Here is a 57,671-nt window from a genome sequence, read left to right as displayed (position 1 = left end):
CCTGCATTACCCCACGGGCAGCCTCGGAGATAATCTGGTCCTTGGCAGAGGAAGCGAAGGTAAAAGATGTTCCCATTGAACCGCCGATGTTCGCCCCAACTTCCTTAAGCGCATTGATGTCCTCCGAACCAGGTATATACACACCCTCCTGCCCATCTGTGTCGTATGCCGAGAGTTTGACGGCTATGATATGTCCGTCCACCTCAATGCTTTTGACAAGCAGGTGCATACGGTTACCCTCAATCTTAGCAACGGCTATGAGTCGGCTCTGTCGTGGAATGTGCAACCCCTCTACCTTGGCACTTTCAAGCAGACGGAGCACAACATTGTCGCCCTCCTTGAGAACAGTAGTCCTGTCCACTACAACTTTCAGTGTATTGCGCATTGTAGGTACAGCCGTGCTTGTGAGCGAATGAAAACCCATATTACGAGCTTTCTTGCCGTATTCCTCCATAAAGTACACATCGCTCATAGGCTGATCAAGTGAAGATACTATCTGCCTACGCTCCGGCAGAACTTCCATTGCAGGCTTTTCATTCTGCATGATCTTGCCTTTAGCGGCTTCATAACCACCTTCTGCTCCTTCAGTCTTCTCCTTTCCAGCCGTCAGACCATTATTGAAGGTAGGTGGAGTTGATGCTTTAGGGAGATACTTTGCTGCCATCTGATAGCTCTTTTCCATCAAGGCAAGCTGTCGTTTCTCTTCATTATCCTCCCTGCTGTCTTTGGCAGAGAGTTCCTTTTTAAGGTTATCTATCTCCGAGCGCAAGGCTTCACTCTCCTGCTCGTGTGGGTCGGAAGCGTAAAAAGAGTTCAAGAGCCGATTGTTCTCCTCATAGCGATGCATGGAGCTTTCTATCTTTGCCGTAGAAGCAGCTGTCTCTGCACGCTGCTCCTCTGATGGAGCAGTGTTCTGTGCGAAATAGTCCGATAGTCTGCCCATCTCCTCGCGGGTCTGTTCTTCCTCGTGTGCCTTGTCGCCCAATTCGTAGGCTTTGAGCTTGTTTTCGGTGAGCTTTTCCGTCGTTGCCTGCGGGATGCTGTCATTGAGTCCCTGCTCCGCAGCGGTCTTATCCTTGCCCGAAGGTGCGAAGATAAACCACATCGAGAGGGCAAACAGCAGTCCCAGTCCTCCGAAGACTAAGGCTTTCTTCATTTGTTCTTTCTGTTTATTATCCATTTTCTTTGATTGTTTGATGATGTTGTAGGTAAAAATTACCGTGTAACTCTTGTAAAGTACTGTCCGTCTGTATCGGACTGTCCGTCAGCTTTCCCGTGGGGATGGGTAGTTTCTCCTCCTTTGGAGGAAGGAAAAACTGTGCTATCATCCAAAGCGAGCACAGCAGATAGATGAAGCTCAATCCATAGACGATTTCCTTTCTCTGCCTTATCGTGAGCCGTTCACACCGATGTCGAAGCCATAGGTGAAAGCGCAGATATTGACGTGAGAGTAAAAAGTTTCTTTTCCTTGCCATAGCCTTATCGTTTATAAGTCTGTATGTCCCTGTTCTCCTTAACGAGGAAGTTCTCCATTAGGAAACCTTGTGGGTTGTTATCAGAACGAACTGAGTTCTGCAGCGTGCAGGTCGTAATAAGACTGCGCTCTGTAACGTTACTCTGACGGACGATAAACTCCCGTGCATAGGTTGTTACCGCATAAGGGTAAGTATTAAAGTTACAGTGGATAGAGTCCACCTCTATGCGCTGATTGACATTACCCGATATGGCACGATTATAATAGCCCTTCTCTGCCAAGTCTTTGTAATAGTTGAAGGCCGACTTGTCACACAGCACAAAGGCACGTTCCATGTTCTTCTCAATAGCATCCTTGTCTGGTGCAATGGTGAAGAACAGCTCATGGAAACGACGCACATGTTCTCTTGCCTCTACGGGACGATTACGACTTGCATCCTGACTGAGGGCAAGCATGAGTGACTTACCCTGATCAAGCACATAGATTTTCTCCCTCTGCTCCTTTGCGAAGCTATATGAGGCATAGACGGCATAACCGCTTACCGCCACGCAGACGATGGCAAAGACAAAGGCATAGAGCCGTATCTGTTTGAACGAGCTCTCGATATTACCAAGTGATTTGAATTCCATTTTTTTCTTCTTTTTTTGATTGATTATTTTCCTTTGAGCAGTGCACCCTTGATACGTCCACCGACATTTCCCACAGCAGCACCTGCGCCAGCCATAGCAGCCTTGCCACCGGTATATGCGCCTTGCGCACCATGCTGTGCTGTCTGGTTGACATTACGACCGTATGAGCCGATACCGCCTCCAGCTTCGATAATCCAGCCTGCCACAGTAGGTACACAGAAGTAGCCTACAATACCGATGAGGAAGAAGACGATGTAGTACCACGTCCCCGAATCAGGCAGGTAGTTAGGGTCACTGAGCGCTTCAATATCCTTCTCTATCATCAACACTTGTATTTTTGTAAGCAGTGCCGTAAGAATAGAGCTGACAGGCAGCCACAGGTAGACAGAGATATAGCGTGAGAACCATGCCGTAAGTGAGCCTGCAAGACCGTCCCATACGGCAATGCCGAAGACTATCGGACCGAGAATGGCAAGAACGATGAGTATGAAGGTGCGTAGTGTGTCGATGATAAGTCCTGCAGCATGGAACAGAAGTTCTAAAAGGTCGTGTACCATCTTCATGATCCACTGCTTGGTCTGATAGGCAGCACGCTCGGCATACATACCTGCTATCGTCACGGCATCTTCAGGTCCGATGATGCCCATTTCCTCTATCTTCTCATCGAACTTCTCGTTGGAGACAAGGTAGGCTGTTTCAGGATTCCTAAGGTAGGCTTCCTCTTGCAACTTGTCCCGCTTGGCTGTAAGTTCTGCAAGATTCCCCTCCTGCTGATGTACCATCATCTCCGTTCCCTGCACTACGGGCGAGAGAACGGCATTCATCGTACCCAGTACAACTGTCGGGAAGAACATGATACAAAAGCCCAGCACGAAGGGGCGGAGAAGCGGAAAGACGTCTATCGCCTCGGCACGGGCAATGGAAGCCCATACCCGAAGGGCAATATAAAAGAGTGCACCCAATCCTGCAATGCCTTTGGCAATGCCCGTCATCTGGGCACAGAGCGGCATCATCTCGTCATAGGTTGAGCGTAGCAGCTCATGTAAACTGGCAAAATCCATAAGCAAAAGTGTTTTATGAAAGTTCTTTCAAGTTCTTTTTTGTCTGTGGATTTACCAATACCTGCTTGCCGTATTACCATAGAGCGCCTTAACAGAGGCAAGGTTGTTCTTCTCCCTTGCACGCACATAGCTTACGGAGATGTTTTTCCTTGTGTAGTATGACACGAGCGAGCGATTTTCCCTAAGCGTGGTATAAATACGGTCTATTGCCTGCATTCGCTCGTGGTCGTTCATCGAGAAGACGTTACTCTTGACGATGGACTTTAGTTCCTTGAGACTCTCACCACTCTGCTCCAAGAGCTTGGCATATCCCGAAGCCATCGCAGCAAGTTCTGAAGGACGGAAGTTCTTGTCCGAGAGCATCTTCTTATACGAGGTGACGTAAATCTCCGAGATATCGCCCACCATCAGGATGCACTCCTTGACCTTATAGGCATCACCAATCAAGTTGTTCACCTTCTTCAGGGCATCGTAATACTTCTTGGTGTCGTTGTAAAGCTTCTCCACCTCCTTGAACCCGTCAAGGGTATTCTTCACCGTCTTGGAGGCGGTGGCTATCTCCTTGACCGAATTGACGATGTTGCCGGCAAAATTGCCAGGGTCGGTTACTACCCACTGTGCGTGGGCTTTGGGAACAGAAAGGCTCAATCCTAAGAGAGCCATGAAAATGTACTTTTTCATTGTTACTATAGTTTTGATGGTTTGTACTTATTTCTTTTTATTGTTTCTTTTCTCTATGGCAAGCTGACGGATAGCCGTTTCAATATCACCACCAAGCTGTGCCGCCCTGTTCATCACCTCCACCTTCTCGGTTTCCTCCGTGGTGTAGGTGAGATATTCCTCCATGCTTACCTCCGTGGCATAGACGGCACTCTGCATACCGCCCAAGCCTATCCACACCTCCTTGTAGAGTCGATTTGGGTCGTTGTTCTGGTTGATGGAGAGTATCTGGCTCTTTTCCTTTTCAGACAAGCCGAGCATCGCCTGTATACCATCGAACTTGGTCATGTACTTGCGCTGGTCGAGCAGTATCTTGCAGTCAGAGTTATTGATGATACTTTCCTTGACAATGGGCGACTGGATGATATCGTCCACCTCCTGCGTTACGACAATGGCTTCCCCGAAATACTTTCTCACCGTCTTATAAAGATACTTGATGTAATCTGCCATGTTTGCCGAAGCAATCGCTTTCCACGCTTCCTCAATGAGTATCATCTTGCGGATACCCTTTAATCGGCGCATCTTGTTGATGAAGGCTTCCATGATGATAATCGTTACCACAGGGAAAAGGTCTTTGTTGTCCTTCACTTGGTCAATTTCAAAGACGATGAAGCGTTTACTTAGCAGGTCGATGTTCTTGTCCGAGTTCAAAAGGAAGTCGTAACGACCACCACGATAATATTGCTTGAGTGTCGTTAAGAGGTTGTTAATATTGAAGTCCGAGAGCGTTACCTTGATGTCTCGCTTTTCCATATCCTTTCGGTACACATCCCGCAGATACTCATAGAAGGTATTAAAACAGGGTGTAACGCTATGGTCTGCACATATCAACTCGATATAGGAGTTTACGGCAGAACCAAGTTCGCCTGCCTCGGTCTTTGTGATATGCTCATCTGCACTCTTCCAAAGTGTAAGCAGCAGCGTACAGATACTCTCCCTTTTCTCTACATCGAAGAAGTAATCATCCGTATAGAAAGGGTTGAAGGATATAGGACTTTCATTGGTATAGGTGAAATACACACCGTCCTCGCCCTTGGTCTTGCGGTGGATAAGTTCACACAAGCCTTGATATGAGTTACCCGTATCAACCAAGAGGACGTGCGCCCCCTGTTCGTAATACTGGCGTACCATGTGGTTGGTGAAGAAAGACTTGCCACTACCCGAAGGACCCAAGATAAACTTGTTACGGTTGGTGATGACTCCCTTTTTCATCGGTAAATCCGATATATCCAAGTGAACGGGCTTTCCTGAAAGGCGATCTGCCATCTTGATACCGAAGGGTGAGAGTGAATCCTTGTAGTTCGTCTCTGCTGTAAAGAAGCAGAGGGCTGGCTCGATGAAAGTATAGAATGACTCTTCCGCGGGAAAGTCTGCCGCATTGCCGGGAATACCTGCCCAGTAGAGCGTTGCCGCATCAATGGTGTTGTGGCGAGGGTGGCATTCCATAAGAGCAAGTGCAGAGCCCACGTCATTCTTGATCTGGCGAAGTTCTTCCTTATCGCTACTCCATGCCAGTACGTTAAAGTGGGCACGGATAGAGGTCAGTCCCTGTGAGTGAGCAATATTGAGATACTCCTGTATCCACTCCTCGTTGATTTGGTTGCTACGGCTGTAGCGTGCCAGCGAGTGCATGTTCCTTGCCTGCTTCTCAAAACGTTCCAAATTGGCATCGCTGTCCTCGATAAAGAGGTACTGGTTATAGATATGATTGCAGGGCAGCATCAAGCCCACGGGAGAGGCAAAGGAAAGACGACAGTCACTTCTGTCGGTGGATAGCCGTTCATATCGGCTGTCCGTGCTGACCGTTGTCGGCAGGTCATCCGTGTCGGAGAGTGTGTGTAGACAAAGCATATTGTCGCCCACACGCACAAGGTCTGCGCCCAGACGGATGTCCTCCAAAGACGCATGCCCTTCTTCAGATAAAGAGAAATACCTGTCGAGTAGTCCTCCTTTTTCATTTGTGCCAACCAACTCTTCTTCTGTCATGCGGACAATCCTTATTTGCTCGGTGTCGTTGATGATACGCTCGAACTGGTCTACTGCTTCCATGAACTTCATCACCTCATCCTTGTTGGTAATCTCTTTTGGAAGCAAATGTCCACGGCAGAGCGAGGAAAAGTTGCTCTGCTGTGCCATACGCTGCTTGTTGGTCTTGGTCAGGAAGAGATAGACTGAGTGGTGGAGATACGGACGTTCGTTGAAGTGCCTTTCGGAGGAGCGAGCAAGGAAACTCAGTCCGCCATCGGAGAGATTTCCTTGATAGTCCTCCTTGATAAACCAGTCCTGCTTGTGTACGATGCTGTAATTGGGTAGCACCTTGATTGCCTTATGCCAGGCAGAGTGCATTGCTTCGTATTCTGTAGAGGTGACGGTAAAGAGTTCGGGCAGTTCCACACGGAATGCAACTGTGATATCAGCGTCCTTGCTCACCATACAGCCCTGCTCTATGGAGAGCAGCGGGAACTTCGATTCCAAGGTTGTTATCTTGCTATTGTTTCTCATTTCTTCGCTTTCTTTGGTTGAAGGTTACGGATAAGGTGGCAGACCGTACGGCGGTTTACAAGGTAGCGCGGGTGCATACGCACTGCTCCCTTTTTCATCAGCCCATATTGCCCGTACTTTCTGTTCATGGTGAACGTTTGCCATACCACAAGGCTGGCACCCACTACACCTATGACAAGACAGGTAATTTGGCTGACTCCACAGAGATAGAGAATGACCACAAGAATAAAGACTGCCAGCAAGCCTCCTGCAAAGAGGAAGAGATACTGTGCCTTCAAGCCCTTGAACTCCACCGTCCGGCCTACACCCTTGTTGATTTCAAATGCTGCCATCGCCTTACAGGAAGAAACTTCTCAAGATAGTGGCAGCCACGATGAGAAAGATACACGCACCGAACCAAGAGGCTGCGGTCTTACTCGTATCGGGGTCACCACTTGAAAACTTGTTATACACTTTAATGCCTCCTATCAGACCTACTACGGCTCCGATAGCATAGATAAGCTTTGTGCCAGGATCAAAATAGCTTGTTACCATCTTTGTGGCTTCATTGATACCTGCCATACCGTTGCCCTGTGCGTATGCTCCTATGGCGGTAGCCGTCAGCAGGAGTAGCATTGTGATTTTCTTTTTGTTGTTCATTGTTCTTTTTATTTTAAGTTGTTAAATGAATTGTTTTCTTTTGGGTAGAGTTGGTAAGGGGTGGCTCGGTTTTATTGTATGACTGATATTGGTTGATTGTTTTACTTTTGAGCCACCCCTCGAACACTGTACAATATGAACAAAAACACTAAGTTTTACAAAAAGTATGAAAGTGGACGCTCGTCATCTTCCGATGTATCGCTATTGCTGCTCTCTACGTTTAAGTTCGTTTCAAAGTCAGAAGAAGAGTTTATATTATTTCCCTCTAATTCCGCTTCTTCCGCCTTGCGAATGGCAGCAAGGAGCTTTTGATGGCCTTTCTCCTGCTTGAGCGTTGCCTCTTTGATATAGTCCATGAGCTGTGTGCCCTGTATGCTTTGCAGAGTATCCAGCACTTCGGCTTCGTTTTCCTCATCAAGCGTGTCGTCATTTTTGTGCCAGCCGGTAATACGGACTACTTCCCGTGCAAGAATAGCGGACGGTGAAATTTCCGGCATCACTGCATCGGCGATTTGCAGTTCCTCACGGATGATAGTGTCTTCGTCAGATTCGTCCATTGTATAGTCAACCTGCATTTCATTGTCCTCTTCTGTACCTTCCGCTTCTTTTGTTTCTTCGGGTACAGGTGAGTTTTTCTCTGCAAAAGTATTAGGTTTTTCATCTGGATTTTCAGAGGAGGAAACAGCGGGAACTTTGGAGATAGAGTGGGAATGAAAAGGCTTGCTTCTACCCACCAAAACGTGACGTGCATTGTCAATCTGCTCTTGGGAAACGGATGTATTGAGACTTGTGCTGTGCCCGTTTCCTTTCTGCTTTGGTGTATTCTTCCCTGATTGGGCTGCCAAATCTTGAAATAACCTCCAAAAGTATGCGATGCCGAGAGCTATCCACGCTATACCTAGCAAAAGCAATACGCCTAACAATAAATTGATTATCATAAGTCTATGGTTTTATCGCGCCTGCGTTGTGAGGCGGTATGGTTCAACAAATCCTGATACGTTTTCAAATGATCGAGAAGGATATTCTCAATATACCCCGTGATGGAAGCCTCCGATCTGATGTCGTTCAGCACATCACGCAGTATCTGGAGTATCTCAGTATGGATACTGAAGCCCGACTTATTGCGCCCATTGCGGACACCCGTCAGAAATCGCTGTTCGTATTCAGGAAAGTCCATTGCTGGGGAAGAATCCTTCGTTCTGGTATTTCTCTTTCTTTTCGAGAGCTGCGCTGTTTTGGCATTGTTGCCATTAAACGAAGTTTCTTCCGGTATTTCCTCCTGTTCGTCAATTTTAGAAAGAGAGGCACTTACATCTTCTTCCACAGAGTCAGAATCATCATCCAAATCTATGGGGTCGTCAAAGTCTGGTGTGTTCTCCTCTGTGCGCTTCTTGACACCAATATCTGCCATCTCCTCCAATTTCGCTTGAAGCAGCTTTTCACGTTGCTCTTTCAGTGATTTCATACGCCGTTCTCAGTTTTCAGGTTGAGTTTCTCCATGACCTCCATTACCCACTCATCCACTCCAGTCTGAGGACGGAGAGCAGGTGCAGGGGGCAGGTAGGAGCAGCGGAATACACCTTTGACACCCCCTTGTGCTAATTCCCTGCTGAATCGGACGGAGTTGTAGATACGGGTATCGAAAATCGGCAGTCCCTGTTCCTCAGCATTCTGACTAAACAGGTCGATGACCATGGTACTGGCACTGCGGTTGATTTTGTTCCAAAGCAGGAAGAAGTCCTGAATGCGTGAGCCTTCAAACCCGACACCCAAGTCCCTGATTGTCTTGGCGTATGCAAAACTCGAAGCCAGCGACTGTGGGTCGGCTTCTATAGGTGAGATGATGTAGTCCATCGTAATGGACAAATCCATCATGGCACTGGTAAGGGCATGACCAGGAAAGTCAAAGATAATCAGTTGCGGCGCCGTCTTCATTTTACGAAAGTATTTCATGACATCGGAAACGGCTCTTTCTGGTTTGCTTCTGATGATATGATACGATTTCTTGCCGTAGCGCGACAGGCGTTCATGAAGTTCCTTGCCCAGTTCGGGTGAGGACTCGATGAGGTCTCTGTCGCGTTCGCGGAGTTTATAGAAAGATTCCTGCGTACCGTCGCAATCCACGACGGCAAGGGAGATGTTCTTCTCGTAATATAGTATGGAAGCCAGCACTTCGGCAAGGCTGCTTTTACCAACTCCGCCTTTCTGTGAGGCGAAGCCCAGATAGATGGGATTGTTTTTTTTCTTTTCCATATTCATAGTTGGTTGTTACTTATGTTATAAGTTGATTTATGTCTTGACTGACAAGTCATGTCATATTTGTTGTTGAAACCATATTTTTTACTCGACCTAAAAGTCTGGTTTTGACCCAGCTCAATTTTGACTCAGCTCAAAGACATAAAATCATCCGTCGTTCAAACCATTATTGATTGAATCTTTTTGAGATTGAAACCATCTTTTTTGACTCTTCACCCATACGGATTTTAAGCTGTCTTTCAACTGAATTTGCTTGCAAAATAACAAGGTTTTATCCTAAGTTTCAACTACCTGTGAAGTATAGGGAAATGCAAGGAAAAAGAGTGAATATCATTGATAATGAGATATTTGAAAATCCGCCGTAACTTTGCAGGCGAGAATAATATATGGAGGTAACGTCCCGAAGCAGACACCCCAAAAGGGTGGATACTTCAATCGTATCTACTCTTAATATTGGCAAGGTGTGTCTTTGTAACACAAACCGCCGTTTGTACCACAAAGGCCCTTGCCCCGAAGGGGAGATAAATTACTCCAAAGTCGTAATTAAAAAACAGAATGGACATGAATAAGGACACGGAATACGGTTCAGAACGAAAAACTGCAGAAAAGCCGCGTTGGGACAACTGGCATGTACGGTTGCCTAACCCGAAAGACCAGCAGCGAGCGATTGATTTGTTTCAGCGTTCAGGGGCGCAGACTAAGTCGGATTTCGTACGCGCTCGCATTCTTGGAGAGCATTTCAAGGTAATAACGGTGGATAAATCCGCTGTGGAATATTACCGAAAACTCTCCGAACTAACGGCACAAATCCATAAGATTGGCGTGCTGTATAACCAAACCGTGCGTGCCATCAACAGCTATCATAGCATAAAGACTGCACAGATTATGCTTGAGAAGTTGGAGAAATTGTCGGCTCAAATCATTGCCTTACAAGAGCAGGCTATCAATCTAACCATTGATTATAGAAAGAAGAAGTATTGAGAATTTAGTAAAAAAAATGATAGCAAAAATTTCAGCAACGGAGAACCTCGGAGGAGCACTCGGCTACAATTTCAAAAAGGTGGAAAAAGGAGAAGCAAGCATTCTCCTTGTCGCTGAATTGTATCAGAGCAAGGAAGGACGTTATACGATGGAGGACGTGCTTGCTGATATGGAGGCATTGATACCGAAGAACTGCCGTACCAAGAAAACGGTGTTCCACTGTTCGCTCAATCCGCACCCGGACGAGAAACTATCCGATGAGCAACTCACACAGATAGCCAAGGAGTATATGGAGGCACTCGGCTATGGTAACCAACCCTATATCGTCTTCAAGCACAACGACATCGCCCGTGAGCATATACACATTGTGTCGCTTCGGATAGATGGTGAAGGAAAGAAAATCAACGACAAGTTTGAAAAGCGAAGGAGCAAGCAGATTACTGATACCTTGGAAAGGAAATACGATCTTATCCCAAGTTCAAAGGTTGCTGACAAAGCGGTGGAAGAAACGCCCAAGATTGACATCACCAGAGGAAACATCAAGGAACAGGTGGCAAGTGCCCTCCGCATGGTACTGAAGCATTATCGCTTCTGTTCCTTGGGTGAATTGAATGCCATTCTTTCCGCTTACAATCTTGCAGTGGAAGAAGTGAAGACAGAGTTTCGGGGAAAGAAATATGACGGACTTGTCTATGTCCCAACAGATGATAAGGGAGACAAGGTAAGCAGCCCTATCCACGCCTCGGACATTGGCCGTGGTGTGGGCTATACTGCCGTACAGAACAAGATGCAGAAATCCAAACAAGCTATCAAGCCATTGAGATCAATCATAAGGAACAAGGTGTTACAAACAATGCGTACCTCTCCAAAGACAGAGGAAGAACTTCGGCAACGATTGGAGGAACAGAGTTTGCGTGTGTTTATCCGAAAGAACGAAAGCGGGCGCATCTATGGCATCACGTTCATTGACGACAAGGAGGGCATTGCGCTCAATGGTTCTCGATTAGGTAAGGGATATGCCGCCAATGTATTCAATACCTATTTCTCCAATCCAACAAATAACCCATTCTTGGATGAAGCGCTGTATGGCAATCCGTCTGTCCGTTTGGAACAATCAGCAACTGTCCAGCCTTTACAATCCAATGCAGAAGAAGGGGATAACCTTATCGATGAACTTATCGAGGATATGGCAGATGGTTCTTTCCTGTCTACGGGCAACGATGATTGGAAGGAGGCGGCGTGGCAGCGTAAACTCCGCAGGCAAAACAAAGTCAATCTCAGGCGGAGGAAAAGATAGGTAAGGTATTTCAAACTATGTTTGAATAACATTCAAATGCAATTCAAATAACGATAATACAACAAATATAAAAACAATATAATTATGGCACAAGAAGATGATTTAAGAGCATTGGGTAAAGTCATGGACTTTATGCGTGGTATATCGGTGATATTCCTCCTCGTTAACTGTTATTGGTTCTGTTACGAGGCATTTCATGTCTGGGGCTTTACGTTCGGCATTGTAGATAAGATACTGATGAATTTCCAGCATACCACAGGATTGTTCTCATCCATCCTCTGGACAAAACTCTTTTGTGTGGTTTTCCTTGCCCTCTCCTGCTTGGGAACAAAGGGTGTGAAAGAGGAGAAAATCACTTGGCCAAAGATTTGGACGGTGCTTTTCTCAGGCTTCGTCTTTTTCTTTCTCAATTGGTGGCTGCTGGTACTACCCATCGGCAAGGTTGGGGCAGCTTTGCTCTATATATTTACGCTTTCTATTGGCTATATCTGTCTGCTGATGGGTGGCGTATGGATGAGTCGATTGCTCAAAAACAATCTGATGGATGATGTATTCAATACGGAGAACGAGAGTTTCATGCAGGAAACTCGGTTGATGGAAAATGAATACTCCGTCAATCTTCCTACACGCTTCTACTATAAGAAGAAATGGAACAACGGTTGGATTAACGTGGTCAATCCGTTCCGTGCCTCAATGGTACTTGGAACACCGGGTTCGGGTAAGTCCTACGCTATCGTGAACAACTACATCAAGCAGCAGATAGAGAAAGGCTTTGCCATGTACATCTACGACTATAAATTTCCCGACCTTTCAGAGATAGCTTACAATCACCTGCTTCATCATTTAGATGCCTACAAGGTAAAACCACAGTTCTATGTAATTAACTTTGACGATCCGAGGAAATCGCATCGCTGCAATCCCATCAATCCAGCCTTTATGACGGATATATCGGATGCCTATGAGAGTGCCTATACGATCATGCTCAATCTCAACCGCTCGTGGATTCAGAAACAGGGAGACTTCTTCGTGGAGTCGCCGATTATCTTGCTGGCTGCCATCATCTGGTTTCTGAAAATCTATGAGGACGGGAAGTATTGCACCTTTCCTCATACCATTGAGTTCCTGAACCGTCCCTACGCACAGATATTTCCGATACTCACTTCCTACGATGAGCTTGCCAACTACCTATCTCCTTTTATGGACGCTTGGGAGGGTGGAGCGCAGGACCAGTTGCAGGGACAGATTGCCAGTGCCAAGATACCGCTTTCACGCATGATTTCGCCAGCTCTTTATTGGGTGATGACGGGTGATGATTTCTCGCTCGACATCAACAACCCCAATGAGCCGAAAGTCCTCGTTGTGGGTAACAACCCTGACCGACAGAATATCTATTCAGCAGCACTTGGTCTGTACAACAGCCGTATTGTGAAGCTCATCAACAAGAAGAAGCAACTCAAATCATCAGTAATCATCGACGAGTTGCCTACCATATATTTCCGTGGACTGGATAATCTTATCGCCACAGCCCGAAGCAACAAGGTTGCAGTGTGCTTGGGCTTCCAGGACTTCTCACAACTTACCCGTGATTATGGCGACAAAGAGAGCAAAGTAATACAGAACACTGTAGGTAACGTGTTCTCCGGGCAGGTAGTAGGTGAAACTGCCAAAACACTCTCTGAGCGGTTTGGAAAGGTTCTTCAGCAACGACAATCAATGACTATCAACCGTAACGACAAGTCTACGTCTATTTCCACGCAAATGGATAGCCTTATCCCTGCAAGCAAGATTTCAAACCTCACACAAGGTATGTTCGTGGGTGCAGTGTCCGATAACTTTGATGAGCGAATCGACCAAAAGATTTTCCATGCGGAGGTTGTGGTGGATAGTGCAAAGGTTTCTGCTGAGATGAAAGCCTACCTGCCTATACCTGTGATAGCGAACTTCATAAACGAGGATGGCTCCGATAATCTCAAAGAGACTATTGAAGCCAACTATCGTAAGGTAAAGCAAGAGATACACTCATTGGTTGATTCAGAAATTGAACGAATTAAAAATAATCCCTTACTTAGTCATCTGATTAAACAATAACAATTATTACTGTCCGGTAAAACTTAAATTGCATAGAAATCCTTGAGGGTGTGTTAAAATGCAAATATCATTTTGATAATCTTACAGTTTGAAACAATCTAATAAAAAAGGTTCTTCCGTTAAATGGATAGATATCTCTGATTAGTTATATATAAAAAGCTGGTATTATGTATCTTTGTAGTGACCAAACCTCAAGAACATGAATACCAGCATAATGCAAAACGCCTTAGGAGTCTCCCAACAAGATTGTCAGAATCTGCGCTACGAAGGTAATAACTTAGTTTTAGAAATCCAAACTCCAAAGGAAAAACTTTGTTGTCCTGTATGTGGAAGTCATAATATTAATCGTAACGGCAGTCATATTCGTCGCTTTGTAAGTGTGCCCATAGGTCTGAGCAAGACCTATATAGACATGCGTGTACATCGTATTCAATGTCACGACTGTGGCTGTATCAAACAAGAAAACATCGACTTTGCGAAAGGGAAACGCCGGTACACAAAAGCCTTTGCGAATATGGTGCTTGACCTGTCTCGCTTTGCTACAATCCAGGACATATCATGGTTTCTTCAGGTATTTTGGGATGTAGTGCTTAATATACATATGGAGTTTCTGCAGTCGAATTACTCCAACCCAGACCTTTCTACTTTAAGGCATATTTCCATTGATGAGTTTGCCACTCATAAGGGGCATGTATACAAGACAATAGTTGTAGATTTGAATAATGGTCATATTGTCTATGTCGATGATGGCAATGGAAAGAATGCCCTTGATGGTTTCTGGGAACGTCTGGGCAATAACAAAGAACATATACAAGCAGTATGTACAGACCTTTCTGCCGCATATACTCGAGCTGTAAGTGAGCATCTTCCCAATGCGGCACTTGTAGTAGACCACTTTCATGTAACCAAGCTTATGAACGAAAAACTGGACTTGCTAAGAAGAAAGTTATGGCATGTGGAAAAGGACGTCAACAAGCGTAAAGTAATCAAAGGAACACGTTGGTTGTTGCTTAGAAATGGAAATGATATCTTTGATCATGCACACAGAAATAGACTGGAGAACGCTCTAAGCCTAAACCGTCCGCTAATGATTGCCTATTATCTCAAAGAAGAACTTAAGGAAATATGGAATCAGTGTAGTAAGCAAAAGGCTAAAGCTGTCTTGGATGAATGGGTAAAGCAAGCTATAGAATCCAAAATACAGCCATTAATGAAAATGGTGTCAACTATTAGAGCATACAAGACATACATATTAGTATGGTATGACCATTAAATAACAAACGGAACAATAGAAGAAATTAACAACAAAATAAAGGTTTTGAAAAGACAGATATATGGGTTCAGAAATGAAGAATACTTCAAATTAAGATTATATGCACTGCATGATAGGCGTCTACGCATTTAACGGAAGAACCAATTTTTATTCTTGTTTATTGTAATAATTGCATCTGGCGACCCATTTGTTCCAAGATTATTGATTAATGAACAATACAAGCTAGTTGGATAGAAATAACCATTATATTTGGTGTAGGAAACTGTTGTTTTCACATCCTCTTCTTCGGGGAGGTCATCCCATACAGCTTTAATACGAATTTTATAATCAGAATTTATATTCAGACAATTTCTCCAAATATCAGTAGCTACTTCCAGACATTTAGAGACGGAATCTGGGATGTTTTCATCATATGAAATATCAAAAGAAATGTCCGTTTTATTATTAATCCTTGCTGTTTTTGATAGGATAGGTTGTGACGACATTATGCCAGCTCCATTTTCTTGGAAATGTTCGACATAATCTATAGTAACTAACGTTTGCGATTGTGTTTCTTGTGGATAAACCAATACCAACAAAAAGAATGCAAAAAGTATCATCTGATTTTTCATAAATATTCCTTATTATAGTCTTTTTGGTTTCGATTTAAAAATATTTATTGTATTATTACAGTAGTTTGGTAAAAAGTTGGTTGTCAATCGCAATTTGCGAAAGACCTTTTAGTCGACTTTTCTTCATGTTATTTAAATTTTGTTGTTCCATTTGTAACTGTTCAGCGATAATGAACGTTGAATATCAAGAACTTATAAACATAATATTGTGGCAAAAGGCTCGAAATGACATCCTTTACCAGAATTTGTATATATTTGTTTATGTAACTTATCGATAATCAATAATAGTTCATACAACTTATCGCTGAATAGTTACGAAAAATTGCGGGTTCTAATGAGATTTGAGTTTAAGAAAGAAAATTGCGATATCAAACTTGCTAACATTGTAGAAGAACGAGAGAATTTATTATGACAACTACAAGGGACCTTATCTTTGCTTTGTCGTATAGCTTTCCTAGCACAAAATTTAATATGGTTAAATAAAAATACAAAATTCCTTGCAATAATGTAAAAAAGAAAGTATATTTGCAGTGCCAAGACCGATATGTAACGATTTATGTAGCATGCTGGCCTATAAAAATCCTTTGGAACATCGCACCTTTGGATTTTACCAAGACAAGAGCACTTTTAGGATTATCCGAAGACTCTGCAAGCAAATAACTAAATCTCAGCCCCTGTTATAAAATGAGGAGTACTATAATTTAGAACATTTACAAAATTTTCTATGAATTTTCCTAATTACAGACAATTAGATGGTATGGATTGTGGCCCAACTTGTCTTAAAATCATTGCACAATATTATGGTCGGAATTATTCGCTACAGATGCTTCGCGATAAATGTCACATAAATCGCGAAGGAGTTTCTTTGTTGGGTATCAGCGATGCATCAGAGATTATTGGTCTAAAGCCAACTGGTGTCATAATAGAATGGAATGAATTGAAAGAACATGCCCCTCTACCATGTATTGTTCATTGGAATCAGCAACATTTTATAGTAGTTTATAAAATTAAAAAGAAGAAAGTGTACGTTTCAGACCCAGAAGCTGGGTTATTAGTATATAGAGAAGAACAATTTATCAAGTCATGGGATCAATCTAATGGTAAAGATTCTCCTAGAGGAATTGCCCTTATCTTAGAACCAACACCAGCTTTTTATACAGAAAAAGGAGATGAAGATAAGAGAACGAATTTTTATCAATTATTGGCTTACCTAAAACCGTACAAGAATTATTTAGTTCAACTTACGATTGCAATGCTTACTGCAAGCATATTAAGTCTAATTTTACCATTTTTGTCTCAATCTGTTGTTGACAAAGGCATTGGCACAAATAATCTATCATTTGTTGTAATGATGCTTATAGCCCAAGTAGCTTTGGTCCTAGGTCAGATGGCAAACAATTTAATTCGCTCGTGGTTAATGCTTCACATGACATCCAGAATTAGTATCTCGTTAATATCTAATTTTCTCTCAAAACTTATGAGATTACCTATTTCTTTCTTTGATTCTAGGAAATTAGGGGATATTATGCAAAGAATAGGGGATTTTGGAAGAATCCAAAGTTTTCTGACAGAGTCTATGTTAAATATGGTAATGGCAATAGTTACTTTCATAATTTATGGATGTGTAATTGGGGGATATAATATAAAAATATTGGGTGTTTTTTTATTTGGCAGCCTTTTATACGTTTTGTGGATATTGGTATTTATGAAGCGCAGACGTAAACTTGATTATATGCGTTTCCAGGAAGCATCTAATAATCAAAGCAGCATCGTACAGTTAATAACAGGTATGCAAGATATTAAACTGAATAATTGCGAAAAACAAAAACGTTGGGAATGGGAACGGATTCAAGCCCGATTATTTCATGTCTCAGTGAAAGGTCTGTTATTAGGACAAACACAAGATGTTGGAGGAACTTTTATAGACCAGATTAAAAATGTGGTAATATCTTTTATAGCTGCACGTTCTGTGATAGATGGCAGTATGACCTTGGGTATGATGACCGCTTTGCAATATATAATTGGACAGTTAAATGCACCTCTTTCTCAATTTATACAATTTGTACAAAGTACTCAAGATGCAAAAATTTCTTTGGAGAGATTGGGAGAGGTACAAGAGAAAGAAGATGAAGAACCTGTGGATAAAAATTTTATTTTAGAGGTACCCAATGATGTTGAAATAATTTTTAAAGACGTGACATACCAATATGATGGTCCTCACTCTCCTAAAGCCCTCAAAAATGTCTCACTAACAATACCATCAAATAAGGTGACAGCAATAGTTGGAACATCAGGAAGCGGTAAATCTACTATAGTGAAAATGATGTTAGGATTCTACCAACCTGTTAAAGGTGAAATCCTTTTATGTGGTAAGAATTTATCACTTTATAGCCCTTCCGCATGGAGAAAAACATGTGGTTCCGTGATGCAAGATGGATATATCTTTTCTGATACCATTGCTAATAATATTGGAGTGAGTGACGAAAGACCTAATATGGAAAAAATTAATTATGCTGCAGAGATAGCAAATATCAATGATTTTATAGAAAGTTTGCCCCTTGGGTATAATACGAAAATTGGTTCTGATGGAATGGGGCTAAGCTCTGGTCAAAAGCAGAGAATTTTAATTGCTCGAGCGGCTTATAAAAATGCAAAAATGCTATTCTTTGACGAAGCAACAAACTCTTTAGATGCCAATAATGAAAGGACTATTATGGAAAGGCTTAAAAAAATGTTTTATAATAAAACGGTTGTTGTAGTTGCCCATCGCTTATCTACTGTTAAAAATGCAGATAATATAATAGTTATGGCACATGGTTCTATTGTTGAACAAGGTAAGCATAGTGAACTGATAGCAAAACAAGGCTATTATTATAAGTTAGTTAAAAATCAATTGGAATTAGATAATTAAGGGAAAGATAATGCCAGATATAAATAATTTTTATAGTGAAGAAGCCCAATCAATTATGGGAAAGGCCCCTTCTTGGGTTGTAAGATGGGGCGTAACGTTTTTTTTTATTATTTTTGTTGGTTTTTTATTGGGATGTTACTTTGTTAAGTATCCTGATATTATCTCTGCTCCCATTCAAATAACAACCTATAATCCGCCAGTAGATTTAATTTCTCGGTATGATGGATTGATTGATACAATGTGTTGCAAGGACGGCGAACAAGTGAAACAAGGTGATGTAATAGCAATTCTCGCAAGCACAGCTAAGTGGAACGATGTAAACTTTGTATCTCAAAAGTGCAATGTTCTTTCTAAAGCATACTATCCAGAGGCTGTTAAGGAAAAATGGATTGATAATGATTATAACTTAGGTGAAATACAAGTAGCTTTTACTTCTTTTCAAAAGGAAATTAGAAGCTTTCGCCATTTTCTTACAAAGAAACATATCGAACAAAAAAAACAATTATTAACGATGCAACTTGTAAATAGTCGTGATAATTATGAAAGAAAGAAAGAACAGTATTATTATTCAAGTCAAGATTTGGCACTACAAAAACAGTTGTTTACAAGGGATTCAATATTATTTAAAGAGAAAGCTATTTCCTCTGTTAATTATGAGACCTCTTTACAACAACTAAAACAGAAGCAAAAAATACAATCAGGTGCTCATGCAGAACTAACTTCAAGTGCATTGCAAATCCTACAATTAGAACAGCAAATTTCAGAACTTAACATTCAAAAAGATGATGAGATGTCTGAACATCTTCGGACTTTAGATCAAAGTATTCAGCAATTGAAAACTGAAATTTTAAAATGGATGCAGACATATGCTATTGTAGCACCGATATCAGGTCGAATTACTTTCATTAACTATTGGAATAAATATCAAAATATCAAAATAGGTGATAAGTTAGCAAGTATTATACCTCGAGGGAATGATCAAATAATTGGTCGTATTCAAATTCCTTCATCAGGTTTTGGTAAAGTTAAAATTGGACAAAGAGTTAACATTAAACTAAATGGATACCCCTATATGGAATTTGGTGTGTTGAATTGTGAGATTAAATCATTATCTGCTGTTCCTGAACAAATAGTCCATTCAGAAGGTAAATCGATAGTCTATGTAGCTGAAGTATCATTGCATAACCATTTAATTACTTCATATGGTAAGGAAATACCGATGATTCAACAGATGGATGGAACAGCGGAAATTGTAACAGAAGAAATGAGATTAATCTCTCGTTTCTTTAATCCAATTATTTCAATCTTCAAAAATTGAAAGTTATGCATAAAATTATCAGTTTCTTTCTATTTATATTATCTTGTCAAACCTTATATTCTCAAGAAAAAAAATGGAGCTTGATGGATTGTATAACTTATGCTGAAGAGCATAATGTTGATGTTAAAAGCAAAAAATTAGATATTGAAAGCAAAAAAATTAACTTATCAGAAGCGAAATGGGCTTTTGCTCCAAATATAGTTTTAAAAAACAACTATTCGTTATCACAAGGACGTGTTTTGGACCCAACAACATATGATTTTATAGAAAACCAAACTGTCCAAGGCAATAATACTGTTATAACAGCTTCAATAGATTTATTTGATGGTTTTAAAAAAAGTAATATATTTCAAAGAGAGAAGTTAAATTTTAGCTCCACATTATATAGTCTGGAGAAGGTAAAGTATGATTTAAGGCTAAATATCACAGCTTATTATCTTCAGGTACTATTGGCTTATGAAAACATAAAAATTTGTGAGCAGATACTGAATTCACTCAAAACTCAGAAAGAAAAGGTGAGCGATATGTTTAGGATTGGTAAAGTTACTAAAGCTGATTTTTCGCAAGTTGAGACCCAACTTGCTAATGCAGAAACTAATTTATTGAAAGCCAAGAATGAATTATATATTGCTAAATTAAATATCTGTAGGCTAATTGATTTTGATAATTTTAAGAATTTTGAAGCTGAACCTGATGATTTTGAGAAGCCTGATGACCTTCCTAAATTATCTGAAGTTATAGAAGCTATATGTTTTTCTCCCGAAATAAAAAAAGCGAAAGTTTTGATTGAAATACGAAAGCGTGACGTAACTATAGCTAAATCACAATATTATCCAATTGTTACATTAAATGCATCATTAGCATCTAGTTTTTCTAGTGCTAGGGGGAAAATGATATATAATAATGATGGCACATCTTATCAGAAGATATATCCATTTATAAACCAATATAGAGATAATTTAAGTAATTTTTTTACCCTTAGTGTAAATATTCCTATATTTAATCGCTATGCAACCAGAAAAAATGTACAAAGAAGCAAATTGGCATTAACGCAGGCAGAATATTTATTAAGGTCAGCTGAATCTAATTCTAAATATGAAGTTAATAAAGCATATTTAGATTTGCAAAATTACTGGCAAATTTTTAATTCTACATCTAAATATTTATCATCTTCCATAGTTGCATTGGAGGAGATTGAGAAAAAATATTTATTAGGTGCAGCAACTATAGTAGATTATAATACTGTATTAAATCAATATATAGATGCATCTACAAAATATTCTCAAGCAAAATACAGATATGTATATCAAACAAAAATAATTAAATTTTATTTTGGACTTATAAATTAATCTTACAGTTTAAAGTAAAAAATATGAGCATCGGCAGTTTCATTTTTCTTTCAAGTCATGAGTTATATCCTCAGTGTTATTTTAACCCAAGTTTAACACTCACTTTCGCCTAATCTAACTGTCACCGTTCTTTTATCATTTTTCTTATGGGCTCTGTGTCCTACAAATTTTATTCTTTTTGAATGGTGAGTGTTTTAAGTCCAACTTATCGTATATTTGTTTTGCTTGCTTCGAAGGACTACTACATTGGCGCATCTCGATGGTTTCACCTAATGGATTCTTCCCTTTTGTGGTGACGAGCTTTTGGGTACTCATACGTCGTACTATCTCGGTCCAGTAACAAGATTCTCCTTCTCGTTTTAATTGACAACGGATGGTGTTTACCACCCAGTAGGCTAATAAACCGAAGAAGAGGTGTGCGTCACTTCGCTCATCTTTCTGATGATAGATAGGACGGAGGTTGAGATCATTCTTTAGTTGTCTGTTCGTACATTCTATCTCGCGAATGAGATTGTAGTATTCCCATGTCACACGCTCAGAAAGTGTCCTGACATTGCTGCGGAGGAAATAGACTCCGTGACCAGATTCCATTGCCGATAGGTCTTTTATCTCCCAGTCTACACGCAGCATCTGATTGGGTTTCTTCTCGTTTTTTATGTAGCTTATCTGGTAGAACTTCGCTATAGATGGGTACTTCTGTATGGCACGTCCTGTACGTTCAACAACCTTTTCATAGGTTTTTGTTCCACCTTTCTTCGATATTCCATCGTTTATCCTCTGCAGTTCCATCTCAAAACGCTCTCTCCAGACTCTGTTCATGGACGACTCTGTCATAGCTTTCGATGGAGATGTTATTTCGAGATAATAATCCTTATCATCCTCTGTCTTAACCTCTTTCAGCGTTATCTTCTGCCGATGGGCATCCATTACAGTAACGCTCTTATTATCATCACTGAGCGAGCGTATACTCCTTCATTTTCGTACGAGATACACAGAGATAATTGTAACCCTTTTTCTTTATTAGCTCCAAGTTCTCTTCCGTGGCAACACCTGCATCCATGACAACGAGCGTATCCTTGGTTCATGATGGATTTCTCTTTGCCAGCGTATCAATCATATTGGATAGAGACTTGGGATCTGCTGTATTACCCTCCAAGATTGAAGAATAACGTATAAAACCTTCTTTATTGATACATAATGCAAGTACAAGTAGCTTACAATCAGAGCGTTTTTCTTTTGAACGACCGAACTTGGCTTTATCGCTATTACGCTTACTACCCTCGAAATAGAAGTTGGTTAAGTCGAAGAGCATCAACTTGTTGTCTATATTAAAGAGATTGTCAGTAACGCTGCACAAATGACACTCTAACTGTTCCTTTAGTTCATATAACTTGTCTGTGATTTTATACAGAGAATTGATCCCTGGTGTCCAGCCAGGAGCTCCACTGTAAAGTTCGCCAGCAGCCGAGTTATCGCGCAAATAATAATAAGATGAACGTTCAGAAACTGCATATACCGTACGGACAATCAATGCTGATAAAGCCGTGTGTATCGTATTCTCCGTCCAGCCGTTTTTGCGCAGAAAACCCTCTAATTGCAGCTTGTCTATTGTCTGCTTGCAGAGCCACTCAGCACCAACATTCCTTGCGTCAGTATAGTTTGCCGTCTCAAGGTCAATATAGTTCTCGTATTTTCTCAGCGACTTCTGCTCTTCCTTATTAAACCGATCGATTCCACCTTCTTTCTCCATACGAATCCACCATTCGTCAGCCTTTGCCTGTTCAATAGGAGTAAGCCCGTCAAGGTGTTCTATGAAAAGCGAGGGTGTACTTCTGTTTTTGAAGCGTTCGGTAAGTGCGTATGCTATTTTTCGAACCTGTACAACAGTAAGTGAAGGTTCGAACCCGATATTCAACAGAATTAGCGAATGTACATGACCCTGCACATCACGATATGACTCCTTGATGCGATAATAAGGAGCCATGTCGCCTGTGGCAGGGTTAAATCGTGTCTGTACATTTGCGTGCATGAGTGCAAAGTAACAAAATAATTTTGATACGACTGTGTCCTACAAATCAGATTTTACTCCTCGTTACAATACCCTATACTTGATTATCAATCATTTATCAAATTGATACTACACAAAATATCCCGAATATTTATGAAAAATAATTTTGCCGGTTAAACTTGGGTTAGAGTAATAAGCAGATAACTGTAAATTAAGTCATTGTAAAAATAAACAAATATTGGAATATCCCTATCTTATTTCAATTACTGACAGTCAGAAAAGATTACATTTATTCGGCTTCTCATAGTAATTATTCACTCCTCCTCTACAATCTATACAACATTTCCTGAATTTGCATTGGCGACAATCTTCTACATCTTCTTTCTTGATATTCGACAAAAAATGATATGTTTTATTAGACAAAACATCTATTAAAGAAGTGTTACTTATATTGCCATAAATAACTGAAGTTGAGGGGCAATTACGTATATTTCCTTTGACATCAATTGATATTTTTTTCCAAAGGCAGGTATTTCCTAAACAGTATTTTGCATATGAGTCAATATTAATGCTAAAAAGATTTTCACTAATTAGTCCACAATCATTTGAATTGGTAATCTTATTTTTATTAAATATTATTTTATTATCTAATGTATGTAAATCCATTGAATTCATTACTACAAGTCTCGATATATGAAAAGGGTAAGATGCTAATATGTGAGTATATGCTGAAATATTTGTTTTTTTATCATGATTAAAAACCACCTCTATATTGAAATATCCGTAACTTATAACATCCTTTATTATTTTTTTTAATTTTTCCGCACTACAAATAAAAAAAAGCCTCAACTGAATAAAATGTGAAATTCTCCTACTTGGAAGTGTTGATAGAACATTATGAAGATCTTTGATTGAGTTTACATCTATTATTAGAGATTCGAATGGAAAAGGGATTCCCCATTCCTTGAAACTATACGAAGAAAATGTTGTCGGGAATCTAGTGATTATTGCCATACCATTATTAACCATATAATCGACAAGTTCTTGGTCATATATACGTGGAATATTTATCTCCTCATATTTGACTTCTTCTTCTCCTATAATAAATATTGAAGATGATTCTAAAATTTTTCCCCATTCGATAGGTATTTCTGAATATGAATTTTCTTCTATATCCATAATAAGATATTCGGATAATCCAGAAGTTATAATAACACTAGGTAAAATACTAAAATACATCATAAATTTTACTATTTATACATGATGAATCTGCTTCACATAAAACATGCTGTTCGTATGGATGAAATACAGTTTCTCTATTTAGAAACACAGATTCTTGCTCTTTTGCTTTTATGCCTCTTAAATTTGAAAACGCTAACGGTAGTTTTCCACATTTAGTTAATCTATCTAACTCGTTCATCTATTTTAATTAATTGTTCTGCAATAAATCTCTCCATGCATTGCCCAGTTCTCCTAGAATAACCAGCAATTTGTCCCACTGGATTAATCTCTAAAAAATAGAAGTCACCATCTGGAGTTACGATCATATCTATACTGCCAGTATTTAATTCAACATTTTTTAAAAAAGATATAAGTTGTTTTTCTATATTTCGAGGTAATTTATATGGTACTAGCTTGCTTCCTCTTAAATTCTCTGTAACCCTAGAATCTATCTGAGTTATCTCATTATGTTGTGACATTAATGCAGTTGAAAAAAACTTGTTATTAAAATAAAAAATTCTCAATTCAAACGCCTTTGGAAGATATTCTTGAAAAAGTGAATTTGAGAAAGTACTTGCAGTTGAAGCTCTAATGTCATCAATATTAATTATTTTTGTAAATATTGGATTGAATGTAATACCATCAGATGATGTAACAGGTAAATAGTTGCCTATTGCTTTTGTTATGACCCTATTATTATGCGACTTCACAAATCTTATAAGTTGTTTTTTTTCAGTCGTCACTATTGTGTCGGGAACACGAAGTCCCACACGCTTGGCTTCTTTTAGCATTAGTAATTTATTTATAGCGACTCTTTTTGGTGAAGGAAACCAAACCGCATCTTTTAACTCTTCGAATAACAAATTACGTATCTCGATAGATTCGTTGAATAAGTTAGAAACTATGGCTTCATTTAGAATCTTGTCCTTTGATATTTGAAATTGATACGGGTACTGCCATCGCCGATATAAAACAACAGAAATATTTTTTAGAGATATGCCATTTAAAAAAATATCATCGATGGTATATTCAAATTTTACATTTCCTCTCATCAAACTTTCCCCTGTCAAAACAAGATAATCTGCATTGTAAAATTCAAGCCAATTTATTATTTCAATATGAGAGAAATCTCCTGTGTCTGAGTTTAAAATCAAAATCATTTTATTATATAATTTGGTAGTAATGGTAAACCTAACTCATTCATTAAACTATCTGATAACCATTTATCTTCTTGTTTAACATAAGGTTTTTTCAGCCAGCTCTTAAATGCTGTGTTAAAAATTGTACGATGTTCACATACTACATAATATTTGTCTAGAATAAGCATGCATGTCGACGATGAAAGCCTTCCCTTTTTAACTTCGGATATTAACATTTGTCTTAAATGTCTATTTAAACGTCTCGGATTATGAAGAAAAATAGCTAATAATGATGCATTTATAGACTCTTTATGTAAATACGTTTCACCAAGCACTTTTCCATCGATCCACCCATATTTTTTTATAATTTCTATTGCCCGTTGAAAATTAATTGAATCTACAGAGAAGAGAAATGCCCTCACATCCGCCTTTTTTTTAAATTGGTGTAATGAAGAATCTCTGACTCCTTGGTCTAATCCGTACATTTCTGAAAGGACTAATGCTATACTGTCTGTAGGAATATTAGAGCAAGATGTAAGAGGTACTTTGGGAGAGAGGGAGTAAGAGCAAAAAAGAATTAAAAAAAATAGAAGAGTAGCAATTTTTTTATTTTTCATATAAAACTAAACAAAATTTTCCTTTTACCATTCCTAAATAAAAATAGTAAAAGGAAATTCCTACCACAATATGGGTTACTTTTACTTAATAAGCCCTTCTGAAAATGAATTTATCAAACTATCACCTGGTTCAGGAAATGTAACAACAATCGGCTCTCCTTTTCCCACCTGACCTTCTGGATACTCATTCTCTACAATAACTCCGACTTCTACCATTTCTGTAGTTGTCGTTCCTCCCACAATTTGAGACATTTTAGCTTTCTTTATTTCTTTCATTTGGAAAACATATGACTTAATGGCTACTTCTCAATATGATAGGCTTTGCCTTTCCCATTTTATTATGCCACAAATATACAAAAAATATTATTAAATAATTATATATAGCTAACCAAGATACATTATTTTAATAATATTTAATAAATAAGATACTTTTGCAGCGTTATACTTAACAATAGTTTACTCATATTCTAAAAGTGTAATCCAGATTTCCTCGTTTTTCCTTTGACATCCCACTTTACCCAATTCCCAATTAATCTCATTATATACCTATAATTTAGCGGTTCAATAGTAATATTCATCATTAAAATTATCAAGCAATGGAATCAAACAGCAATGACAATTACGTGCTGGTCTTGGAAGACCGCACGGAAGTAAAGAACGAAAAGGAAGCAAGGAAAGCTCTCCGTAGTTTCTGGTATTGACGACAAGGGAAACCTTAAAACCACTGAGGCAATCGCTGCCAATCAGGCAGCGTTCTTGAAGTTTAACAACAAGGACTGACTGCTGAAGAACTTCATGGCCAACTTCCTCAAACAGTTCAATAATCCGACTCATTTCGGGTTGTACAAGGTATTGGCAGACAATGTGGAGCAGAGCGTGGACAATCTGCGCACCATGCTACAAAGCCGTGAAAAGCCAGAAAGCAAACAGCAACTAGCTGAAATGGGCATTCCTTTTGAGGACTATCTGCCCCAGCAGAAGAATGCCACCGCTATCTACTCCGAAAAGGTGGATTGGAAGATGCTCAACGATCTCGGTCTTTCCCGTGAGCGATTGGAGCAGAATGGAGAATTGGAAAAGATGCTCAATTGGCAGAAGAGCAATCTCATCACAATTGCTGTTCCTATCGGCGGCACCACCATCTACACTGAAGCACGCCTTGCGTTCCGTACGGACGATAACGGCAATATCGGCTTGGCAATTCATCCATTGAGAAAAAAACACAGCTTGACTTTCCCTATATGGGTTACAAGCTCTCTCCCGAAGAAAAGGAGCAACTCCTTGCTATGGGCAATCTTGGCAAGACCATTGAGGTAACACCTAAGAATGGAGAGCCTTTCTCTGCCTACGTATCTATCGATCCGCAGACGAATGAAATCATAGCCCTGCGTGCTGATCGTGTGAACATCCCTAAGGAAATCAAGGGTGTAACGCTCTCTGATGCCCAGTACAAAGAACTTGTGGAAGGCAAAGCCGTGAAGGTGGAAGGAATGACTGCCAAGACTTTAAGTGAACGCTTCGGCAAGGTACTTCAGCAACGTCAGTCTATGACTATCAATCGTAATGACAAATCCACCTCTATCTCCACACAGATGGACAGTCTTATCCCTGCAAGCAAGATTTCAAACCTCACACAAGGTATATTCGTAGGTGCGGTATCCGACAACTTCGACGAACGTATCGAACAAAAGATTTTCCACGCAGAGATTGTGGTGGACAGTGCCAAGGTCTCTGAGGAGATGAAAGCCAACCAGCCAATACCAACAATAGCAGACTTTACAAACGAAGATGGTTCCGACAATCTCAAAGAGACTATCGAAGTCAATTATAAATGTATCAAGCAGGACATTTTCGCCTTAGTTGACAACGAATTTGCCCGAATTAAAGCCGATCCTATTCTCAAACATTTGATAAAGAATGACAAATAATCGATACTGTATTTCTTACACTTAGGACATTTACAGAAAAACATGAATCCCTAAAAAACAATGTTTTGATTGATCTAAACTCTAAATTCCATTACTGAAATATATGACTTCATTAATGCCAGGTTCTAAAAATACAGCGAAGAACGATACTATAAACAGCACTTAAACCTTTATGATGAATTATTTCACTCAAATTATACCATAATAAAAATGATTTAGGAGTTAATTGTCCCTAAGCGTTGAAACATTATCGGGCGAAAAAACACTATCAGCGGCTGGTAATCGCACTACATACGACTTGGTACTAATTGTATAAGTTTGTTCTCTTTAAGTATACAAATAGAAGAAAGATAGATTTGCTATTTTAAATCTATAATCTTATCGAACTTCCCTTTTAATAGGTTGTTATGAGATACCATTATAATAGATAGATCTGGATAAGCTTCAAATATATTATGTAGTATGATGTTTTCCGACACCCTATCTAATGCACTCATAGATTCATCTAATATCAATATAGGACACTTTTTTAGATGTGCAAAAAATAAATATCGAGATAGTAAAATACGTTGTTTTTGACCTCCAGAAAGGTTATTTCCATTCTCACTAATAATACTGTCTAAACGATTACTTTTCGCTTTTAATACAACATCGAGTCCCGTGACCTTGATAATTTTCTGAATGTCTTGCCTATTGTAAGTACATCCCAATACTATATTAAATAATACAGTGTCATTAAATAACAAAGTATCTTGAGGAGAATATATAATTTGTTTTGAAAATTCTTGAGGTGAAATTGTGTTGTCATCGTAATAAAACTTTGTTTCTTTCGCTGGGGGCAAAATTCCAGCCAAAATTTCCAGTATTGTACTTTTGCCAGATCCACTGCTCCCCATAATTAACACATGTTCCCCCCGATTCAGTTTCAAATTCACATTATTGTTATTTAAAGCCGGAACTTCTCTTGATAATTTTTCATCAGGTCGTATATTCTGAATTTTTACGCTATTCCAATGACTGCTATTTTCATGTTTATGCGTATCTACTTTTCTGTCAAAACAAACAATAAAAGATTTGATATTCACATCTGTATCAGTTGCGAGTGTATTTATCCATGTAAACTCCTTAAATAAACCTGTATATATAGAGATGTACGAAAAAAGTGCCACTAAACTCCCTAAGTATTGATTAGATGGGAGGCTTGAGTTTTTTATAATGAATCCAATAATAAGTATTATTGTCATAAATATCAGGATAACATCAACACTTACAAGTTTGGTTATAGTTATAGTATTGGATTTATAATAATGCTCTTTTGTTAAGAGGACTCTTCTTCTGAGGACTGAATCAATTGGTTGGAATAGATTTAGGGAGACAATGGTAGATAGATTTCTTAACAAATCAGCAAAAAAAGAAAATACAATATGTTCTTTGTCCAGTAATTTCTTTTGTGACATAGAATAACGTTTATCTAAAAGAATTGTTAAGTAGAAGGCTAATGCTCCCAAAAGAACAGCAAGGATGCCAAGGAAAACAGAAAAACAGCCTATAGCAACAATTGATAAAATAAGCCTGAATAATACTTCTATGTAATGAAACTGGTCATTAAAATAATCACGACATCCATCACATGACTTTCTAAGTCGACTTAATTCGTTTCCCGTATGTTTTTCTGTCTTGAGATATAGTTGGTTTTCAGTATAGAGTGAATAATATGCAGAAGAAAGATATTCTTGGTATATCATAAATGATATTTTCCTCTGCAAATAATATGCAGGAATAAATAGTAACCATTCTATGATTTTAATACAGAAAGAGAAAGTAAAGAATTTGTATATGTGTTGGTGTAGAGATACCGTATTCTGAATATTGTCTATGAATGTCTTGAATATCAAAGGTTGTGTCATAGAAATAGAAATTGCAGATAATAGTAGAATATAGATTATAACTTGAAGTATTCTATGTCCGGTAAAACACTTCCATTCAAATCTTATAAGAGAAATATAAGCATGTTTACTCATTCTTATCGTCTTTGTTTTTTTCCTGTAATGGTACGGTGTATACTATCTACATTTTTGTATAAATCTGGATAATATTCTGTCGATATATTATCCCTCCAATATGACCTAATAATGCTATTTGAAATGACGTTTTTTTCAGAAACATATTCTAAAATCAATTTGTTCTCACTTACATACAATAAGCAATCTTCAATCCCCATACATCCAAGTAAAACATTTTCAATGACAGAGCAGTCAATTCTGATCCCATTGTATTTAATAATCTCCTTACTTCTTCCTATCAAATACAGTTTATTTTGTTTGTCGTATCCCACACTGTCTCCTGTAGGTATTATTTCATTTGTTAATAAATTTAATATACTAAGGTCGTATTCTCCTACCTCATTTAAGGACACTTCATATGTATAAATCGGAAGTGGTGACGCGAGATTATATAAAGTCTCCTCTGCTACTTCTTTTGATTCGAAATTTGAAACAAAAATTGCTGATGGAATCTCTGTAAGCCCATAGCGATTAGATATCAATATGTTTTTATTATGGGCATAAATGTTCTCAATCAATTTCTTACTTGGTTTATCTGTACCTAATCCTATATGTTGAATCTTATCAAGAAAACTTCCATGAAGGAGTTCTATTGATTTCTCTACTATAAACGGAGACGCCAAGATGCTATTTATTCGTTTTTCGCCACAACTGTGTATTGTTTTAATTATATCCAAGATAGAGAATGTATCTGGAAAGTATGAATGCACGCCATATATAAGCATTTCTATTAAAGAAGAAAAACCAAACGAGTGATTTAGCGGACAACATAACAAGAAACGTTTATACCTACCTAAATAATCGTTCATCGGCTTATACCGTTTAATTGCTTCGCAGATGAAAAAAAATGACAGACTTGTATTCTCCACAACATGAGGGATACTTGTTGTCCCACTAGAATTGAAAAAGAAAGAATAAGATTCTTTAGTCGAAAAATATTTATCGACTGTAATCGTTTGTCGGTTTTCTATTATGGAGTCAATGATCTGTTCGTCAAATACTTTTATACTTTTATCTTTTGGCAAGAAAAGATAAGATGGTATTCCTAATTGAATCCCTGCTAGTTGTAAAATTACAAAAGAAATTGGGTCCGAACAATTATTGCAAAAAGCCGGAATTTGTTTCTCAAACAAAAAACTCGTGATTAGATTTACTCGGCTATGGATCTCGCCATAGCTTAGTTCCACGTTCCGATATGAAATGCATGGCTTCAGTGCATTCGAGATTAAGCTCTCTTCAATAAGATGCCATAATCTATTTACTTTTGTTGTAAGCATAAAATAATTCACATTTTGAGCATATAGGCATTAGCCTGTTGTTTATAGCACGTCTAAATCGTTCAAAGTTACCTCCATTCCATAAGTTCTCTATAGATTGGTTGTTAAGGTTTCCAACCGTTAATTCCGGATACTTCTTACAAGGACAAATATCTCCATTAGGGAGTATGTCTATACGTTGAGAATAAGACAGGCACATCTGTGAAGACGTTTTTAAAATATCTTCGCCATTTAGATAATCTACTAAATCTTTTTCTTCTAAACTGGGGTTGTAATGAATCATAAATGGGTATTCTTGTTCATTTATCTCTTTAAGGGCTTTCTTCAAGTTATGAATGAGAACACTTGATATTCTAAAATCGAAAGAATGCCAAGAATAATTCTTTTTCAGAACTGTTTGTCCACAACAAATATCTTTAAACGTCTCTTCAAAAAATATGTCCATGGAAGAGGCAGCCGTCGGATTTATGAACCAAGGGAAATTAAGGTATAGGGAATCAATGAGCGTATCCTTGTACGAATCACAGTAAGCTACTAAATGCGGAATGAGAGGGTCTGAAACGACTGTTTCTACGGATAAGAAGCCCTTGTATTTCCCGATAGACTTTAAACGAGAGAAGACATGCAGAGCTTCTATTGTTTGCAAATACATCCCTTTGCCTCTAATTGCATCATGTTGTTCTAAAAAGCCTTCGATACTAAATAATAACGTGACACGCTCTCCCAGTCTACACAAGGAATCAGACAATTTTGTAATATTGACCCCATTGGTACAAATCACGACATCTCTATCAAATTCACAAATCAAGCTACATAATTCATCCCACCTCTTGTAAATGGTTGGTTCTCCTCCCCAAAGATATATTGGAGCTTTTGTTGATTTGGTAAATGTTAGCAAATCTAAAATCATAGATAATGGGACATCTCCAAACATATCTTGTCGCTTCATATTGTGATGATAACCTGTTTCACTCCATTCAAAGCAATGTTTACACCTTAAATTACACCTATTTGTTAATTTAATTCCCACAGAACTAGGGACAGGTTCACAGTATGAAGAATTCTTTTTCCTCTCATTGAAACATCTATTACAAGTTTCAAATCTATTCTTAATGATTGATAACTGTCGAAGTTTTTTATCCATTGAAATTAAATAAGATTTAGTAGGGTGAGACATAAATTTTTGGCTGAAGCAGAGATATCAATCAATCTTTCATGAAGTCTTTCTAACTGCGTTACAATTTGATTGTAATTTAAGTTTTGTAATTCTATTGCTAAACCATTCTTCTTGCAAAAGAATCGATTTGCTTGTTCATGTTGACCGATTGTCACATCTGTAAGTAATAAAGGAGTACAAGTCATTATAGAATCAATAATTGTCATACCTCCTGGTTTGCCTACACAACACCTTGCTTTCCTATATTCATCTAATAATGGATGATAGTTGGTGTCAGGTACATAATCTCGGTTTATAGGATAAGGGAAATTACAACTTTCTCCTTGGTTATATAAAATCTTATTCCCAGTTATTTGAGGATCATCATTAGTCAATGCTACAATCAAATTCTCTTTGGTCTGGGTTTGTAAAGTTCTTATTTGATTACGATCTATCAAATTCCAACCACCACCTTGTACAAGTATTCCTCTCCTTTCCTTATAATCAGTAATTTTAATTTCATTATTTAGAGTGTAAATATTCTCTCCAAGGGCATAGAGTGTGGTTGTATTGGTTGCTTCGTCCTCAATTTGAGGAGCCCACAATGTTGAATGATAAGCATCCATGACTACGTTGATTATAACACTCTTTTTTACTTTTACTTGAGTCAAAAGCTCATAATGCCAAATACCTGAGAAGCATATATATGTTACATGCTCCTTATCAAGATACCTATTAAGAATGCTTTTTGTCGTAGTAGAAAAAGTAGGCTGTTTGTTATTATCATATGCATAGGAGATTTCAGCTATTCTAGGATTTTTTTGAAACAACATTGCCCTTTCCTTATTATTGGTTTCATAAAAATCCTCCCATACAAGCATTTCAGTATCCACGCTGTGAGAGCGCATATACTTATAGGTATACACCGCCGGGATATAAGTCCCAAGTCCACATTTTGCAGTAAGGATAACTATCTTCACTTCGTAATTACTTTATCTATTAACTTACACCAACCAGCTACTGTATGCATGTCTTTTGTGCACAGTCCCGTAATGTCGATTTTACAATCATACTTATTCTCAAGTTCTACAATGAACATTACCATATTAAGAGAGGTCATTCCCATATCGGTAATATTTTGACAATTTATTATCTCATTAATTGATTTTTCAGAGATAGGCTCTTCTAAAATCTCAAGCACAATTTGTGCAATTTCTTGTTGTCGTGACATAATTATAATCGATTTAATTCTTCAATGTTTTTCTCCACTTTATTGAATTTCTGTTTACCAAAGCTATAGCTGAAGCGCAGAATGACTTTACGGCTTTCTCCATATCCCCACGATGAGAGGTTCAGGGCATCTTTTACTCCATAACTATCCCAACGTTCTGTATGTAAAATATCGGTCATCAGTAATGAAAGTCGAATGCGATTCTCAAGCCAACTCTTATTGAAGCCCAAATCAAGGCTTCCTGTAGGCTTGCTAATCTCATAACTTCCTCCTTGGCGTTTTGAGTAATATCGTCCGGAGAGTTCAAAGTTTATGCCCCAAGGCAGAAGAATGTTATTGCTTGCCGAGAGGGAACAGGATGGACGCTTGTATTCTTGTTTGTATCTTTCGTAATCCAACTTATTCACAAAGTAGTAAAGTCCTACGTTTGTACTGAAATCCCACCATGAAGTAAGGCGTTTAGAGAAAATCGCTTCCAATCCAACTTGCTGTTGTGTTCCGATGTTTTTCGTTGTCATTATCGTCTTGTTGTTCTCAAAAACATCTGTGAGGGAAGTGAAATAATCATCAAGTTTGTTGTAATATAAGTTCAAAGACAAACTCTTCCGTGTATAGTTCAATGTTATTTTATTGCTAATCTGTGGTTTGAGGAAGGGATTTCCTTTCCAATAGGAGAGTTCATCAAGTAGATATTCAAAGGGATTAAGATCTTCATATCGCGGTTTATCTTGCCGTCTGCTGTATAAAAGGGCCAATTTATTCTCCTCATTGAACGTATATGATACAGACATATTAGGGAATAAACGCAATTTTTTCCTATTGTTTTCTTCTGCTTTGTGATTGGTATAAGCATTTAGCTTGTTGTGGGTGTACATGTATTCCATACGCAGGCCTGCACTTAACTCCAATTTATTCCAAGTGTGCGTATATTGTGTGTAGCCTTCAATATTATGTTCATTGTAATCAAATTTGTTTGAGCGTTGCAGGTCAATAGTCCCATTTCTCTTGAAGAGGAAGGTGTTATTGCTTTTGATAAGCGAAGTCTTTATGCCTGCAAGCCACTCGTTCCGCGCATTAGGATTATACTTATAGTCTACTAACAAGGCATAAATGTCTATGTCTTTATCGGGCTGAGAGTAAAACAAATCAGAACGAACAAGCTTGTTCATCGGTGAAAAATAATCATTAGGCTGCTCGCATCGGGCTTTACCATCAAAGTGGGTCCAGTCTGCCGAAAGCGACAACTGCTGTTTTTCGGAGGGTCGGTACAGGTAGTTCATGCTGTTACTGTATCGAACTGTTTTCTGCTCTACATAGTTGTTGCGTGCTTTCAAGATGCCATCTAATGCGGAAGTTCCTTTATACACCCTTGTCGTTGTCTCTGTCAAGCCAGGCCCAACAAGCAAGTTCACCGTGCTGTTCAAGAACAATTTACTCTTCTGATTGAGCTGCCAGGAAAAGTCAATGCCTGCCGAATGCGTGTTTCGTTTATCAGTATCTATGGTTTCAGATAAACTTTTATCTCCATTCTGAATTTTTTCATAGCCATAATCCATGGCATGATGTCCTATACTGTGGTTGTAATTCAATCCCAATTGCCATTTATTCGCGTTATAGGATAATGCGATGTCAGAGTTCTGTCTCACGTTTTCCCAATAGGCAATGCTGTGCGAAGTTGTTAGGAAAAAGCCCGATTTCTCCGTGGTTTTCAAGATGATATTAATAATTCCTCCGGCTCCATCGGCCCCAAAACTCGCATTAGGATTGGGCGAAGTTTCTATCTTGGAGATTTTCGATGAAGGCAGAGAGCGCAGATAAGCCGACAGCTCTTCACCTTGCAACATCAGTTTCTTTCCATTGACATATAAGGCAGTTCCTCCGAGTGATGCCAAGGAAATGTCGCCTTTGCTGTTTACAGAAATGCCGGGAGAATGCTTCAAAACATCCAGTGCATCTCCGATATCCGTAAGATAAGATTGCGCCACGTTAATCTGTATTTTCCCGTTAGACGAACTTGTCATCGGCCGAGATTTCCGTGCTGTTATGACTACATTTTTCAATACGATTTCATCCGGTTCTAATTGCATGTCGGGAATTTTCGCGTTTTCACGGATAGTGATTTCCTTTTTAATCTCTTTGTAACCCAACATTCTTACGCATAAAAGGAATTTTCCTATCCGTAATGGAAACGAAAACTTTCCGTTTCCGTCGGTGAGTGTTGTCTCTGCAAGAATGCTGTCAGGTTGGGTAAACAACATGACGATTGCTGCGTCGGCTCCTTGGTTATACTCATCTAAAATTCTTCCACTTATTTTATTCTGGGCATTTACAGATATGGCATAGCCTATTCCGATACAGAGTAGGAATTTTTTTATAAAAAAATTACTCATAGCTATCAATTTTTAATAGTGATGTATTTAAGAGTTTGTTAAAATATTCAATGTCATATTCTGTATATAATGCCTTGTTGAATGCATACTCAATAAAAACGGCGTTTTCTTTCTCTATTATATAAATCTCAAAAGGATAATATGTCATATTATCAGTATGGACAAATTTATCTGCATACTCTTCCTCTATGATGTCAACTCGATAATTTGCAGGCATTATGTTTACATAAACGCCATTAGATAATCTCAACTCTTTCTCATCTAAACCAAAAAACTTGTGATTAGATATTAGAAATCTCATAGATTGAAGTAAAGAGAAATAATAATTTCCCATATCATTTTTAAGATTATCCACTTTTACAAACTTGTCATAAGAATACAACCCTCCTGCTAAGTATCCTATAGTATCTCGAAACCTTCGATTTGTTATATTTCTTAAAGGGCTTGACAATAGAATTTTTTCATAGGAAAAATAATGGAAAAAGAGAAACCGAATGGCATAAAAAAAGATACAAAGTAAACTCGAGGTCTGCTTTTTTTGAATATTTCGAAGTGCTTGAACACTTTCTTTTGTTAATTTGGTTCTGTAAAGTTCTGAACAAGATGTTTCTAGTATTTGCAAAAAGTCATTTCTATCGTATTGTTTTATTCCAGACTTATGAAATGTATAAGAGAATGGAATGTTCATAGCTTCAGATAGCTTCTGCCCCCAATAATCTTTGATTATAACACTATTATTCTTCCATTGTCTTCTTTGCCATAAAGTGTAGTCTGCTATCGTATTATTCTGATTTTCGACACCTATCTTAAAATCTGAGTCCAATTGATTTTTCATCAGAGATAGTGAATATTCGTCACAAAGCAGATGGTGAATAAAAATATGTAGATGAAATTTTGTCCCAGATACAGAAGAAATAAATATTTTAACTAAAGAATTATCCTTCCTAATATCAAGAGATTGTTCATTCCTCAAAATGAAATTATTTAAAGATTCTTTATACTCTTCCTTATCTTTATAGGTGCAATGACAACTATACTTTTTGTGAGAATTATATTTGGCTATAATTAACATCAACTCATCTGTTTCTTTGACAAAAGATGCGCGTAACGAATCATTATGTAGTACAAGATTACTAACCACTTTATCTGCTTCTTCAAATGAAGAAACTTTCAACTGATAACTAAAGAATAAAACTTGTGGGGAAATACAATCTTTTGGTTGCATATGATAATCCCAACATTGTTCCTGTTCAAATGTTGCTGGAATAGCATAATACTCACTACTACTGCATTTCAGTAATGGAATTTGCGAAAAGTATTCTTTAACGTGTTCTACTGAATCTATGTGGGGAATTTTGTCTATATACTGTTTTATAATCCAGTATCTAAAAAGTCGTTCTCTATTGAAAATCAAATTTAATTTCCGCACTTCTTTCAAATAAATCGAACATGCCTCTAATTTTTTAATTGCAGATTCTTTATTATCATTACTTCCTGAAATGTTTAAGTTACTACACCTCCAATGAACCCATGCATTTGGAATTGTATACATAGAGAAGCAAGATAATAATTTAATCCATAAAAGATCATCAAAACACCAACCTAGGGGAGTATGAGGTATTTGATTGAAAGTCTCAAGAAAATTCCGTTTAAAAATACATTCTATCGCATAGCTTTCAATTTTATAACTAAGTTTCTTGTTCAAGAAGGTATCTAAGTCTGTCTCAAAGGGAAGTATATTCTCTTGTATGACATTGTCTCTTTCATCAATCTTTCTTGTCTGAAATCGATAAAAATCTGACTTATGCCCTTTTGCAAATGCAACAAATTGTTCTATACAAGTTGGAGACATTAAATCATCATCACTAAATAGCCATATCCAAGGCTCTTCACTACTTAGCGCAATGCATCGTTTCCATTGTGAAATCAAATCACAAGAACCGAGATTTGTTTTAAACCTTTTATAGGTTATTTTGTCTTGGGGAAAATCAAGAATAACGCTCTGCAAATCTTCTTTACTGGCGTCATCTCCTATATAGACATGGAAATTATCTAAAGTCTGGAGAAATATAGACATTAATGTTTTACGAAGAAACTTTCTTTTTATTGCAGGAATGATAATTGCAACCTTATAATCTTCTAAATTTTGTACTTCCATACATCTATTTTGGGGATAAAGATGAAATTGCTATTATGATGATAAGCTTCCGATTGATAATATCCTTTTCTGATAGCACTGCACACAGATGGATAAAGTAGCGTTAGGCATGCATAACATAGACTTAATGCGTATTAGTTGCAAATTTATCATTTTTCTTTCAGATGCGGAAATTTTTGATGGATTATTTTCTCTATTAGGGGTACAATCTGTACTTTTCCCGACATTTCTCTATTTATCCAGCCTTATCTCTGATTTCGGTTTGATTCATTTTATACTTATATTTTTGCAATATCACAAGGATTTACTCATAAAAATATAAGAATTATGGAATCAAACAGCAATGACAATTACGTGCTGGTCTTGGAAGACCGCACGGAAGTAAAGAACGAAAAAGAAATGGGAAAACTCTCCGTAGTTTCAGGTATCGACGACAAGGGCAACCTTAAGACCACTGAAGCAACAGCTGCCAATCAAGCGGCGTTCTTGAAGTTCAACAACAAGGATGGACTTCTGAAAAACTTCATGACCAACTTCCTCAAACAGTTTAATAATCCGACTCATTTCGGGTTGTACAAGGTATTGTCAGACAATGTGGAGCAGGGCGTGGACAACCTGCGTACTATGTTACAAAGCCGTGAGAAGCCTGAAAGCAAGCAGCAGCTGGCAGAGGTTGGGGTGTCCTTTGATGATTATCTGCCGCAAAAGAAGAATACCACTGCCATCGACCCCGAGAAAGTGGACTGGAAGATGCTCGACAACCTTGGACTGTCCCGTGAGAGATTGGAACAGGGCGGAGAACTGGAAAAAATGCTTAACTGGCAAAAGACCAACCTCGTAACGATTGCCGTTCCCATTGGCGACACGACCATCTACACCGAAGCCCGCCTTGCTTTCCGCACGGACGATAGCGGCAATGTCGGTTTGGCAATTCATCCTTTGAGAAAAGAACCACAGCTTGACTTTCCCTATATGGGCTACAAGTTCTCTCTCGAAGAAAAGGAGCAACTCCTTGCTACGGGTAATCTTGGCAAGACCATTGAAGTAACACCTAAGAACGGAGACCCTTTCTCTGCCTACGTATCTATCGATCCGCAGACCAATGAAATCATAGCCCTGCGTGCCGACCGTGTGAACATCCCTAAGGAGATCAAGGGCGTAACGCTCTCTGATGCCCAGTACAAAGAACTTGTGGAAGGCAAAGCCGTGAAGGTGGAAGGAATGACTGCCAAGAGTGGTAAGATATTCAATGCAACCCTGCAAGTCAATGCCGAGCGAAAGGGCATTGAGTTTATCTTTGGCGACAACAAGAGTTTAAGAGAACGACAGGAACACAAACAGACACAGCAGCAAGGCATCCCACATAAGCTTTGCGGCTTAGAGTTATCAGATAAACAGCGTGAAGCCTTGGATAGCGGTCGCACACTATATCTAAAGAATATGGTGGATAAACAAGGGCAACCTTTCAACGCGTACGTTCGTATGGACAAAGAACAGAATAGACCACGTTTTTACAAGTGGAATCCTGACAAGAAGCAGGAAACCAGCAAAGAAAAGGTGGTTGCCGTAGCCGAAGAACACAAAACACAGGTAGCCGTCAATAACCACGGTAATACGAATGAAGCCACCAAGGATGTGAAAGAACCACTCAAAACGGGACAGACACAACCTACTGCCGAGCAGAAGCAACAGCAAAATGAAAACAAGCAGAAGAAGTCCCGTGGACGTAAGATGTAACCTTAAAACCATTCTACACTATGACAACTTGTATTATTGCCGAGAAACCCTCGGTAGCCAGAGATATTGCCCGCATCGTAGGGGCAAAGAGTAAACAAGAAGGATATATGGAAGGCAGCGGCTATGTCGTCACTTGGGCAATGGGACATCTCATAGCCCTTGCCATGCCCGAAGCCTACGGTTTTTCTGCCTATAAAGCTGAAGACCTGCCCATTCGTCCCAATCCTTTTCAGTTAGTGGTACGACAAGTACGTAAGGACAAGGAGTATGTATCAGATCCAGCAGCACTCAGACAACTCAAAGTGATACGCTCCTGCTTTGACAAGGCTGACCGCATCATCGTCGCTACTGATGCAGGACGAGAGGGTGAGCTTATCTTCCGCTATATCTACCAACATCTTGGTTGTAGAAAGCCTTTCGATCGTCTTTGGATAAGTTCACTCACAGACAAGGCTATTCGTGAGGGACTTTCCAATCTCAAACCTGGAAACTATTACGACAATCTCTATCATTCTGCCAAGGCAAGAAGCGAAGCTGACTGGCTGGTGGGTATCAATGCAAGCCGTGCGCTGTCCATTGCCCGCAAGGGAGGTTATTCCTTGGGGCGGGTACAGACCCCGACTTTGGCAATGGTCTGCCGTCGGTACATAGAGAACCGTGATTTCTCTTCCGTACCCTATTGGAAAATATCCGTCCTTACAGAAAAAGAGGGTGTGTCGCTGAAAGCCATTGGCAGTGCAGACTATGAGAGTGAAGCATCGGCACAGACTGCTCTCGCTACACTTCGCAGTCAGAGCCAGCTTAAAGTTGAATCGGTCGTAAGAAAGGTGGCTGGTACACCGCCACCACTCTTGTACGACCTTACTGCCTTGCAGAAAGATGCCAACAGATGCCACGGCTTTTCAGCAGACAAAACCCTCTCAATAGCCCAGAGCCTCTATGAGAAGAAAATCACAACCTATCCCCGTAAAAGATTTCAGAATTTTATATCTTTCAGATAATCAATAGAATAACACCGAATAAAGAAGAAAAGGGTTACGATTTGGAAACGAGCGAGTTTCTTTCCCCTTCTTTATTCTGCAATGTCTCAAAGACCACTTACCTAACGTTGCAAAGGTAGTCTTTATTTTCGATGAAAACAAGAGAAAGCCACACTTTTTTATCAGTCCGTTTCATTTTTCCGCACTTGAATTGCCGTTTTATGCCCAAAGCCCATCTCATCGTGAATTTGCTGTTAAAAACTTCCTTTTTATTGTTCTTGTCGCCCTTTTGTATATCAAAAACAAAAAAAATCCATGCAATTCCTTGCAAATTAAAGAAGAATAACCTATATTTGCGCTTAGGAAAAAACAACTTAAACGTTCATGCTTATGAAGACAACGTTGATTTTACCAATTTCAGCCCCCTTGACATAAAGAACGCCACTTTCGGCAGTCAAGGGAGATATGCAGGACTCTACGAAAAGGCTTTGCATTAATCAATTTTCGCACACACGATACAATCCATCTCACTTTTATTTTACGGATTTTCTCTCTTTACCGTTTTTATTGCGGGTATCTTATCAGACTGAAAAAGAACATAGACAGTATTAACTTATGGGACGACATTTACACGAAACAGCATTTCTAATAGTTACAGCCTTATTCATTCCCGTGCAGTCCCGTGCGCAGTCACCCGGTCAGGTCAGCGGTGCGGAGGCATGGCTGAAGACCGTCCCCCTGACAACAGACTTGCAGGGGTACTATCATTGGCGCGACTTCTCGGGCGACTCCGTTAGAACCAACCTCTACGATGCCAAGGGCGCAGCCTACGGTGGTGAGTTCACGCAGCGGTACACATGGATACGGACTTTCAACTTCAACCCCGCCCTGAACTTCTCCGAGGGGAATCAGCCGAAGGAGAGTCTGCTGAAATACTCCAACCTCGCGCAGATGACCGTCATCGGGGTGTTTGCCCCGACGACTACCGCCTATAACAAGGACGAGGTGCTATATGCCGTCAGCGGACGCAAGGGTGCGGGAAGCCTCGTGAGCAGGGACAAGGCGGTCGGGCAGCAGGGCATAGAACCGCTCGACTACGGAAGCACGGCCGGCGAGGACCTTCTTTATTCGGGGAGCGAGAGGCAGATCGCAGAGGAATTCAAGTCCACGAGTCCCCGCATCGTCTCATACATCAGGGCATACGCCCCCGTGCATTCCGTGTGGGGAGAAGGCAGACGTGCGACCATCACCACGGGAACATACAGGGACGGAGACGTCAATTTCACGACAGCCTTTGACAAGTCCCTGTTCGGGGGCGGTGCGCTCAATGGCTACACGCCCGAGCTCATCGCATACGGCAGGACGCTCACGCCGCTGGAGCGCAGGCAGGTGGAGACCTATCTCGCCATCAGATACGGCATCACGCTCAGCGGCTCGTACTACACGGGGACTGGCAACCTTTCATGGGACAGGGACGAAAGTGCCGCCTACCACCACAGGGTGACGGGCATCGGGCGTGACGACGCGGGCGACCTCTTCCAGCCTCTCTCCACGACGAGCTACGAGGAAGCACCAAGATACTCTACTGAAAAGACATACGACAGCTTCAGAGACGCAGACCCATACGGCCTGCCGACGAGCCAACGCCTTCTCGTCATGGGGCGTGAGGACAGCTCGCCCATACCCGACGGCGGCTATATGATATGGGGCGACGACAATGCCGCCACGACCACCGCCGAGACGGAAGGAAAAACACCGTGGCACGTCATGAACCGCAGGTGGCTCGTCAGGACGAACATCGACTCCACCGAATACAGGAGGGACGTCTGGACACGGAACGGCATCACCGTCACCTCCGATGGTTTTATGGATGCAGTGTCGCAGAATGAACCCAAGGAGGGCGCATACATCGTCAGCTCCCCGCTCGACACGGGAAACGGCACGATGGAATACAACAACCCGAGGCTCCATCCCGCCTACAATGTAGGCTTCACCGAGGCATCGGGCACGAAGTGCGCCTACGGCTTCAACGTCAGCGCACGGGGTGAGATCCGAATCGTAGAGGACGGAACAATACGGAATCGTGTCTTAACAGGCAATACGGGCGGAAAGAGTTTCATCGTACGCAGGAAAGGAAACAGCGTAACCTTACTCATCGACGGCAGGGGCAGTAAGGACCTGCAGATAACCATACCCGTTGAAAGCACGGCAAAGGCAGCCTGCATGATTTTCGAGATCGCAAGCGGCGAGACTGCATTAAATATCCCCAAGCTGCGCAGGAACGGCTTTGGAGACAGCGGCAACATGGTTGAGCTCGGATACGGAGTCCTCGCCAAAGGCAACAAGTTCGCAGGTGCGGACTACCGCAACGTCTTCATGCTCATAGACAGAAACGCAGGCGACAAGACCGATATACAGGAAAACACCATCATCAGATGCTCGCGCAAGGACGCGAGCCGTGAAAAACTCATCTTCGACAACATCTTCATGGACACCGACGGCAGCGGATCTGACACGTTCACCTTCGCCTGCTTCGACGGCATTTTGGCACGGCTGACACCGCACGATGCGAGCTGTACGGGCGGAAAGCCGCGAAAGGACGGCAGCCTTGACATCAGCATGGTGGTCGGCCTGCCGAGTTTTTCATACAGCTTGCTGGCGGATTCCGTGGAGAATATGGAGAAAGGTGCCGTAGCTTCACGGGGAAATTTCACCACGAAGACATACACGGTGAAGAACCTGCTCCCGGGAAACTACAGTCTGCTCATTAAGCAGAACGCGGGCATCGACATCATGGCGGAGAGCACGGGAGGCGTTGAGTATGCCCATGCGGTCGGTCGCCGAAAGCAGGGAGAGGTCACATGGACTATTCCCTCGCTCACCTCCGACTACAGGGCGGGACTCTGCACCACGCTCGGACTGGGAAAGAACATCCTCCACGGCTTCGACGTGAAGAATGCCACGGCACAAGTCGTGGTCGAGGGTAAGCCCATGGGTGCTGCCGTCACCCTGAATGGAGGTGACGCACTCGGCATCATCTTCACCCCCGACACGGTAAGCTATACGGTAAACGGCATCGTCGTCCACCGTGCGGCCAAGAAAGCCGGTCTCGGCTGGCTCTTCGGCATGGGCTTCAACAAGGGACTCTCGACCATTGACGGGCTGAGCATCGACGGCGGAGACTTCGCCCTGACGAGCGTTTCGAGGGGCGTAGCCTACGAGACGAAGAAGGCGGTCGAGGACAGCATGGCGGTAATGATCGGCAGCGAGTGCAGCCCGAGCGTGCCCAAGGCACGGACAAGGTCGGCAGGCAAGGCTTCGTCCATCGAGAGGCAAGCCCATTCTGCCCTCACTGTGACAAGGAAGGACGGGACTGGTATGGCATTCAGTGCCGAGCTGAGACTCGCCAAGGAAACCGATGCCGAACTGCTCGTCTATGATACATCGGGAAGGCTGCTGAGCCGGACGGACATGGCGGGAGGCACCATAAAGCGTGCCGACTTCACCGTACCGCAGACGGGCGTGTACGTCGTCAAAGCACTCACCTTAGAAAAAGAATTCACAAGGAAGATAATGGCAAACTACTAAACCCCAACGGCTATGAAGACAAAGCATTACCTCATATCGGCGGCATTACTGACAGCCATCACCGCAGCCATCGCTGCGACGCATATATACAAGGGACAGGACGGTGCACGTGAAAACAACGGCACGAGTATATTACAGGAGACAGCACAGACCGAGACGTTCACGTCGAACACACATAACACGGTGAAGGCTGTGCAGGGAAACTCACAGGCTATTAGAAGGGGTAATACTAAAACAGTGACAGCATCCCGCGCAGCCACCTATGCAGCAGACCATCCATCGGGCATCATAGGACAGCCCGACGGACGGGTTTCGGACAACCCCGAAGACAATCTTTTCGAGATTACTCTTGCCAAGGTTCCTTCCAATTCACGGGTATGGCTTGTTTATGACCTAAAGGGTGTATCCTCTGCATCGGGCGTAAGCAAGAGTATCAACGACCGTCCGGGAGTGGGCGGTTATCTTACGGCACTATCCAAGGAATGGAAGACCGTTCGGGAGGAAATCAGTCCCTCTTGGGTTAAGGCAGGTAAGAACACCATATTGTTCACGCTTCCTTCTGATGCCTCTTACAGTTATAGCGTCAGGAATGTCCGCATAGAGACCTCCCCGCTCGAAAAGACACAAGAATCCATTGTGTTCTCAGAGCATCCGACAGCATACGGTTCTTTGGTATACGTTCATGGATTTATCCGTGGCAAAGCTGATGGGATTACTATATCAGGACAAAAGATAACTGTCAGAAATGGAGAGTTCGAAGGTGTAGTTCCTGTTAGCACAGGTCGATTGTCTCTCACGGCTTCGGTATCAGGTAAAAGCGTAAACAAAACGCTTTCCGTTGCACGGAATAGCAAAGCTGATTTCAGCCGTGCCTTTGTTTCTGTTGGAACAGTGGTTGGAAAACAATTCCTTGCTCATCAATCCGACAGCCTTGTCATAGCCGGCAATACGCTCTCCGTTACCAAGGGCGAAATTTCTAAAACGGGGAAATACACCATTACGGCACTTCGTGAAACGGATATCCCCGCTTTGGACTATGGTATGACCAATGTGACGGCACGTGACGAGGGGTATCGCTTCTTGCCTCACGGCGAACACTTTGCTGGGAAGGGTGCGACAGTCAAAATCAAGTATGACCGCACGAGGATACCAAACGGTTTTACTGAAGACGATATCAACACCTACTATTTCGATAAAGAGACAAAGCATTGGGTGGCTCTCGAAAGGGTGAAAGTGGACAAGGCTTCTGCCTGTGTGGTATCAAAGACCACTCACTTTACAGATATGATTAACGGTGTCATCAAAGCACCCGAATCACCACAGACCGACGGATTCACACCAACAATGATGAACGACATCAAGGCAGCGGATCCGACATCAAAAATCAATCTCATTACACCTCCTACAGCCAACAACCGAGGTTCTGCCAATCTTCAGTATGCCTTTGAAATGCCTCCCGCACGCAATGGTATGGCTCCTTCTTTGGGCATACAGTACAGCAGTGAAGGCGGTAGTGGATGGCTTGGAGAGGGTTGGAATCTCTCTGTTCCTTCTATTACGTTGGATACTCGCTGGGGTGTTCCAAGATACGATACAAGTAAAGAAACCGAGACTTATTTGATGTCGGGTTCTATGCTTTCCACGATGGGTGACGACGGCAAGATGGGTGTGGCTCACCGTGGTGAGAAGATGAACCGAAAAGCGGACAGACAGTTCTACACTCGGCAGGGAGGAGACTTCAGCCGTATTATCCGAAAGGGTAATTCTCCTGCCGACTATACTTGGGAAGTAACCGACAAACAAGGAATCAAATATATTTATGGTGGAGAAGGTGCCGTTCTCAAAGGTACCATCACCGATGCAAGCGGTCAAAGCCGTGAGGTGATTACCGAATGGAAGCTCAAACGTGTGGAAGAAACACACGGTGATTATATCGAATACGTCTATGAGACAGCCGATGAACCTGTTCGTGGTGGACTTGTGGCAAAAGCCATTTATCTTAAGGAAGTACGTGCCGGTAATAGCGGACAAGCACCCCACACAGTGGTTGTCTTAGAAGGCAGTAAACAGAAACGACTCAAAAACAACAATGCAAGATATGGCTTCCTAACCTCATCGAATCGTTTGTTAGAGAAGCTAACGGTGCACTTCCAAGGAAGTACGCTCCGCAGTTATGCCTTTACCTATGGCGAGGGTGCGTTCAACAAAGATGTGCTTACGGGTGTGAAGCAACTCGACGACAAAGGTGCAGAAGTATCTTATCAGAATTTTGACTATTATGATGATGTACAGGCTGCTAAGGGGTATGTGCCTTTTAAGAACAGCCGAGAGAAGTGGGATACCCATAATGACAGATTGGATGCTGGGTTCCTCAACCCGATTACAGCTGTGGGTGGTCGTTTCAGTGATAAACCCACTGCATTGGGCGGTTCATTGAGTTCTTCCATTGGTGGATCATTCTATGCCGGTGTCGGTCTTGGCGATGGTAGTGCAACGACAAGTAATACAGCAGGAGCATCTTTTAGTTATTCAAATGATAAATCAAGCGGACTGTCCACCTTTGCGGACATCAATGGTGATGGTGCCCCCGACAAGGTGTATAAGAAAGATGGAGCTATCTATTACAGACCGCAACAGCGTTCCGTTGATGGTGCGGTTATCTATGGAGAGCCCATCCGAGTTCGTGGTATCAGCAATTTCTCTAAGTCTAGTAGTAACTCCTACTCTGGAGGAGCCGATGTAAAAGCAGGATGGCAGAAGATTGTTGCCACCCTTGGTACAGACCTCTCCAAGACCTCATCCAAGACTACGGTTTATTTCTCCGATATCAATAGTGACGGATTGGTAGACCTTGTTTCTGACGGAAAGGTATATTTCAATCATATCGAGTTTGATGCTTCAGGCAATGCCATACCAACCTTTACGCTGAGCAGCGCAGACACACCAAGTCCCATTATTTACGACAATAGCAAGTTAGATACTTCCGTTGGAGCAGTCACGCCCGAAGAACAAGCCGAGGTCATTGCCAATTCTCCTATGGAGGATATGGTGCGTGTATGGCAAGCACCGGCAGCTGGTATTGTGAATATTTCGGGTGAAGTACGTTTGTTGAAGCCGACCGGTGACTTCGACAAGTCGGAATACGATAAGGCAGACGGTGTACGTGTTGCCATCCAAAAAGGTGGTACGGAACTATGGCAGAAGATGATAACCAAAGGTGACGAAACCGGTTATCCTGCCACCGCTTCAAATATCACAGTTCAAAAAGGTGATAAGATTTATTTCCGTGTACAGTCCGGCAATACCGAAACGAGTAACGGTGCATTCGATAACGTCACTTGGTCACCGGAAGTAATCTATCAAGGACTATCATCGGGAGTACAGCCCAATGGTTATACCTCCAATGTATACAAGGCTACCGAGGGGGCTGTTTATACCAGTGAGGGTGAGATAGGCGTTAATGCCAAAGATATAACATTCTCCGGTAAATTCGTCAAGCCATCTACAACCGACGAGTTGACTATCCGTATCATTGCTGCCAATAACAAGACGGATGAACAAGGGAACAGCAATCCCAACTATGGGAAACGTACCGTATTCGAACGTACTTTTGCTCCCAAAGAATCTTTTAATGGAGATATAACAGCCTCTTATCAAGTAGCAGACGGCTTTGATAACCTTTCCTGTGAGGTTGTCGCTTCCTCCAACGTGGATTGGGCATCGCTGTCGTGGAAACCCATTGCCACTTATCGTGATTCCGTAGGTTCACCTATCAATGTGAATTTGGGTGTGCGATACAGCACTTATTCCGACACAAAGAGTTTACCAGCAGCCTATACCTCCACACAAGGTACAAGCCTAACGGTAACACCTACCGTACAGTTATCCTCTAACAACGTAAGCGGTAAGGTAACACTTACAGCCAAAACGGCAACGTCACTTATTTCCAAGAAAGAATATTCCATCGTTAATGGTTTGATATTTGGCGAACCGATGCAGATTACTTCCGCACCGTCTGAAAAACTTTGGTTCGAGTTCTTCTATTCCGAAACATTGGATGGTGTCAATGCAACGTTGTCGACAGTAAGTGTGGTGCCTTCGTCTTCTCCTGTAGCTACTAAGGTTAATGCCGGTTTCTATGCCAAGATGCAGGACAAGGGCTTTGGTGACCTTTATCGTGGTTGGGGCGGATTTGTGTACAATGCCGCTGACGGACGCTATGCCAAGCCTATAGATGAAAGTCTGCTAAAACTCCCAAAAAGTGAAAAAGACAGGCTCGACCCCATGAAGATGGTCTTTACACCTTTAGGAACGGACTTGAACACCTTGTCACGCTGGACAGGACAGAGAACAGAAATCTACCTTACGGCAACGGAAGCCGGAACAGCTCGATTGACGGAGCAGGATGTTGTACTTGGTAATCTCTTTGGAGAGATGGCTAATGACAATACAGTAAGCGGAGACTGCCTACAAGGGACAGGTGCATTTGGCATCACACAAAAGACCACCAGCACCAGCACTGTCATACAGACAGGTGTAAGTATGCTCACGGTCAACAATGCTACAGGCAGCAGCACCACTAAATCCACCATGATGGACTTCAATGGTGACGGCTACCCCGACATCCTTGCCGGCGGTATAATCCAATACACCAACACTCAAGGTGGTATCAGTGGAGAAAAGACAGATATTGGTACTATCAAGAGTAGCAATCTATCACAGACATGGAGCCTTGGAAGTATCCCTGTTGCGTCATTCTCAATAACGATACCACACGCTAAGAATTCTAAGAGTAACAATAATAACCTGAAGTCATCACTGGAAGGCAAAGCCAGCGTCAGTTTGTCATTGGGCACTCCTAACAATGAGGATTGGAGCGAAGAGAGCTTTATTGATATCAATGGTGATGGTTTGGTGGATCGGGTTTATCAGAATGGTGATGTTAGGTTAAACTTCGGATATACATTCTCCAAACCAATCAAGTGGGATTTTGATAAGATACAAGGTGGTAACGCCACAACGTTCAGTACCGGTGGTGGTTTCAGTATCGGCAGTGGTAGTTATTCCGGGGGCATCGGACTTACGACTTCTGAAAATAAAGAAAAGTACAACCTTACCGACCTGAATAGTGACGGTTTGCCGGATAGAGTATGGATAGAAGGTAATGGCTTACTGGAGGACTACACCGTGCGTGTTGCATTCAATAATGGTTCATCTTTTGACCAGCCAATAGTGTGGAAGAGTGCTAAATCATTGTCAAATGCTTCTTCTACCTCAGAATCCGTCAATACCTCCTTTACCACACCTGTTACAATTCCTGTTGTAAACGTCAAGATTGCCGTCAATCCTGGGGTGTCACTCAGCCACAGCATCAATCGCCCTACCTATGCTTTGCAAGATGTGGACGGCGACGGCTACCTCGACATCGTAGAATCCGATAAGGAAAGTGAACTGAAAGTAACCCGCTCTGCCATCGGCAGAACGAACATGCTCAAGAGCGTGACCAACTCCCTTGGCGGAACCTTTACACTGGACTACGAACACAGCACGCCTACCTACGGACTTCCCGGTGGTAAATGGGTAATGTCGTCCGTAACCATTGACGATGGTATCCGTGATGATGGACCGATGATGAAGACGATGTTTGCCTATTCAGATGGACAGAAAGATCGCCACGAACGTGAGTTCCTCGGTTTTGGAAAGGTCGTAACCAAGAATATCGACACCGAACAGGGTGAATCCGCAGTCTATCGTCAGGCTGTGCAACTCTACGATGTGTCCACCTACTACGCACAAGGTAACGAACTTAGTGCCTCTGTGGAGGATGCCAAAGGCAACAAGTACACCGAGACACGCAATGAATATGACGGCTATTATATCACAGCCAACGGTGACAGCTATACTTTCAACAAACAGAAGAAACTCTGTAGCGACCGCGCCTCTGCTTTCGTACCGCTACGCTATACCGCCAATAAGCAGTATGAGGGACAGGCAAGTGGCATCACCACCTCAGAGGCTTGGAATGAGTATTACCTCACGGGGCATCATGGTGAATTGAAGTCCTACAAGTTCAGTGATAAGGGCAAGTTGGGTGCTGACGGTTCGGGTAAGTTCAACTACCAGACAGCAATACAATATGCTCACAATGATAACAAACATATCTTCGGGCTGCCTACCAACGTAACCGTAACGGGCGGTGATGGTAAGACTTATCATCAAGTTTCTGCGACTTACGATTTGAATTATGCCGACCATATTACGCAGATTAAACAACAACTCGGAAGCGGCGAAGCTGTCTCTGACTATACTTATGATGCTTACGGCAACATCATCAAGACCACGCTTCCTGCTAACAGCAAGGGACAGCGCATGTGGTACACCTACCGCTATGAGCCAGTGATGAATATGTATGTGGAGCGCATAGACGATGCATTTGGCTACCGTAGCGAGGCAGCCAACTTCGACTACCGCTATGGTATGGCACTCCGCCGTATGGATCTCAACCATTTCTATTATGAAACGGATATAGACAACCTCGGACGTGTGAAAGCTGTGCGTGGTCCTAATGAGTTGGCAACAGGTGTGCCTTACATCATTGCCTTTGACTATCAGCCTAAGGCTACTTTCGGCACCAACGGTATTACATCGCCTGCTTACGCAGTAACGAAGCATTACGACATACAGCACCCAAGCGATGATATGGAGACCGTAACCTTCGTGGACGGCTTCGGGCGTCCCGTTCAGGTGAAGAAAGACGGTGTGGTAACGACAGCTGCTAAGGGTAGTGCTCCGAAAGACGAGACCGTAATGATTGTCAGCGGACGCAATGTCTATGACGCTTTCGGTCGTGTAGCTAAGGCTTACTACCCTGTAACCGAAGCAGTGGGAAACAAGACAACTTTCAACAAGGCATTTGACAACGTGTCGCCAACCGTAACGGTTTATGACGTGCTTGACCGTGCCATGAAAGTAACGCTTCCGGACAATGCTGAGACCAAGACAGAGTACTCTACCGATGCAGGTAGCAATACACTCGTAACGACTGTAACTGATGCGTTGGGTAATCGTCAAGCAACTTATACCGATGGTAGTGGCAAGACGGTGAAGACCGAGCAACTCAGCGGACCCGATGGTATCATTACCACTTCTTTCGAGTATGATGGCATCGACCGATTGGTCAAGGTAACAGACACCGAAGGCAACGTAACGACATCCGTCTATGATATGGGCGACCGTCGCACAGAGGTAAATCACCCTGCCAGCGGTATCACCACCTTTACCTACGATGCTTTGGGCAACGTACTCACCAAGCAGACAGCCAATCTCAAAAAGGAGAGCAAGACCATCAATTACGAGTACGATTACGGTCGTCTGACGGCTATCAACTATCCCGACCATCCGGAAAACAACGTGAAGTACCATTACGGTGGTATCAACTCTTCTCACAACCGTATCGGCAGATTGATGCTTCGTGAGGACGGTAGTGGTGCTATCGAGTATTACTACGGTAAGATGGGTGAGGTCTTGAAGACGGTACGCACGCTGATTGTGCCAAACCAGGCGGTGGCAACCTACGTAACACAGTGGAAGTATGACAGCCACAACCGCCTCTTGGAAATGATTTACCCCGATGAGGAAAAGGTCACCTACGGCTACAACCTCGGCGGACAGGTAGACCATGTGCGTGGCTACAAGTCCTATGGCTACGACTATGTGAACAAGATAGGCTACGACAAGTTTGAGCAGCGCACCTATCTGAAGTATTGTAATGGAGCGGAGACGTTCTACAGTTACGACTCTGCACGCAGACGTTTGCAGAACCTCGTGGTGAATGCTAAGGCAGGTATTATTATGGACAATGCCTACAGCTATGATGCAGTAAGCAACGTGCTCGGTATTAAGAACAATGCTCCACTCCCACAGAGTGGCAAGGCAGGCGGACAGATGAGCCATAGTTACTCTTATGACCCATTGTATCGTTTGGCAAGCGCAACAGGTACTTATAAGGGAACAGACAATAAAGCCGCTTCTTATACGTTATCTATGGGCTACGACAACATGCACCGCATCACGAGCAAGAAGCAGCACCTCACGCAAAGTAACGTACAGTTCAACGGTTCGCTCAACGCAGGCTACGACCTCACCTATACCTATCAGAAGGGAGATGGCAAGAAGTTCCAACTCGATAATGTTCGCGACATCAACTACCGCACGGAAGAAACTCCTACGGACAGCACGAATATCAACAACGGACACAAGTACGCTTACGACCTCAACGGAAATCTTGTCTATATCAACACCTCACGTGTAAAGAAAGACGGCAAGGAAGATGAAAAGGCAAGTGAGCAGAAGTATCGTTGGGACGAGGAGAATCGCTTGTTGGCAGCTGATGAGAATGGATTTGTGAGCAACTATTGGTATGATGCCGATGGTGAGCGCACAGTTAAGACCAGTGGCGAGAACGAAGCTATCTATGTGAACTCTGAGTTCTCAGGTGGTAACACTGGTACGGCAAGGTTCAGTCTCTATGTCAGCCCATACCTCGTGGCAGGGCAAGGTGGCAAATATACGAAGCACATTTATGTGGGTAGCCAGAGAATTGTCAGCAAGCTTGGCGACCTCGCTTCTTATGGCGCAGACCCAAGACGAATTCCATACGCAGGCAATGAGGCTGACGGCTTGACGGTGGACTACAAGAAAAAATATGGCGAGCAGTTGCAGGCTATCAAGGAAAATTACAAGGCGTTTGACCAACCTTATAACGGTAAGGACAATGACGACTATGTAAACGGTCAGGGTTTCTGCTGCAACGACGGTACGCCGGAGGCGGCACAAGCCCGTGCGATGGCACGCACAAGAGCTGTAAACGGCAACTTCAAGACCAACGACAACTACGAAAAGATGCAGTTCTACTACCATCCTGACCATTTGGGTAGCAGTAGCTACATCACCAATCTCGACGGTGAGGTATCGCAGCACATTGAGTATGTACCGTTTGGAGAAGTGTTCATCGAGGAGCGCAATAATACGTGGAATACGCCGTATCTCTTCAACGCCAAGGAATTTGATGAGGAGACGGGATTATATTACTATGGGGCAAGATACTACGAACCAAGGTTGAGTCTGTGGATGAGTACAGATCCGTTGCAGGAAAAATTTGTAGATGCTAGTCCGTATGTATATTGTTTGCAAAACCCTATCATAATCTTGGATTATAATGGAGCTGATACTGTTTTTGTAAATCCAGGGGGGACAGAAGCCAAAAGAATTTCAAGCAAAAATAATGTTACATTTGTACACAATTTAAAAGCCAAGAATATTCAAACAAAAAATCTAAGCGGAAAATCTCACATTGGATGGATTGAAGCAGATATGCCTGGAGTTATAAATTACAATGAAGGCAATATTGATTTGTCTTCGTCAAAATATCAAAAATATGATTACCTTATAGCTGCAGAAGTTTCTTATTTCAACCAAAACAAAAATAGGGGAATTACCCCGAAGCATACTAATGGACTTTATATAAATAATCCTAGTTCAATACCAAACTTAGATCCAGATATTGTAAAAGCTATTATTATGCAAGAAACTCGCATAGGAACAGCCCCTGGAAGTAGCTTAAATAATGCCAAAAGTGATATTATGCAAGCAAATGTTTGGTATTCTGCGAGTTCAAACGATTGGAACGATTCGAAATCACAATTTGGTCTTCGGAAAATGGGAGGGGCAACACCGCAATTATCCGTTCATGCAGGTATAGGAATTTTATATCAAAAGGGACTACGTTCAGATGGGAAAAATGTCTATTTTAAAGGATGGCAAATTGCTATACAGAGATATAATGGTGGCGGAGTAAAAAATTATCTACAAAAGGTGAATACATACATAAGTCATATGAAATAAATGTTAACAATCAGAACCATAGCTTTTATGGTTCTGATTATAAAAGAAGATATATGTACAGATTTTTTTTACTATTTTGTTTTATAAGCGGCATCAACAGCTATTATAATGCAAAAGGCTTATCTCACAATATAAGTCAAGACTTTGTAAGAGACACAATCTATACAACCTTTGAAAAATATGATAGGACCGTTGTAAGATATGAAAATAAAATTGTTAATCATATAAAACAAAAGGTTGTTATAATAGCAAAAGACAGAAATAATATCTGTAAGTCAGAAATTCTTTTTGTGGGGAGTATTCTTAATTCAGATAATGACACTATATCCTTTTTAAAAAAAGAAGATACATTTGGGCTAAAAGAAAGTCCTCATTCATCTGGAAATATTATTGTGTATAAAAATAGAATAAGACAAGGGTATTACTCAAATTTCTCCAAAGGTTTTTTTGTAAAAGTTGAAGATAATATTTTACATATAAAGGATGTAATGGAAGAAGATTTGAATGGGCAGCCTGTTCTTGGAATCCTCAATTTAATAAACTTTAAGGAGGAGATACCTCACAGCGTTTTTATATATATAAATCAAGATGATGGAGACGAATATGTTTTTCATAAATATAATGATAAATAAGTTTCCTACAATTTAAAGTGGTAATTGTATTAATAGATATAATCGCGCATCTCCCCCACGAGGCGAAGACAATATCTATAGCAAACATCCCAGTGGCTAACGATAAATAAAAGAACATAGAACAAGTTAATTATTATCCATACAAGAGCGTTCATCATTACCCTTATATGGGTATTAAAAGTGCGAAGCAATAAGCAGGAAAGAATAATGTTAAATAATTTATAGCCCCAAACAATTAAAGAGTATAGAACATAGTAGAACGCAAGTACGACAAAACGGTAATTTCATAATGAAATATAAACAACATATAGGACTAATTCCCAATGTTTCATATGGAGATTTCGTCCTTGGTTCAAATATCAATATGTATTTAAGTCAAGAGCATACAAAGAAAATGTATGATGAAGCTACATTTTCAAACATTTCTTATTTTTTCAAGAGAGAAGAAATTAATGTGTGGTGTGATACGGATGGTTCAATAAATACAATTATATGTTCTTCATATTGTCTATTTCATAATAAGAATCTGATAGGGATGAAGTATACAGATTTCCTTACAGAGTTCTCTAAAGAACCAGATAGTGAAGATAATATATATGTGTTAGTATCTGGGAAAGGGCAACGGCAACATGTATACGATTTTGAGAAAGATGGGTTGCAGGTTTGGGTTTGGAGAAATAGAATCCGGACAGTTCTCATTTACAATGCAAATTTATAGCCTTTGATAATCGGCACATTATCCTTATATGGGTATTAAAAGCCGTAAGCAATAAACATGAAAGAACGACGTTAAATAATTGATAACCATAATTAATTAGAAATTATGATTGAATTTGAAGTAAAATCAAAAAAGCAGCATATATCGGTGAACATAAGAGACAGACCCAAGACGAATACCGTATGCAGGCAATGGCACGCACAAGAGCTGCAAGCGGCAACTTCAAGCCGAACGACGACTACGAAAAGATGCAGTTCTACTATCATCCTGACCACTTGGGTAGCAGTAGTTACATCACCAACCTTGATGGCGAAGTTTCGCAGCACATCGAGTATGTTCCGTTTGGCGAAGTGTTCATCGAAGAGCGCAACAATACGTGGAATACCCCTTATCTCTTCAATGCCAAGGATTTGGACGAGGAGACCGGTATGTACTACTATGATGGTGCGAGATATTATGCTCCAAGACTGAACCTGTGGATGAGTACGGACCCATTGCAGGAGAAATATCATAATATTAGTAGTTATTGTTATACCTTTAATAATACCATAAAATTTATAGATCCAAATGGACAAGATGGTTGGGATAAGGTTAAGGGATTTGGTGATACTCTTTTAGATAATGCTACTGGTGGACTCATAAATCTTCGTAGCTATGCAGGCAGACATGTTTCCAATCCCACAGACTTCAACAGAGGACTGGCTGCAGGCGATGCTGCAAGTGTAGGAATTGGTACGGGGAAGGCGGTACTGGTGCTGGAATGATTGCTTCTGGAACTACGATAACAACTGTAGGCTTAGCTGCCGAAGGACCCAGTTTAGGAACCTCGACAGTGGTGGTTGTTATTGGAGGGGGGCGGCAACAGGGGCTGTGTTAGTCGCTCATGGTTCAGTGATGGCTGCTAATGGTGCGAAGAATCTTGTAAATAAAAAAGGTCATTTGAATGAAAATGCTCCAAGAGGCTCAGGAAATAAGCATTCAAGTGGTAAGGGTGCTCAGTTATCAAGTAAAACACTTTGGAAAGGAAAAGGGAAAAGCGGTGCTCGTATTGATGTGGAAAATTCCAATCCTACTCAACGCAGAGGATAGATACATTACCAAGAGGGTAATAAAAAATACATCTATGATAGTAAAAGTAATACTTTTAGAGATGCACCGAATCAGGTTAACCGCTTATTAACGCCCGTAAAAGATTCAAGATATTTGTATCTTTCAGATAATCAATAGAATAAGGAAGTATAAAGGATAAAAGGGTTACGAGTTGGAAACGAGCGAGTTTCTTTCCAATTCTTTATTCTGCATTGCCTCAAAGAACACTTAATCCCATTGCAAAGTTAAGATAAAAACCGAAAATTACAATATCCTGGGTAATATTTTACCACAGGAAGTGTTAAATCTGTGCATTTTCGGATTTGTTTTCTTTCTTTTTTGTATTTTTGCCTCATCTTAACAATATGTAACCACAGTGTATGAGTATGATGAAAACAGTCTTGAATGCAGCTATATTTTCAGTATTATTCCTTTCTGGGGGAAACTTGTCAGCGCAGGTTTCACCTATCCGGTTAGGTGTCCGTTTAGGTTGTGGAATGTCTGTCAACACAGGAATGGATAAAATCCTTGTTCCTGAAGACTATTATTCCAATTACAATTTCAAAGACAAGTGGCAGTTTACTCCAACAGTTGGTGTATTTGCTCAGTATCATATCGATGGTTCCATCATAGGTGTTGAAGGTGGATTTAGCTATTGGCAGAAGGCATCACAGCTTGTCTATAATGATAATAAGGAGTTAAACTATAAGGTTACACCTCGTTATAA

The 57,671-nt window shown here is 41.1% G+C and carries 40 protein-coding genes and 4 pseudogenes (1 of these 44 running past the window's edge); 18 read left to right on the top strand and 26 right to left on the bottom strand.

Annotated elements, in window-relative coordinates:
* From traM to O3603_RS08125, 11 genes are all read right to left on the bottom strand, one after another.
* Positions 1-1,180: the 5' portion of a conjugative transposon protein TraM gene (traM, locus tag O3603_RS08175; RefSeq protein ID WP_371522096.1), read on the bottom strand. The gene continues 89 nt to the left of window position 1, outside the view; 1,180 of the gene's 1,269 nt are visible here — the first part of the coding sequence; it begins with the start codon at positions 1,178-1,180; its stop codon lies beyond the left edge, outside the window.
* Entirely contained in the window at positions 1,173-1,475 is a 303-nt protein-coding gene (locus tag O3603_RS08170; RefSeq protein ID WP_371522094.1) for a hypothetical protein, read from the bottom strand. The genes traM and O3603_RS08170 overlap by 8 nt, the downstream gene beginning before the upstream one ends.
* A 4-nt stretch (positions 1,476-1,479) precedes the next feature.
* Entirely contained in the window at positions 1,480-2,103 is a 624-nt protein-coding gene (traK, locus tag O3603_RS08165) for a conjugative transposon protein TraK (protein WP_211820006.1), read from the bottom strand.
* Positions 2,104-2,126: 23 nt separating this feature from the next.
* Complete coding sequence (gene traJ, locus O3603_RS08160; protein WP_004372732.1) at positions 2,127-3,164, bottom strand: conjugative transposon protein TraJ; 1,038 nt, start codon at positions 3,162-3,164, stop codon at positions 2,127-2,129.
* 51 nt (positions 3,165-3,215) lie between these two features.
* A complete protein-coding gene (locus O3603_RS08155; RefSeq protein ID WP_004353763.1) occupies positions 3,216-3,845 on the bottom strand; it encodes a DUF4141 domain-containing protein in 630 nt (209 codons plus the stop codon).
* 27 nt (positions 3,846-3,872) lie between these two features.
* Complete coding sequence (locus O3603_RS08150; RefSeq protein WP_371522091.1) at positions 3,873-6,386, bottom strand: TraG family conjugative transposon ATPase; 2,514 nt, start codon at positions 6,384-6,386, stop codon at positions 3,873-3,875.
* Complete coding sequence (locus tag O3603_RS08145; RefSeq protein WP_006046155.1) at positions 6,383-6,718, bottom strand: DUF4133 domain-containing protein; 336 nt, start codon at positions 6,716-6,718, stop codon at positions 6,383-6,385. The genes O3603_RS08150 and O3603_RS08145 overlap by 4 nt, the downstream gene beginning before the upstream one ends.
* 4 nt (positions 6,719-6,722) lie before the next feature.
* Positions 6,723-7,025, bottom strand: coding sequence for a DUF4134 domain-containing protein (locus O3603_RS08140; protein ID WP_219404220.1), 303 nt, complete (start codon positions 7,023-7,025; stop codon positions 6,723-6,725).
* Between the two features lie 155 nt (positions 7,026-7,180).
* Positions 7,181-7,963: a hypothetical protein gene (locus O3603_RS08135; RefSeq protein WP_371522089.1), complete on the bottom strand. Its 783-nt coding sequence runs from the start codon at positions 7,961-7,963 to the stop codon at positions 7,181-7,183.
* Positions 7,960-8,490, bottom strand: coding sequence for a DUF3408 domain-containing protein (locus O3603_RS08130; RefSeq protein ID WP_211810667.1), 531 nt, complete (start codon positions 8,488-8,490; stop codon positions 7,960-7,962). The genes O3603_RS08135 and O3603_RS08130 overlap by 4 nt, the downstream gene beginning before the upstream one ends.
* Entirely contained in the window at positions 8,487-9,284 is a 798-nt protein-coding gene (locus tag O3603_RS08125; RefSeq protein ID WP_020967878.1) for a ParA family protein, read from the bottom strand. The genes O3603_RS08130 and O3603_RS08125 overlap by 4 nt, the downstream gene beginning before the upstream one ends.
* A gap of 558 nt (positions 9,285-9,842) precedes the next feature.
* Here O3603_RS08125 and O3603_RS08120 point away from each other — a divergent pair.
* The 4 genes and pseudogenes from O3603_RS08120 to O3603_RS08105 all read left to right on the top strand — a co-directional run bounded on the left by O3603_RS08120 (position 9,843) and on the right by O3603_RS08105 (position 15,052).
* Positions 9,843-10,262, top strand: a complete 420-nt coding sequence (locus tag O3603_RS08120) for a hypothetical protein (RefSeq protein WP_371522108.1) — start codon at positions 9,843-9,845, stop codon at positions 10,260-10,262.
* Positions 10,263-10,278: 16 nt separating this feature from the next.
* The gene (mobB, locus tag O3603_RS08115; protein WP_371522087.1) at positions 10,279-11,559 is read left to right on the top strand and encodes a conjugal transfer protein MobB; all 1,281 of its coding nucleotides are present in this window, start codon (positions 10,279-10,281) and stop codon (positions 11,557-11,559) included.
* Between the two features lie 84 nt (positions 11,560-11,643).
* Positions 11,644-13,647 (top strand): conjugal transfer protein MobC, encoded by a 2,004-nt coding sequence (mobC, locus tag O3603_RS08110; protein WP_371522085.1) that lies wholly within the window; start codon positions 11,644-11,646, stop codon positions 13,645-13,647.
* 199 nt (positions 13,648-13,846) lie between these two features.
* Positions 13,847-15,052 (top strand): annotated as a pseudogene (locus tag O3603_RS08105) (ISL3 family transposase).
* Here O3603_RS08105 and O3603_RS08100 read toward each other — a convergent pair.
* Positions 15,049-15,531, bottom strand: a complete 483-nt coding sequence (locus O3603_RS08100) for a hypothetical protein (RefSeq protein ID WP_371522083.1) — start codon at positions 15,529-15,531, stop codon at positions 15,049-15,051. The pseudogene O3603_RS08105 and the gene O3603_RS08100 sit on opposite strands and share 4 nt — an antisense overlap.
* 724 nt (positions 15,532-16,255) lie before the next feature.
* Here O3603_RS08100 and O3603_RS08095 point away from each other — a divergent pair.
* From O3603_RS08095 to O3603_RS08085, 3 genes are read left to right on the top strand one after another with little or no spacing between them, the layout of a single operon-like run.
* Positions 16,256-18,442, top strand: a complete 2,187-nt coding sequence (locus O3603_RS08095; RefSeq protein ID WP_371522081.1) for a peptidase domain-containing ABC transporter — start codon at positions 16,256-16,258, stop codon at positions 18,440-18,442.
* Between the two features lie 10 nt (positions 18,443-18,452).
* Positions 18,453-19,760: an HlyD family secretion protein gene (locus O3603_RS08090; protein WP_371522079.1), complete on the top strand. Its 1,308-nt coding sequence runs from the start codon at positions 18,453-18,455 to the stop codon at positions 19,758-19,760.
* 5 nt (positions 19,761-19,765) lie between these two features.
* Complete coding sequence (locus tag O3603_RS08085) at positions 19,766-21,109, top strand: TolC family protein (protein WP_371522077.1); 1,344 nt, start codon at positions 19,766-19,768, stop codon at positions 21,107-21,109.
* Between the two features lie 144 nt (positions 21,110-21,253).
* Here the strand turns inward: O3603_RS08085 and O3603_RS08080 are convergent, their stop codons facing one another.
* The 7 genes from O3603_RS08080 to O3603_RS08050 form a co-directional block, all read right to left on the bottom strand.
* Positions 21,254-22,036 carry a transposase gene (locus O3603_RS08080; protein WP_371522075.1) on the bottom strand — a complete coding sequence of 261 codons (783 nt, stop codon included), beginning with the start codon at positions 22,034-22,036 and terminating at the stop codon, positions 21,254-21,256.
* A 154-nt stretch (positions 22,037-22,190) separates the two neighbouring features.
* Positions 22,191-23,138, bottom strand: a complete 948-nt coding sequence (locus O3603_RS08075) for a hypothetical protein (protein ID WP_371522073.1) — start codon at positions 23,136-23,138, stop codon at positions 22,191-22,193.
* Positions 23,139-23,390: 252 nt separating this feature from the next.
* Positions 23,391-24,296, bottom strand: coding sequence for a hypothetical protein (locus O3603_RS08070; RefSeq protein ID WP_371522071.1), 906 nt, complete (start codon positions 24,294-24,296; stop codon positions 23,391-23,393).
* Positions 24,297-24,345: 49 nt separating this feature from the next.
* Complete coding sequence (locus tag O3603_RS08065) at positions 24,346-24,537, bottom strand: hypothetical protein (protein WP_219447074.1); 192 nt, start codon at positions 24,535-24,537, stop codon at positions 24,346-24,348.
* Positions 24,521-25,498, bottom strand: a complete 978-nt coding sequence (locus tag O3603_RS08060; RefSeq protein ID WP_219447072.1) for a hypothetical protein — start codon at positions 25,496-25,498, stop codon at positions 24,521-24,523. The genes O3603_RS08065 and O3603_RS08060 overlap by 17 nt, the downstream gene beginning before the upstream one ends.
* Positions 25,495-26,094 (bottom strand): hypothetical protein, encoded by a 600-nt coding sequence (locus O3603_RS08055; RefSeq protein ID WP_371522069.1) that lies wholly within the window; start codon positions 26,092-26,094, stop codon positions 25,495-25,497. Before O3603_RS08055 ends, O3603_RS08060 begins: the two co-directional genes overlap by 4 nt.
* 81 nt (positions 26,095-26,175) lie before the next feature.
* Positions 26,176-26,370: a hypothetical protein gene (locus O3603_RS08050; protein WP_371522067.1), complete on the bottom strand. Its 195-nt coding sequence runs from the start codon at positions 26,368-26,370 to the stop codon at positions 26,176-26,178.
* A gap of 576 nt (positions 26,371-26,946) precedes the next feature.
* On the opposite strand from O3603_RS08050, the gene O3603_RS08045 reads away from it, so the two are divergent.
* Together O3603_RS08045 and O3603_RS08040 are read left to right on the top strand one after the other, a co-directional pair.
* On the top strand, positions 26,947-27,411 hold the full coding sequence (locus tag O3603_RS08045; RefSeq protein WP_371522066.1) for a DUF4099 domain-containing protein: 465 nt from the start codon (positions 26,947-26,949) through the stop codon (positions 27,409-27,411).
* Positions 27,336-28,022, top strand: a complete 687-nt coding sequence (locus O3603_RS08040) for a DUF3945 domain-containing protein (RefSeq protein ID WP_371522064.1) — start codon at positions 27,336-27,338, stop codon at positions 28,020-28,022. Before O3603_RS08045 ends, O3603_RS08040 begins: the two co-directional genes overlap by 76 nt.
* A 359-nt stretch (positions 28,023-28,381) precedes the next feature.
* On the opposite strand, the gene O3603_RS08035 is transcribed toward O3603_RS08040, so the two are convergent.
* The 7 genes from O3603_RS08035 to O3603_RS08005 form a co-directional block, all read right to left on the bottom strand.
* Complete coding sequence (locus O3603_RS08035; RefSeq protein WP_371522062.1) at positions 28,382-29,767, bottom strand: ATP-binding cassette domain-containing protein; 1,386 nt, start codon at positions 29,765-29,767, stop codon at positions 28,382-28,384.
* A 278-nt stretch (positions 29,768-30,045) separates the two neighbouring features.
* Positions 30,046-31,218: an AMP-binding protein gene (locus O3603_RS08030; RefSeq protein ID WP_371522060.1), complete on the bottom strand. Its 1,173-nt coding sequence runs from the start codon at positions 31,216-31,218 to the stop codon at positions 30,046-30,048.
* Positions 31,219-31,339: 121 nt separating this feature from the next.
* Positions 31,340-32,506, bottom strand: coding sequence for a radical SAM protein (locus O3603_RS08025; RefSeq protein WP_219447062.1), 1,167 nt, complete (start codon positions 32,504-32,506; stop codon positions 31,340-31,342).
* Positions 32,507-32,511: 5 nt separating this feature from the next.
* A complete protein-coding gene (locus O3603_RS08020) occupies positions 32,512-33,498 on the bottom strand; it encodes a hypothetical protein (RefSeq protein ID WP_219447060.1) in 987 nt (328 codons plus the stop codon).
* On the bottom strand, positions 33,495-33,749 hold the full coding sequence (locus O3603_RS08015; RefSeq protein WP_219447058.1) for an acyl carrier protein: 255 nt from the start codon (positions 33,747-33,749) through the stop codon (positions 33,495-33,497). The genes O3603_RS08020 and O3603_RS08015 overlap by 4 nt, the downstream gene beginning before the upstream one ends.
* A gap of 2 nt (positions 33,750-33,751) precedes the next feature.
* Entirely contained in the window at positions 33,752-36,139 is a 2,388-nt protein-coding gene (locus O3603_RS08010) for an outer membrane beta-barrel protein (protein ID WP_371522057.1), read from the bottom strand.
* Positions 36,132-38,297 carry a glycosyltransferase gene (locus O3603_RS08005; RefSeq protein WP_371522055.1) on the bottom strand — a complete coding sequence of 722 codons (2,166 nt, stop codon included), beginning with the start codon at positions 38,295-38,297 and terminating at the stop codon, positions 36,132-36,134. Before O3603_RS08005 ends, O3603_RS08010 begins: the two co-directional genes overlap by 8 nt.
* 327 nt (positions 38,298-38,624) lie before the next feature.
* Here O3603_RS08005 and O3603_RS08000 point away from each other — a divergent pair, with 327 nt between their 5' ends.
* The 9 genes and pseudogenes from O3603_RS08000 to O3603_RS07960 all read left to right on the top strand — a co-directional run.
* On the top strand, positions 38,625-40,034 hold the full coding sequence (locus O3603_RS08000) for a DUF4099 domain-containing protein (RefSeq protein ID WP_371522053.1): 1,410 nt from the start codon (positions 38,625-38,627) through the stop codon (positions 40,032-40,034).
* 20 nt (positions 40,035-40,054) lie between these two features.
* Positions 40,055-41,002: pseudogene (locus tag O3603_RS07995) on the top strand (DNA topoisomerase); the annotation flags it as partial.
* Between the two features lie 627 nt (positions 41,003-41,629).
* Positions 41,630-44,602, top strand: a complete 2,973-nt coding sequence (locus O3603_RS07990) for a T9SS C-terminal target domain-containing protein (RefSeq protein WP_371522051.1) — start codon at positions 41,630-41,632, stop codon at positions 44,600-44,602.
* A gap of 12 nt (positions 44,603-44,614) precedes the next feature.
* Positions 44,615-54,505 (top strand): toxin TcdB middle/N-terminal domain-containing protein, encoded by a 9,891-nt coding sequence (locus tag O3603_RS07985; protein WP_371522049.1) that lies wholly within the window; start codon positions 44,615-44,617, stop codon positions 54,503-54,505.
* A 53-nt stretch (positions 54,506-54,558) separates the two neighbouring features.
* Entirely contained in the window at positions 54,559-55,137 is a 579-nt protein-coding gene (locus O3603_RS07980; protein ID WP_006045580.1) for a hypothetical protein, read from the top strand.
* A gap of 289 nt (positions 55,138-55,426) precedes the next feature.
* Positions 55,427-55,855, top strand: coding sequence for a hypothetical protein (locus tag O3603_RS07975; protein WP_006046073.1), 429 nt, complete (start codon positions 55,427-55,429; stop codon positions 55,853-55,855).
* 185 nt (positions 55,856-56,040) lie between these two features.
* Positions 56,041-56,430, top strand: a pseudogene (locus tag O3603_RS07970) (RHS repeat domain-containing protein); the annotation flags it as partial.
* Between the two features lie 319 nt (positions 56,431-56,749).
* Positions 56,750-56,944 carry a hypothetical protein gene (locus tag O3603_RS07965; RefSeq protein WP_371522046.1) on the top strand — a complete coding sequence of 65 codons (195 nt, stop codon included), beginning with the start codon at positions 56,750-56,752 and terminating at the stop codon, positions 56,942-56,944.
* A 386-nt stretch (positions 56,945-57,330) separates the two neighbouring features.
* Positions 57,331-57,671, top strand: a pseudogene (locus tag O3603_RS07960) (PorT family protein); the annotation flags it as partial.

It is taken from the genome of Prevotella sp. 20925_1_30 (assembly GCF_041433025.1).
GTDB lineage: Bacteria > Bacteroidota > Bacteroidia > Bacteroidales > Bacteroidaceae > Prevotella > Prevotella vespertina.
This window is presented reverse-complemented; position numbering and strand designations above follow the sequence as displayed.

What these genes read in the sequence shown, in the direction of transcription:
- O3603_RS08170 (WP_371522094.1), bottom strand. Translation starts at nt 1,475, where the DNA reads ATGGCAAGGAAAAGAAACTTTTTACTCTCACGTCAATATCTGCGCTTT.
- O3603_RS08010 (WP_371522057.1), bottom strand. Translation starts at nt 36,139, where the DNA reads ATGAGTAATTTTTTTATAAAAAAATTCCTACTCTGTATCGGAATAGGC.
- O3603_RS08095 (WP_371522081.1), top strand. Translation starts at nt 16,256, where the DNA reads ATGAATTTTCCTAATTACAGACAATTAGATGGTATGGATTGTGGCCCA.
- traJ (WP_004372732.1), bottom strand. Translation starts at nt 3,164, where the DNA reads ATGGATTTTGCCAGTTTACATGAGCTGCTACGCTCAACCTATGACGAG.
- O3603_RS08155 (WP_004353763.1), bottom strand. Translation starts at nt 3,845, where the DNA reads ATGAAAAAGTACATTTTCATGGCTCTCTTAGGATTGAGCCTTTCTGTT.
- O3603_RS08130 (WP_211810667.1), bottom strand. Translation starts at nt 8,490, where the DNA reads ATGAAATCACTGAAAGAGCAACGTGAAAAGCTGCTTCAAGCGAAATTG.
- O3603_RS08090 (WP_371522079.1), top strand. Translation starts at nt 18,453, where the DNA reads ATGCCAGATATAAATAATTTTTATAGTGAAGAAGCCCAATCAATTATG.
- O3603_RS08060 (WP_219447072.1), bottom strand. Translation starts at nt 25,498, where the DNA reads ATGATTTTGATTTTAAACTCAGACACAGGAGATTTCTCTCATATTGAA.
- mobC (WP_371522085.1), top strand. Translation starts at nt 11,644, where the DNA reads ATGGCACAAGAAGATGATTTAAGAGCATTGGGTAAAGTCATGGACTTT.
- O3603_RS08145 (WP_006046155.1), bottom strand. Translation starts at nt 6,718, where the DNA reads ATGGCAGCATTTGAAATCAACAAGGGTGTAGGCCGGACGGTGGAGTTC.
- O3603_RS08000 (WP_371522053.1), top strand. Translation starts at nt 38,625, where the DNA reads ATGGAATCAAACAGCAATGACAATTACGTGCTGGTCTTGGAAGACCGC.
- O3603_RS08065 (WP_219447074.1), bottom strand. Translation starts at nt 24,537, where the DNA reads ATGAACGAGTTAGATAGATTAACTAAATGTGGAAAACTACCGTTAGCG.
- O3603_RS08040 (WP_371522064.1), top strand. Translation starts at nt 27,336, where the DNA reads ATGGGTTACAAGCTCTCTCCCGAAGAAAAGGAGCAACTCCTTGCTATG.
- O3603_RS07985 (WP_371522049.1), top strand. Translation starts at nt 44,615, where the DNA reads ATGAAGACAAAGCATTACCTCATATCGGCGGCATTACTGACAGCCATC.
- O3603_RS08150 (WP_371522091.1), bottom strand. Translation starts at nt 6,386, where the DNA reads ATGAGAAACAATAGCAAGATAACAACCTTGGAATCGAAGTTCCCGCTG.
- O3603_RS08100 (WP_371522083.1), bottom strand. Translation starts at nt 15,531, where the DNA reads ATGAAAAATCAGATGATACTTTTTGCATTCTTTTTGTTGGTATTGGTT.
- O3603_RS08025 (WP_219447062.1), bottom strand. Translation starts at nt 32,506, where the DNA reads ATGGATAAAAAACTTCGACAGTTATCAATCATTAAGAATAGATTTGAA.
- O3603_RS08085 (WP_371522077.1), top strand. Translation starts at nt 19,766, where the DNA reads ATGCATAAAATTATCAGTTTCTTTCTATTTATATTATCTTGTCAAACC.
- O3603_RS08015 (WP_219447058.1), bottom strand. Translation starts at nt 33,749, where the DNA reads ATGTCACGACAACAAGAAATTGCACAAATTGTGCTTGAGATTTTAGAA.
- O3603_RS08070 (WP_371522071.1), bottom strand. Translation starts at nt 24,296, where the DNA reads ATGGATATAGAAGAAAATTCATATTCAGAAATACCTATCGAATGGGGA.
- O3603_RS08120 (WP_371522108.1), top strand. Translation starts at nt 9,843, where the DNA reads ATGAATAAGGACACGGAATACGGTTCAGAACGAAAAACTGCAGAAAAG.
- O3603_RS07975 (WP_006046073.1), top strand. Translation starts at nt 55,427, where the DNA reads ATGAAATATAAACAACATATAGGACTAATTCCCAATGTTTCATATGGA.
- mobB (WP_371522087.1), top strand. Translation starts at nt 10,279, where the DNA reads ATGATAGCAAAAATTTCAGCAACGGAGAACCTCGGAGGAGCACTCGGC.
- O3603_RS07965 (WP_371522046.1), top strand. Translation starts at nt 56,750, where the DNA reads ATGGCTGCTAATGGTGCGAAGAATCTTGTAAATAAAAAAGGTCATTTG.
- O3603_RS07980 (WP_006045580.1), top strand. Translation starts at nt 54,559, where the DNA reads ATGTACAGATTTTTTTTACTATTTTGTTTTATAAGCGGCATCAACAGC.
- O3603_RS08140 (WP_219404220.1), bottom strand. Translation starts at nt 7,025, where the DNA reads ATGAACAACAAAAAGAAAATCACAATGCTACTCCTGCTGACGGCTACC.
- O3603_RS07990 (WP_371522051.1), top strand. Translation starts at nt 41,630, where the DNA reads ATGGGACGACATTTACACGAAACAGCATTTCTAATAGTTACAGCCTTA.
- O3603_RS08125 (WP_020967878.1), bottom strand. Translation starts at nt 9,284, where the DNA reads ATGAATATGGAAAAGAAAAAAAACAATCCCATCTATCTGGGCTTCGCC.
- O3603_RS08080 (WP_371522075.1), bottom strand. Translation starts at nt 22,036, where the DNA reads ATGGATGCCCATCGGCAGAAGATAACGCTGAAAGAGGTTAAGACAGAG.
- traK (WP_211820006.1), bottom strand. Translation starts at nt 2,103, where the DNA reads ATGGAATTCAAATCACTTGGTAATATCGAGAGCTCGTTCAAACAGATA.
- O3603_RS08075 (WP_371522073.1), bottom strand. Translation starts at nt 23,138, where the DNA reads ATGCACGCAAATGTACAGACACGATTTAACCCTGCCACAGGCGACATG.
- O3603_RS08055 (WP_371522069.1), bottom strand. Translation starts at nt 26,094, where the DNA reads ATGAAAAATAAAAAAATTGCTACTCTTCTATTTTTTTTAATTCTTTTT.
- O3603_RS08135 (WP_371522089.1), bottom strand. Translation starts at nt 7,963, where the DNA reads ATGATAATCAATTTATTGTTAGGCGTATTGCTTTTGCTAGGTATAGCG.
- O3603_RS08050 (WP_371522067.1), bottom strand. Translation starts at nt 26,370, where the DNA reads ATGAAAGAAATAAAGAAAGCTAAAATGTCTCAAATTGTGGGAGGAACG.
- O3603_RS08005 (WP_371522055.1), bottom strand. Translation starts at nt 38,297, where the DNA reads ATGGAAGTACAAAATTTAGAAGATTATAAGGTTGCAATTATCATTCCT.
- O3603_RS08035 (WP_371522062.1), bottom strand. Translation starts at nt 29,767, where the DNA reads ATGATATACCAAGAATATCTTTCTTCTGCATATTATTCACTCTATACT.